The organism is Prochlorococcus marinus str. SB (genome assembly GCF_000760115.1).
Classification (GTDB): domain Bacteria; phylum Cyanobacteriota; class Cyanobacteriia; order PCC-6307; family Cyanobiaceae; genus Prochlorococcus_A; species Prochlorococcus_A marinus_D.
In genome coordinates this window covers 115,344-172,883 of record NZ_JNAS01000002.1, presented here as the reverse complement: position 1 = coordinate 172,883, position 57,540 = coordinate 115,344, and the positions used below count along the sequence as shown (strand labels likewise).

General features: G+C 31.8%; 64 protein-coding genes (2 of these 64 running past the window's edge). 37 read left to right on the top strand and 27 right to left on the bottom strand.

What is annotated here, in order from left to right; all coding sequences use genetic code 11:
- From EV02_RS05325 to EV02_RS05345, 5 genes are all read left to right on the top strand, one after another.
- Positions 1-944 carry the 3' portion of a phosphotransacetylase family protein gene (locus EV02_RS05325; protein WP_032519446.1) on the top strand. It extends 166 nt beyond the left edge of the window, so only the last 944 of its 1,110 coding nucleotides appear in the window; its start codon lies off the left edge, out of view; the stop codon is at positions 942-944.
- 25 nt (positions 945-969) lie between these two features.
- On the top strand, positions 970-1,482 hold the full coding sequence (locus tag EV02_RS05330; protein WP_011817989.1) for a hypothetical protein: 513 nt from the start codon (positions 970-972) through the stop codon (positions 1,480-1,482).
- A gap of 67 nt (positions 1,483-1,549) precedes the next feature.
- Positions 1,550-2,047: a YajQ family cyclic di-GMP-binding protein gene (locus EV02_RS05335; protein WP_032519445.1), complete on the top strand. Its 498-nt coding sequence runs from the start codon at positions 1,550-1,552 to the stop codon at positions 2,045-2,047.
- Between the two features lie 26 nt (positions 2,048-2,073).
- Positions 2,074-2,271: a hypothetical protein gene (locus EV02_RS05340; protein WP_032519444.1), complete on the top strand. Its 198-nt coding sequence runs from the start codon at positions 2,074-2,076 to the stop codon at positions 2,269-2,271.
- Between the two features lie 136 nt (positions 2,272-2,407).
- Positions 2,408-3,211, top strand: a complete 804-nt coding sequence (locus EV02_RS05345; RefSeq protein WP_025952478.1) for a prohibitin family protein — start codon at positions 2,408-2,410, stop codon at positions 3,209-3,211.
- Positions 3,212-3,280: 69 nt separating this feature from the next.
- Here the strand turns inward: EV02_RS05345 and hemL are convergent, their stop codons facing one another.
- Positions 3,281-4,582: a glutamate-1-semialdehyde 2,1-aminomutase gene (gene hemL / locus EV02_RS05350; RefSeq protein ID WP_032519442.1), complete on the bottom strand. Its 1,302-nt coding sequence runs from the start codon at positions 4,580-4,582 to the stop codon at positions 3,281-3,283.
- A 226-nt stretch (positions 4,583-4,808) separates the two neighbouring features.
- Positions 4,809-5,654 carry an exodeoxyribonuclease III gene (xth, locus tag EV02_RS05355; protein ID WP_032519440.1) on the bottom strand — a complete coding sequence of 282 codons (846 nt, stop codon included), beginning with the start codon at positions 5,652-5,654 and terminating at the stop codon, positions 4,809-4,811.
- A 71-nt stretch (positions 5,655-5,725) separates the two neighbouring features.
- On the opposite strand from xth, the gene EV02_RS05360 reads away from it, so the two are divergent.
- From EV02_RS05360 to EV02_RS05375, 4 genes are read left to right on the top strand one after another with little or no spacing between them, the layout of a single operon-like run.
- Positions 5,726-6,010 (top strand): hypothetical protein, encoded by a 285-nt coding sequence (locus EV02_RS05360; protein WP_032519438.1) that lies wholly within the window; start codon positions 5,726-5,728, stop codon positions 6,008-6,010.
- 39 nt (positions 6,011-6,049) lie between these two features.
- Positions 6,050-6,649: a hypothetical protein gene (locus tag EV02_RS05365; RefSeq protein WP_032519436.1), complete on the top strand. Its 600-nt coding sequence runs from the start codon at positions 6,050-6,052 to the stop codon at positions 6,647-6,649.
- A gap of 52 nt (positions 6,650-6,701) precedes the next feature.
- Positions 6,702-7,934 (top strand): nickel pincer cofactor biosynthesis protein LarC, encoded by a 1,233-nt coding sequence (gene larC, locus EV02_RS05370; RefSeq protein ID WP_032519435.1) that lies wholly within the window; start codon positions 6,702-6,704, stop codon positions 7,932-7,934.
- Positions 7,931-8,887 carry a hypothetical protein gene (locus EV02_RS05375; RefSeq protein ID WP_032519434.1) on the top strand — a complete coding sequence of 319 codons (957 nt, stop codon included), beginning with the start codon at positions 7,931-7,933 and terminating at the stop codon, positions 8,885-8,887. The genes larC and EV02_RS05375 overlap by 4 nt, the downstream gene beginning before the upstream one ends.
- Here the strand turns inward: EV02_RS05375 and EV02_RS05380 are convergent.
- Genes EV02_RS05380 through EV02_RS05395 form a run of 4 tightly spaced genes read right to left on the bottom strand, consistent with a single transcriptional unit; the run spans position 8,884 to position 12,371 of the window.
- A complete protein-coding gene (locus EV02_RS05380; protein ID WP_032519433.1) occupies positions 8,884-10,422 on the bottom strand; it encodes an ABC transporter permease in 1,539 nt (512 codons plus the stop codon). The genes EV02_RS05375 and EV02_RS05380 overlap by 4 nt on opposite strands.
- Positions 10,423-10,448: 26 nt before the next feature.
- Positions 10,449-11,558, bottom strand: a complete 1,110-nt coding sequence (locus tag EV02_RS05385) for a CobW family GTP-binding protein (protein ID WP_032519432.1) — start codon at positions 11,556-11,558, stop codon at positions 10,449-10,451.
- Between the two features lie 29 nt (positions 11,559-11,587).
- The gene (locus EV02_RS05390) at positions 11,588-11,878 is read right to left on the bottom strand and encodes a 4a-hydroxytetrahydrobiopterin dehydratase (RefSeq protein WP_032519431.1); all 291 of its coding nucleotides are present in this window, start codon (positions 11,876-11,878) and stop codon (positions 11,588-11,590) included.
- A 37-nt stretch (positions 11,879-11,915) separates the two neighbouring features.
- Complete coding sequence (locus tag EV02_RS05395) at positions 11,916-12,371, bottom strand: secondary thiamine-phosphate synthase enzyme YjbQ (protein ID WP_032519430.1); 456 nt, start codon at positions 12,369-12,371, stop codon at positions 11,916-11,918.
- Positions 12,372-12,479: 108 nt separating this feature from the next.
- Here EV02_RS05395 and EV02_RS05400 point away from each other — a divergent pair, with 108 nt between their 5' ends.
- Together EV02_RS05400 and EV02_RS05405 are read left to right on the top strand one after the other, a co-directional pair.
- On the top strand, positions 12,480-13,985 hold the full coding sequence (locus EV02_RS05400) for a carboxypeptidase M32 (protein WP_032519429.1): 1,506 nt from the start codon (positions 12,480-12,482) through the stop codon (positions 13,983-13,985).
- Between the two features lie 63 nt (positions 13,986-14,048).
- The gene (locus EV02_RS05405) at positions 14,049-14,636 is read left to right on the top strand and encodes an inorganic diphosphatase (protein ID WP_032520441.1); all 588 of its coding nucleotides are present in this window, start codon (positions 14,049-14,051) and stop codon (positions 14,634-14,636) included.
- Here EV02_RS05405 and hemC read toward each other — a convergent pair whose 3' ends face one another.
- Positions 14,637-15,593, bottom strand: a complete 957-nt coding sequence (gene hemC, locus EV02_RS05410; protein WP_032519426.1) for a hydroxymethylbilane synthase — start codon at positions 15,591-15,593, stop codon at positions 14,637-14,639. It abuts the gene before it with no gap.
- A 96-nt stretch (positions 15,594-15,689) separates the two neighbouring features.
- Positions 15,690-16,871, bottom strand: a complete 1,182-nt coding sequence (rpoD, locus tag EV02_RS05415) for an RNA polymerase sigma factor RpoD (protein ID WP_032519424.1) — start codon at positions 16,869-16,871, stop codon at positions 15,690-15,692.
- 324 nt (positions 16,872-17,195) lie between these two features.
- Between rpoD and priA the strand changes: the two genes are divergently transcribed.
- Positions 17,196-19,472, top strand: a complete 2,277-nt coding sequence (gene priA / locus EV02_RS05420; protein WP_032519422.1) for a replication restart helicase PriA — start codon at positions 17,196-17,198, stop codon at positions 19,470-19,472.
- Here the strand turns inward: priA and EV02_RS05425 are convergent, their stop codons facing one another.
- The 3 genes from EV02_RS05425 to EV02_RS05435 form a co-directional block, all read right to left on the bottom strand.
- On the bottom strand, positions 19,473-20,582 hold the full coding sequence (locus tag EV02_RS05425; protein WP_032519420.1) for a DUF3153 domain-containing protein: 1,110 nt from the start codon (positions 20,580-20,582) through the stop codon (positions 19,473-19,475).
- A 3-nt stretch (positions 20,583-20,585) separates the two neighbouring features.
- Positions 20,586-21,437: an acetylglutamate kinase gene (gene argB / locus EV02_RS05430; RefSeq protein WP_032519419.1), complete on the bottom strand. Its 852-nt coding sequence runs from the start codon at positions 21,435-21,437 to the stop codon at positions 20,586-20,588.
- A 66-nt stretch (positions 21,438-21,503) separates the two neighbouring features.
- Positions 21,504-22,034: a DUF2854 domain-containing protein gene (locus EV02_RS05435; RefSeq protein WP_032519418.1), complete on the bottom strand. Its 531-nt coding sequence runs from the start codon at positions 22,032-22,034 to the stop codon at positions 21,504-21,506.
- A gap of 41 nt (positions 22,035-22,075) precedes the next feature.
- On the opposite strand from EV02_RS05435, the gene EV02_RS05440 reads away from it, so the two are divergent.
- Positions 22,076-22,258 (top strand): hypothetical protein, encoded by a 183-nt coding sequence (locus tag EV02_RS05440; RefSeq protein WP_032520440.1) that lies wholly within the window; start codon positions 22,076-22,078, stop codon positions 22,256-22,258.
- A gap of 1 nt (position 22,259) precedes the next feature.
- Here EV02_RS05440 and EV02_RS05445 read toward each other — a convergent pair whose 3' ends face one another.
- Positions 22,260-22,685 carry a single-stranded DNA-binding protein gene (locus tag EV02_RS05445; RefSeq protein ID WP_032519417.1) on the bottom strand — a complete coding sequence of 142 codons (426 nt, stop codon included), beginning with the start codon at positions 22,683-22,685 and terminating at the stop codon, positions 22,260-22,262.
- A gap of 28 nt (positions 22,686-22,713) precedes the next feature.
- Here EV02_RS05445 and EV02_RS05450 point away from each other — a divergent pair, with 28 nt between their 5' ends.
- Both EV02_RS05450 and cutA read left to right on the top strand, forming a co-directional pair.
- The gene (locus EV02_RS05450; protein ID WP_080724847.1) at positions 22,714-23,517 is read left to right on the top strand and encodes a precorrin-6A/cobalt-precorrin-6A reductase; all 804 of its coding nucleotides are present in this window, start codon (positions 22,714-22,716) and stop codon (positions 23,515-23,517) included.
- A gap of 6 nt (positions 23,518-23,523) precedes the next feature.
- Complete coding sequence (cutA, locus tag EV02_RS05455; RefSeq protein WP_032519414.1) at positions 23,524-23,829, top strand: divalent-cation tolerance protein CutA; 306 nt, start codon at positions 23,524-23,526, stop codon at positions 23,827-23,829.
- On the opposite strand, the gene EV02_RS05460 is transcribed toward cutA, so the two are convergent.
- From EV02_RS05460 to EV02_RS05470, 4 genes are all read right to left on the bottom strand, one after another.
- Positions 23,830-24,837, bottom strand: coding sequence for an adenosine kinase (locus EV02_RS05460; RefSeq protein WP_032519413.1), 1,008 nt, complete (start codon positions 24,835-24,837; stop codon positions 23,830-23,832).
- A gap of 15 nt (positions 24,838-24,852) precedes the next feature.
- On the bottom strand, positions 24,853-26,163 hold the full coding sequence (locus EV02_RS05465; protein WP_032519412.1) for an adenylosuccinate synthase: 1,311 nt from the start codon (positions 26,161-26,163) through the stop codon (positions 24,853-24,855).
- An 81-nt stretch (positions 26,164-26,244) separates the two neighbouring features.
- Positions 26,245-26,682, bottom strand: coding sequence for a photosystem II protein Psb27 (gene psb27 / locus EV02_RS0108700; RefSeq protein WP_032519411.1), 438 nt, complete (start codon positions 26,680-26,682; stop codon positions 26,245-26,247).
- A 26-nt stretch (positions 26,683-26,708) separates the two neighbouring features.
- Positions 26,709-28,511 (bottom strand): proline--tRNA ligase, encoded by a 1,803-nt coding sequence (locus EV02_RS05470; RefSeq protein ID WP_032519410.1) that lies wholly within the window; start codon positions 28,509-28,511, stop codon positions 26,709-26,711.
- Positions 28,512-28,686: 175 nt separating this feature from the next.
- On the opposite strand from EV02_RS05470, the gene EV02_RS05475 reads away from it, so the two are divergent.
- From EV02_RS05475 to lepB, 5 genes are all read left to right on the top strand, one after another.
- On the top strand, positions 28,687-29,037 hold the full coding sequence (locus tag EV02_RS05475) for a hypothetical protein (protein WP_011862529.1): 351 nt from the start codon (positions 28,687-28,689) through the stop codon (positions 29,035-29,037).
- 96 nt (positions 29,038-29,133) lie between these two features.
- On the top strand, positions 29,134-29,388 hold the full coding sequence (locus EV02_RS05480; protein WP_032519408.1) for a hypothetical protein: 255 nt from the start codon (positions 29,134-29,136) through the stop codon (positions 29,386-29,388).
- Positions 29,378-29,932 (top strand): inorganic diphosphatase, encoded by a 555-nt coding sequence (locus tag EV02_RS05485; RefSeq protein ID WP_032519407.1) that lies wholly within the window; start codon positions 29,378-29,380, stop codon positions 29,930-29,932. Before EV02_RS05480 ends, EV02_RS05485 begins: the two co-directional genes overlap by 11 nt.
- Complete coding sequence (locus EV02_RS05490; RefSeq protein WP_032519406.1) at positions 29,929-30,285, top strand: Spx/MgsR family RNA polymerase-binding regulatory protein; 357 nt, start codon at positions 29,929-29,931, stop codon at positions 30,283-30,285. Before EV02_RS05485 ends, EV02_RS05490 begins: the two co-directional genes overlap by 4 nt.
- A 29-nt stretch (positions 30,286-30,314) precedes the next feature.
- Entirely contained in the window at positions 30,315-30,974 is a 660-nt protein-coding gene (lepB, locus tag EV02_RS05495; protein WP_032519405.1) for a signal peptidase I, read from the top strand.
- Positions 30,975-31,027: 53 nt separating this feature from the next.
- On the opposite strand, the gene EV02_RS05500 is transcribed toward lepB, so the two are convergent.
- Positions 31,028-32,356 (bottom strand): histidine phosphatase family protein, encoded by a 1,329-nt coding sequence (locus tag EV02_RS05500; protein ID WP_032519404.1) that lies wholly within the window; start codon positions 32,354-32,356, stop codon positions 31,028-31,030.
- A gap of 116 nt (positions 32,357-32,472) precedes the next feature.
- Here EV02_RS05500 and EV02_RS05505 point away from each other — a divergent pair, with 116 nt between their 5' ends.
- The 4 genes from EV02_RS05505 (at position 32,473) to tal (ending at position 37,189) form a co-directional block, all read left to right on the top strand.
- The gene (locus EV02_RS05505; protein WP_032519402.1) at positions 32,473-33,834 is read left to right on the top strand and encodes a CPBP family intramembrane glutamic endopeptidase; all 1,362 of its coding nucleotides are present in this window, start codon (positions 32,473-32,475) and stop codon (positions 33,832-33,834) included.
- 242 nt (positions 33,835-34,076) lie between these two features.
- Complete coding sequence (locus EV02_RS09745; protein ID WP_241433705.1) at positions 34,077-34,346, top strand: hypothetical protein; 270 nt, start codon at positions 34,077-34,079, stop codon at positions 34,344-34,346.
- Positions 34,346-36,097, top strand: a complete 1,752-nt coding sequence (locus EV02_RS05515) for a peptidoglycan D,D-transpeptidase FtsI family protein (RefSeq protein WP_032519398.1) — start codon at positions 34,346-34,348, stop codon at positions 36,095-36,097. Before EV02_RS09745 ends, EV02_RS05515 begins: the two co-directional genes overlap by 1 nt.
- A 90-nt stretch (positions 36,098-36,187) precedes the next feature.
- Positions 36,188-37,189 carry a transaldolase gene (gene tal / locus EV02_RS05520; RefSeq protein WP_032519397.1) on the top strand — a complete coding sequence of 334 codons (1,002 nt, stop codon included), beginning with the start codon at positions 36,188-36,190 and terminating at the stop codon, positions 37,187-37,189.
- 24 nt (positions 37,190-37,213) lie between these two features.
- On the opposite strand, the gene EV02_RS05525 is transcribed toward tal, so the two are convergent.
- From EV02_RS05525 to EV02_RS05545, 5 genes are all read right to left on the bottom strand, one after another.
- Complete coding sequence (locus EV02_RS05525; RefSeq protein WP_032519396.1) at positions 37,214-38,347, bottom strand: NAD(P)/FAD-dependent oxidoreductase; 1,134 nt, start codon at positions 38,345-38,347, stop codon at positions 37,214-37,216.
- Positions 38,344-38,892: a ribosome recycling factor gene (frr, locus tag EV02_RS05530; RefSeq protein ID WP_032519395.1), complete on the bottom strand. Its 549-nt coding sequence runs from the start codon at positions 38,890-38,892 to the stop codon at positions 38,344-38,346. Before frr ends, EV02_RS05525 begins: the two co-directional genes overlap by 4 nt.
- A gap of 22 nt (positions 38,893-38,914) precedes the next feature.
- Entirely contained in the window at positions 38,915-39,619 is a 705-nt protein-coding gene (pyrH, locus tag EV02_RS05535) for a UMP kinase (protein ID WP_032519394.1), read from the bottom strand.
- Between the two features lie 124 nt (positions 39,620-39,743).
- Positions 39,744-40,436, bottom strand: a complete 693-nt coding sequence (cobO, locus tag EV02_RS05540) for a cob(I)yrinic acid a,c-diamide adenosyltransferase (protein WP_032519393.1) — start codon at positions 40,434-40,436, stop codon at positions 39,744-39,746.
- Between the two features lie 34 nt (positions 40,437-40,470).
- Complete coding sequence (locus EV02_RS05545; protein ID WP_032519392.1) at positions 40,471-41,640, bottom strand: site-specific integrase; 1,170 nt, start codon at positions 41,638-41,640, stop codon at positions 40,471-40,473.
- Between the two features lie 65 nt (positions 41,641-41,705).
- Between EV02_RS05545 and hemH the strand changes: the two genes are divergently transcribed.
- From hemH to EV02_RS05560, 3 genes are all read left to right on the top strand, one after another.
- Positions 41,706-42,881 (top strand): ferrochelatase, encoded by a 1,176-nt coding sequence (hemH, locus tag EV02_RS05550; protein ID WP_032519391.1) that lies wholly within the window; start codon positions 41,706-41,708, stop codon positions 42,879-42,881.
- Between the two features lie 136 nt (positions 42,882-43,017).
- Entirely contained in the window at positions 43,018-44,781 is a 1,764-nt protein-coding gene (gene ilvB, locus EV02_RS05555; RefSeq protein ID WP_032519390.1) for a biosynthetic-type acetolactate synthase large subunit, read from the top strand.
- A gap of 65 nt (positions 44,782-44,846) precedes the next feature.
- Positions 44,847-45,197 (top strand): hypothetical protein, encoded by a 351-nt coding sequence (locus EV02_RS05560; protein ID WP_032519388.1) that lies wholly within the window; start codon positions 44,847-44,849, stop codon positions 45,195-45,197.
- Here the strand turns inward: EV02_RS05560 and pgeF are convergent.
- From pgeF to EV02_RS05575, 3 genes are all read right to left on the bottom strand, one after another.
- Entirely contained in the window at positions 45,189-45,941 is a 753-nt protein-coding gene (pgeF, locus tag EV02_RS09175) for a peptidoglycan editing factor PgeF (RefSeq protein ID WP_072014630.1), read from the bottom strand. The genes EV02_RS05560 and pgeF overlap by 9 nt on opposite strands.
- Before the next feature lie 64 nt (positions 45,942-46,005).
- Positions 46,006-46,911 carry a Tab2 family RNA-binding protein gene (locus EV02_RS05570; protein ID WP_032519387.1) on the bottom strand — a complete coding sequence of 302 codons (906 nt, stop codon included), beginning with the start codon at positions 46,909-46,911 and terminating at the stop codon, positions 46,006-46,008.
- Positions 46,908-48,110, bottom strand: a complete 1,203-nt coding sequence (locus tag EV02_RS05575) for a S1 RNA-binding domain-containing protein (protein ID WP_032519385.1) — start codon at positions 48,108-48,110, stop codon at positions 46,908-46,910. The genes EV02_RS05570 and EV02_RS05575 overlap by 4 nt, the downstream gene beginning before the upstream one ends.
- Positions 48,111-48,176: 66 nt before the next feature.
- On the opposite strand from EV02_RS05575, the gene EV02_RS05580 reads away from it, so the two are divergent.
- The 6 genes from EV02_RS05580 to folE all read left to right on the top strand — a co-directional run bounded on the left by EV02_RS05580 (position 48,177) and on the right by folE (position 53,574).
- Entirely contained in the window at positions 48,177-48,971 is a 795-nt protein-coding gene (locus tag EV02_RS05580; protein WP_032519384.1) for a creatininase family protein, read from the top strand.
- A 111-nt stretch (positions 48,972-49,082) separates the two neighbouring features.
- Positions 49,083-49,811 (top strand): aldehyde oxygenase (deformylating), encoded by a 729-nt coding sequence (locus EV02_RS05585; protein ID WP_032520438.1) that lies wholly within the window; start codon positions 49,083-49,085, stop codon positions 49,809-49,811.
- A gap of 108 nt (positions 49,812-49,919) precedes the next feature.
- Positions 49,920-50,960, top strand: a complete 1,041-nt coding sequence (locus EV02_RS05590; protein WP_032519383.1) for a long-chain acyl-[acyl-carrier-protein] reductase — start codon at positions 49,920-49,922, stop codon at positions 50,958-50,960.
- A gap of 3 nt (positions 50,961-50,963) precedes the next feature.
- Positions 50,964-51,971, top strand: coding sequence for an acetyl-CoA carboxylase carboxyltransferase subunit alpha (locus EV02_RS05595; protein WP_032519382.1), 1,008 nt, complete (start codon positions 50,964-50,966; stop codon positions 51,969-51,971).
- Positions 51,946-52,680, top strand: a complete 735-nt coding sequence (locus EV02_RS05600; RefSeq protein WP_032519381.1) for an SDR family oxidoreductase — start codon at positions 51,946-51,948, stop codon at positions 52,678-52,680. The genes EV02_RS05595 and EV02_RS05600 overlap by 26 nt, the downstream gene beginning before the upstream one ends.
- 153 nt (positions 52,681-52,833) lie before the next feature.
- Entirely contained in the window at positions 52,834-53,574 is a 741-nt protein-coding gene (gene folE / locus EV02_RS05605; protein WP_032519380.1) for a GTP cyclohydrolase I, read from the top strand.
- Here folE and EV02_RS05610 read toward each other — a convergent pair.
- Positions 53,561-54,226, bottom strand: a complete 666-nt coding sequence (locus EV02_RS05610; RefSeq protein WP_032519379.1) for a phosphoribosylanthranilate isomerase — start codon at positions 54,224-54,226, stop codon at positions 53,561-53,563. The genes folE and EV02_RS05610 overlap by 14 nt on opposite strands.
- A 55-nt stretch (positions 54,227-54,281) precedes the next feature.
- Between EV02_RS05610 and EV02_RS05615 the strand changes: the two genes are divergently transcribed.
- Positions 54,282-55,505 carry a site-2 protease family protein gene (locus EV02_RS05615; RefSeq protein ID WP_032519378.1) on the top strand — a complete coding sequence of 408 codons (1,224 nt, stop codon included), beginning with the start codon at positions 54,282-54,284 and terminating at the stop codon, positions 55,503-55,505.
- Positions 55,506-55,517: 12 nt separating this feature from the next.
- Here the strand turns inward: EV02_RS05615 and EV02_RS05620 are convergent, their stop codons facing one another.
- A complete protein-coding gene (locus EV02_RS05620; protein WP_052043482.1) occupies positions 55,518-56,219 on the bottom strand; it encodes a lipoyl protein ligase domain-containing protein in 702 nt (233 codons plus the stop codon).
- Between the two features lie 138 nt (positions 56,220-56,357).
- Between EV02_RS05620 and psaM the strand changes: the two genes are divergently transcribed.
- From psaM to EV02_RS05630, 3 genes are all read left to right on the top strand, one after another.
- A complete protein-coding gene (gene psaM / locus EV02_RS0108695; protein ID WP_025945794.1) occupies positions 56,358-56,462 on the top strand; it encodes a photosystem I reaction center subunit XII in 105 nt (34 codons plus the stop codon).
- A gap of 265 nt (positions 56,463-56,727) precedes the next feature.
- Complete coding sequence (locus tag EV02_RS09740) at positions 56,728-56,895, top strand: hypothetical protein (RefSeq protein WP_241433704.1); 168 nt, start codon at positions 56,728-56,730, stop codon at positions 56,893-56,895.
- Positions 56,896-56,949: 54 nt separating this feature from the next.
- On the top strand, positions 56,950-57,540 hold the 5' portion of the coding sequence (locus EV02_RS05630; RefSeq protein WP_032519376.1) for a protochlorophyllide reductase. It continues 414 nt past the right edge of the window; the window shows 591 of its 1,005 coding nt (coding positions 1-591); the start codon lies at positions 56,950-56,952; the stop codon falls past the right edge of the window.

Below are 57,540 nucleotides of genomic sequence, written 5' to 3'. Positions count from 1 at the left end.
GATTAATAGATGATGATGTTAAGTTTATTGGATCTACATTAAATATCGAAGAGGAGAATTTAATTTCCTCAGTAGGATTATTGGATAATATATCAGCTGAAAAAAGAATCTTTAATAAAGACTTACTCCCAGGAAAATCGTTTGATCAGATTGAAGCATTGGTTAATGATGATTTTGAAGGTCTGAATATTTTAGAGGCAGCTGGAAGTCTTCATGAAGGCATGATTTATGGCTTAAGTCTCCCACAATTAGCTAAGGATTTAGATGCGAAAGTTTTAATTGTGAATTTATGGGAAGATTGTAAAAGTGTGGATGCCTTACTTGATGCGAAAAAACAATTAGGAGAGAAATTGGCCGGAGTTGTATTGAACGGGGTTTTGCCACAAGAAGTCGAAAAAGTTAAAAAAGAAATAATACCCTCTCTTAAAGATCTGGGTATTGAAGTGTTTGGGGTAATGCCTAAATCACCACTTCTTAGAAGTGTCACAGTCGGAGAGCTTGTAAGAAGACTAGATGCCCAAATAATTTGTTGCCCTGAAAAAGATCAATTGCTTGTTGAAACATTAAGTATTGGTGCAATGGGGGTGAATTCTGCAATGGAATTTTTCAGGAGAAGACGAAATATGGCTGTTGTTACTGGAGCTGATAGAACTGATATCCAACTCGCTGCTTTGGAGGCTTCGACTCAATGCTTAATTTTAACTGGTATTGGAGACCCCTTGTCACAATTGATCCATAGAGCGGAGGAATTGGAGGTGCCAATTTTAAAAGTGGAATTGGATACTCTTTCCTCCGTAGAAATTATTGAACAAGCTTTTGGCCATGTCAGAATACATGAATCAATAAAAGCTTCTTATGCTATTCAATTAGTTCAAGAGAATGTAAATCTACAAAGAATTCTCGAAAAGATAGATTTTTCCTGCAATTTTTCAGATAAATGCTAATTTCAATTATAGGAACTATATTATTTTGAGTCGCTCTTTAGATCTACCTGCAACTGAAGGCGTTGATGCCTTAGCTCAAGAACTTGCAAAACTCCAAGATAATGGGAAAAGGAGAATTGCTTTTTTGGGTAGTAGACACGTACCAGTTGTCGATATCCACTTAATTGAGTTGATAGCAAGGTCGTTAGCAGAGGAAGGACATAATATCCTTACTTCTGGATCACAAGGTGTTAATGCGGCTGTAATCCGAGCTGTCTTAGATATTAATCCATCATTATTAACTGTTTTATTACCACAAAGTCTTGATAGACAAATACCCGAAATAAAGGATCAACTCGAAAGGGTTATGCATTTGGTTGAAAAAAGTGAAAATGATGAATTACCTCTGCCACTTGCAAGTAGTCTTTGTAATCAAGAAATTATTACTAGGTGCGATCAATTAATATGCTTTGCCTTTCACGATAGTGAAACTCTGCTAAATAGTTGTAGATGTGCTGAGGAAATGGGCAAAGTGGTTAGCTTGTTATTTTTTGATTAAATTAACCCATTCCCCCTTATTAAAAATATGATTTATGCTAATAATATTTAGCGATTAATAATTCACCATGGCAGAAAGTTTTTCATTTGATGTTGTTTCTGATTTTGATAGACAAGAATTAGTCAATACTTTGGATCAAGTTAAAAGGGAAATTTCTCAGCGTTACGATTTGAAGGGCACGGATACTTCAGTTGATTTAGAAAAAGAAAATATTTTTATAATCACCAATAGCGAACTTACTTTGAATGCTGTCAATGACATAATTAGACAAAAGGCAATAAAAAGGAACTTATCCTTAAAAATATTTGACTACGGTAATATTGAAATAGTTAGTGGTAATAGAATTAAGCAGTCAATTTTATTAAAACAAGGCATTAAACAAGAAATTGCAAAAAAAATCAGTAAAAATATTAGAGATCAAATAAAAAAAATCAATGTCAGTATCAATGGAGAAACTCTAAGAGTTGCAAGTAAGAGCAAGAATGATCTTCAATTAGCAATTAAGCTTGTTAGTGAGTTGGAAGAGTCTTTGAACATCCCTCTAAAAGCAAATAACTTTAGATAAAATCTTTTTAAGAATATTTTTAAAGCATGACAGATTATTCAGAATCTCTCATTAAATCATTGGTTAAGAAAGTAAAAAAATATCCTCGCTTTTCAAAAGAAGAAATAGAGAAATTCTGTTGGATGGCGGTACATGAACATAAGCATGGTGTTTTACCCTCTGAATATGACATAAGAGAAATAGATGAGGACCTTTATTTAGAACTTTTGCAAGAATTCAAATAAAATATCTAGTAAATATTATTTACATTTAAAATTATTTACAATTAAATCTACAATTATTAAAAAAATATTTTAATTAAATGCCTTATTAATGCACTAATTAGTCTATTTAAATATGATTAATTAAAAGAAAAATTTAATGTCAACATCCTTTAAAAATGTAACACCAACAGGTCCAGGTGGAACAGCAACATTATTAATTGTATTATCCTTTACTGGCTTTCTTTTGCTCACCCAATCTCTTTTTGTTGTCCCTTCTGGGCAAGTTGCAGTTGTTACAACATTAGGGAAAGTAAGTGGTCCCTCTAGGAGAGCCGGTTTAAACTTTAAACTTCCATTCGTTCAGTCTGTTTATCCATTTGATATAAAAACTCAGGTTCAACCCGAAAAATTTGAAACTTTAACTAAAGATCTTCAAGTTATTAGGGCTACAGCTACCGTAAAGTACTCAGTAAAACCTAACGAAGCAGGAAGGATCTTCGCAACGATTGCAAGCAGAAATAGCGATGTTTATCAGAAAATTGTTCAGCCATCTTTGCTAAAAGCTTTAAAATCAGTGTTTTCTCAATATGAGCTAGAAACAATTGCTACTGAATTCGCAGTAATTTCCGAAAAAGTAGGAGATACTGTTGCACAAGAACTAAATTCATTCGATTATGTAGATGTTAAAAGTTTAGATCTTACTGGATTAGAGATTGCTGAGGAATATAGAGCTGCGATTGAACAAAAGCAAATAGCAGGTCAGCAACTACTAAGAGCAAAGACAGAAGTTGAAATTGCTGAACAAGAAGCACTTAGGTACGAGACATTAAATAGAAGTCTTGACGATCAGGTACTTTTCAAATTATTTCTCGACAAATGGGATGGTAGCACACAAGTTGTTCCTGGTCTGCCAGGTTCAGAAGGCGGAAGTCCCCCTGTAATAGTTGGTGGTAAGAGGTAATTATTTAAAAGATAAACTTTCTATAAAACTTTAATCATTTACTTTTTTTAATTAATGAAATGTAAATGATTATTTTTTTATTGCATTAAAAGATTCGTCAAAAGCCTCGATAGTTTTATCAATTTCTTCTTCGCTGTGAGCTAGAGATGTGAAACCAGCTTCAAAGGGACTTGGCGCTAGATAAATTCCTCGTTTAAGCATTTCTCTATGCAACTTACCAAAGAGTTCGGTATCATTTGTTTTGGCTTCATCAAAGTTCCTGACTGGCCCATCACACAAGAAAAATCCAAACATAGCGCTTACACTTCCACCGTTAATAGCGATACCGTTGTTTTCTGCTGACTGAATTATCCCTTCAATTAATCTAGAGGTCGTTGAGTCAAGTTTATCATATGTACCATCTTGCTTAAGTAGTTCAAGAGTTTTTATTCCTGCAGTCATAGCAAGTGGATTACCGCTCAAAGTACCTGCTTGGTAAACCGGTCCTGATGGAGCTACCATTGACATTATTTCTTTCTTGCCTCCATAAGCTCCAACAGGTAATCCTCCACCAATTACTTTCCCAAGGGTGGTTAAATCAGGAGTAACCCCAAACTTTTCTTGAGCGCCTCCATAACTTATTCTGAATCCAGTCATTACCTCATCAAAAACTAATAAGGATCCATTCTCAGTGGTTAATTCTCTTAATCCTTCCAAGAATCCAGGCTCTGGAGTAATAAATCCAGCATTACCTACAATAGGCTCAAGTATAACTCCTGAAATGGCATCAGGATTTTCTGAAAATAATTTTTTAACTGCTTCAAGGTCATTGTAGGGCGCAGTCAGTGTGTTTGCAGTTGTTGTCCGAGGAACACCAGGAGAATCCGGTAAACCTAGAGTGGCGACACCTGATCCTGCTTTAACTAAAAACATATCAGCATGACCGTGATAGCAACCGTCAAATTTAATAACTTTATCTCTTCCAGTAAATGCTCGCATAAGTCTCAAAACAGCCATGCATGCTTCTGTTCCACTATTAACAAACCTGACCATTTCTACAGATGGGACTGCATCAATTACCATTTCAGCAAGTTGGTTTTCTAGAACGCATGGAGCGCCAAAGCTCGTTCCTTTCTCGAGTGCTTCCTGTAATGCAGTTGTGACTTCAGGGTGGGCATGTCCACATATGGCGGGCCCCCAACTTCCTATGTAGTCAATATATCTATTTCCATCAATATCCCAGGCAAAAGGACCTTTGACTCTATCAAAAACAATTGGCTGGCCTCCTACAGACTTAAAAGCTCTTACTGGAGAACTTACTCCTCCTGGCATTAGTTGTTGGGCGGCAGAGAAAATTTCTTCTGATTTGGTGTAATTTAATATGTCAGTCACAATTTAGGTAAATGATGTTTTGAGAAAAATCTTGTCATGTTCTAAGTTAGAAATAAGTAAAAATTTTGTCAATCAGATTGAAATTCTACATTATGATATTTTTATTGCGATAGTTTGGATTGTAAATTGTTAATTTTAAAGAAATAATGATAAAAAATAATCTAACTTTAAATAACTCTTTATTAATAAGCGTTTTCAAGCATTAAAGAAATTCAATTTATTTTTTTTATATTTCGAAAAAATTATCCTCATCCTCAAAAAAATCTACATTTATTTCGTTTAAGTTAAGATCTATCATTACTGGGGCATGATCACTTGGACGCAAATTACCTCTAGGGGAGCTGTCTATGACACAACTTTTAAGTTTTGAAGACAGTTTTTTGCTGATATATATATGGTCTATTCTCCAACCTTTATTTAATTCAAAGGCGTTGTTACGGTAATCCCACCAACTCCAATGGCCAGTATTTTGTTCAAAAATTCTGAACGAATCTATTAATCTTTTTTTCAGAACATTATTTAGTGCATTTCTCTCTATCTCAGATGCCATTATTCCTCCTTCATATTTCTTTGGATCATGAATATCCAAGTTAGATCGAGCAATATTAAAATCACCTAAAAGACAAATTAATTCTCCTTTTTTTTCTTGCTCATCCAAAAATGAAGCTAAACAATTTAACCAATTAATTTTATATTCGAACTTACTAGATTCTAGAGAAGATCCGTTTGGCACATAGACATTAATGATTTTAATCCCATTAATATCAGCAGAAATCAATCTTTTTTGATCTAGAAAAATTTCGATATTTTGATTAGAGTCGTTACAACCGTAAAATCCTTTTTTAACATTTTCTGGCTTTATTTTAGAAATAATAGCGACACCATTGTATGACTTTTGTCCGTAGACTTCTACTGAGTATCCTAATTTTTCAAAAGGTTCAACAGGGAAACTATCGTCTATCACTTTCGTTTCCTGCAAACATAGAATCTCTGGATTGGTTTGATTAATCCAAGCTATTATTTGTGAAAGTCTGGTTCTTATAGAGTTAACGTTCCAAGTTGCTATTAACAAATTTCTACCAAATTATGTAAAATTAAAATAGCAAAAAATTTTGGCGTTAAAGAATTTTGAAATTAAATAAAATGAAAAATTATTTTTGCAAAAGCCTTTATAAATCGATATCTTTCCCAATTTTTTTTACTTTATTAATTTCCTTAAAAACTGACTACCTAAATGCTGAATATTTATTTGAAGATTTAGAAATCGATACTTCAACTAAAACAGAAGATGACAGTTCAGCTTTTCCAACTAATCCTTTTGAGCTTGTGGAAATGATCAGAAGGCAAAATAGTATGAATGATGCGACTGATCCTTCTGATGCAATTGATGATGCGTTAAAGTCTTTTAATAGTTTGGAGGAAAATTAACAAATTTAATACGATAAATTTTTATTTTCAAATTTTCATATGTTAAAAAACCCTATCCCAAAAGTTACTAACCAATTACAGCATAGAGCAATCGGTATTATTAATGGTAAATTTACTCCTATTAGTAGCGAACAATTAAATAGAGGCTATTTAATTGACAATAAAGAAGAAAAAATTGAAACAGTAGTTCTAGGTAAAGCATTATCACTTATAAAAAAGCATATTGATTTAAAGAAAAATTATTATTGGGTTGTTTATCCAAAGAATAAAAACAGTCAAAATTTGCATTTACAGATTGCAGGCATATGGGATCCCTATCAACTAAATGATTTTCCTAATGATTCTTCAAAAACTAACTTCTCTAAATTATTAGAAGAATTAGATCTAAAAGATAATTATTTTTCTGTTAGAGGAGAATTGGTTTTTGTTAACACGAAAAAGAAAGAATTTGTCATTAAAATCTGCCCAATTATAAAGTCAAAAACTTTAAAAAATAAAAATTTTAAATTAGTCATAAAAGGGGAGCTTTCTCTTGAACTTCTGCATAGCTTTGTAAGTTTAGATATCAACAGAGATGGAAATTCTTTGAAATTAATAAAGTGCGAAGTGATTGAAAAAAATCTTTCTAAAAATAACTAAAATGGAAGCTTGAGTTCCACCTCAATTTCACCAGTCAAGAAATCTTTGATTTATGCAAGATGTTTTAATTGAATGTTCTCCTGGTATCTCTGGAGATATGTTGTTAGGAGCTTTTTATGATTTAGGGGTGCCTAAAAAAGTCATTGAACAACCACTTATTGATCTTGGATTAAAGGATTTATATCAAATAAACTTTAAGGAATCAAAAAGTTGTTCAATCCGAGGAATAAAGACAAAGGTCGAGAATATTGATTGTAGTCCTATTAAAAGAACTTGGAAGAGTATTAAAGAACTAATTTTAAAAGGCCACTTAGAGGATAAATTAAAAAAAATAATTTATGGAGTATTTGAGTCTTTAGCAATTGCCGAAGGAAAAGTTCATGGCATTAAATCTGATGATGTTCATTTTCATGAAATTGGAGCTATAGATTCATTGGTGGATATCATTGGAGTATGTGCTGCATTAAATTACTTAAATCCCAATAGGGTTTATTGTAATGAACCAACTTTGGGGAAAGGTTTTGTTCATACTGAACATGGTAAATTATCTGTACCAGCTCCTGCTGTAATAGAGCTAGTAAGACAAAAAAATATCAAGGTCTTATCAGACTGGAGCTCAATAGAGGGCGAACTCTCAACACCAACTGGTATTGCTTTACTTGCTAATCTGGTCGACTATCTAGAACCTCCTTCAAAATATTCTATTAATTCTTATGGGGTAGGTATTGGGAACCTTAATTTCCCATTCCCTAATTTGGTAAGAGTTTATAAAATTACTTCATTTTATAATTCTTCTATTAATAATAATGAACAAATTAGTCCAAAGCGTGAAGAGATAATTATTCAAGAAGCATGGATTGATGACCAAACACCCGAAGATATATCTAATTTTGTGGAGAAACTTAGAATCGAGGGAGCTTATGACGTTTCTTATCAAGCTATCAATATGAAAAAAAATAGAATTGGATTTTCTATTCAAGCAATCTTGCCCATAAAGAAAAAAGAATTTTTTAGGCGACTATGGTTTGATTATTCCAATACTATTGGAGTTCGTGAGAGGACTCAGTCAAGGTGGATATTACTTAGACGCAGAGGAGAATGTTCAACGATTTTTGGAAATATAAAAGTTAAACAAACTTTGAAACCTGACGGATCAATAATTATGAAACCAGAAAATGATGAGGTTTTAAGATTAAATCTAGAGCATAAAATATCAACTTACGAAATAAGAAAAATAATAAAAGAATCAAGTAAAAAATTTAAAGCATTTGAAAACTGGAAATGAGATTTAATAAGAGTAATCAACGATATTTTAAATTCCTTAAAAAAATTAATTTTGGAAATTTAAAGAGTATTTTCTTTATTTTAAGCTTGTTATATTTTTGCATCTATTTTTTTGATAATATTGATCAAATTTCTTTTGATATCAATTTAGAAAGAAATGGAATTAATCTATTTTTATCATTTTTATTTTGCGTTTTAAGTATTTGCTTGAACGCTTATGCATGGAAATATATCGTAAAATGGTTCGGTAAAGAATTTAAAAGTAATAATTTAGTTTCTTTCTATGTTTTAACCAATATTCTTAAATATGTTCCAGGAGGGGTTTGGCATTTTGTTGAAAGATTTAATTTTATAAAAAAAATAAGTAATCCACAGATTGCTTTATATTCGACGCTTATAGAACCTTATTTTATGTTGAGTGGATCTTTTCTCTTGGCATCAATGGGATTAATTTTTTCACCACTTTATTTTTTTTTAATTTTTCCTTTATTATTTTTAAATAGAAAATTTATTTTTTTGATATTAAAAATATTAGGGTCTCTTAAGGGGAAAGTATTTGAGGTTTTGAAGCTTCAAAATTCAAAGGGCCAATTTAAAGAGAGAATAAATATAGTTTCTTTTTTCCCTTCTAGAGCTTTATTTCTTGAAATTGGTTTTGTTTTATCAAAATTTATTGGGTTTTATCTTTGCTTAAATACTTTTTATACAAGTAATACCCTGAACATCATATTTTTATTAGTAATTTTTTCTTTGTCATGGTCCATAGGCTTGGTAGTCCCAGCAGCTCCAGGAGGAGTTGGCGTTTTTGAGGCTTGCCTCCTCTTATTTGTTGGCAAAAGTATTCCAGAAAATATAATTCTTAAAAGTTTAGTTTATTTTAGGGTTATATCTACCTCGGCAGATTTGTTGTTAAGCTTACCTTTCTTAATAAGAAAAGTGTCTAAAAGAATTTAGTGTTTTTTCTCTAAACTTGGTATCAATGTCATTGATGCAATAAGCCCTAAAGTCATAATAAGAATGGCCGGTAATATTGCCTCAACCATTCTTTCATCTCCAGCATATTGATATATTCTCACAGATAATGTATCGAAATCGAATGGTCTTAAAATAAAGGTAATGGGTAATTCTTTTATCGTGTCAACAAAAACTAAAAGTGATCCTACTAATATCGGTCCTTGGAGAAGAGGTAGATGAATTCTTTTGATGATCCCTAGCCAATTTTCTCCTAGTCCAAGTGCTGCTTCATCAAGATTAGGAGAAATTCTCTCAAGACTTGAATCAATAGAACCCTTAGAGATAGTTAGAAATCGGACAAGATAACCCCAAATTAGAAAGCAAATAGCAATAAAATTAAATTTTGAGGAAGAAATGCTTATTAAAGATAAAGCTAATACAGTACCTGGGATTGCGTAACCTATCCCCGCAAGATTTGTTAATAGTCCTAGAAAAAAGCTTTTATTTGCTCGTCTGACTAAAGAAATTATTAAGGAGAATAGCATCGCTATAAATGCAGTTAAAAGTCCTAGACTTATGGTCCTTAATGATAGGCTAAGTAATTCTATAGATAACCCTTTTTGAATTAGATCTATATTGAGTAGAACCCAAAAACATGGAATCCCAAAAGAGAAAATTGGAGGAAATAAAGATATTATTATTGCTAAAAAAGCTCTAGTTTTGTTTAATTCCCATCCTTGAGAATCTTTTGATGCAGGATTTTCACTCCACCTCTTTGATTTTTTTCTTGATAACTTTTCGAAAATAATTAAAGTGAAAATCATTAATAAAGCTACCAAAGATAATCCAATAGCACTTTTTGGATTACCCTCAATTATCCAATTTTCAGCTATACCAGTAGAAATACTTGGTATGTTTAATAATGCAAATGTACCTAACTCATTCATTACTTCCATACACATTAAACTTATTCCTGTTATTAGTGCAGGTAACGCCATTGGGAAAGCTATTTTAAAGAAGCTGCTCCAAGGCCCTACTCCTAATCCTCTACTAGCATTGATTTGATTAACTCCAAATTTATTAAAACTTTCGTTAGCAAGAATGAATACATATGGATAAGTAGTAATTGAAAGTATTAATACCCCCCACCATAAACCAGTCACTTGATATCCAAAAATACTTCCTAAGTCCTGCAAAATGGCTGTTATTAGATATGCAGGGGCAGCTAGTGGAACTAGCTGACATATACGAAGAACTTTTCTGAACTTAAAATCACAATTTGAAAGTAACCATCCATTCAAAGTTCCTAAACCGCCGCCAAAAAAACTTGTCAATATTAGAACTTTTAAAGTGCCTAATACCTCTTCTCCTCCTGCAATACCTAATGAAAAATTTCCACTAATAATGTAATCAATTCCCTCTATAAGAAAATTGGAAATTGGAATGATTACTAAGAGTGAAACAATAATCGAAGTGAAATAAAGAAAATTTAATTCTGTTAATGTTTTTTTAAACCCTTTAATGCGTATTTTCAAAAATTAATTAAATCCTAATATGAACTTTAATCTGAATTAAATCTACATGATGACAGTTGATTTTTAATAGTTTGGTGATCTAAGTTTTTCCCAATTAATACTATCTTGTTAGATTTTTCTTTTGTCCATTCCTCATCATCTAGAGAAAACCGTTTTCCAGATAGGTGAAAAATGTGTTTTCTTTCACTTTCCATAAACCATAATATTCCTTTTGCTCTAAATACATTTTGTGAGATTTGATTATCTAAGAAATATTGAAACTTTCTTAAAGAAAATGGTTCAAATGTCTCATATGAAACTGAGGTAAAACCCTCGATATTATTGATCAAATCGTGGGAATGAGAAGAGTGATCGTGGGAGTGAGAAGAGTGATCGTGGGAATGAGAAGAGTGATCGTGGGAATGAGAAGAATGATCGTGGGAATGAGAAGAGTGATCGTGGGAATGAGAAGAATGATCGTGGGAATGAGAAGAGTGATGGTTTGAATTTTGTTCTATATTTTTTTTATTTTTCTGGGATTCACAAGTATCCGTCTGAAATAGACCTACGCTCATTATTGTATGTAATGCAACTTCACAATTAGTTGATCTTAAAATCCTTGGTTCTTTTTTTATTTTATTTATAAACTCCTCTATTTTCTTTAATTGTTTTTCATTTACTAAATCAGATTTATTAAGAAGAAGGATATCTCCGTATAAAATTTGAGAATAGGCGACACTTGTATTATTAATTTCAAAATCAAAATTTTCTCCATCAATGACAGTGATTATCGAATCTAATCTTACTTTTTCTCTAAGGTCACCAGCCGCAAAAGTCATGGCTACTGGTAATGGATCTGCTAATCCAGTTGTTTCAACAATCAAATAGTCTAATTTTTCAGCTCTTTCTAAAACTTTGGATACAGTATTTAATAATTCGCCATTGATAGAGCAACATATACATCCATTATTTAATTCGATCATATCTTCTGAGCCTTCTATTATTAAGTCATTATCTATTCCGATCTCTCCAAATTCATTGACTAAAACAGCTGTTTTAATACCAACTTGATTTTTTAAAATATGATTAAGAAGCGTAGTTTTGCCAGAACCTAAAAATCCACTAATAATAGTAACTGGCAATAAATTTTTAGACATTTTGAAAATTTGAAAACAAGTTTATATTTTTATTGATCGAAAATTTTGTTGATTTCCGAAGCTAATGTTTGATCCAGATTCGTAATACCTCCTAGATCATGTGTATTTAATTTTATTATTACTTTTGCATAAACATTTTCCCAGTAAGGATGATGATTATATTTTTCACAGATTAAAGCAACCTTAGTCATAAAAGCAAAGGCTTCAACAAAATTAGCGAAGTTAAATTCTCTTTGGATTTGTTTAGATTTAATTTCCCAGCCAGGTATTTTGATAACTAATTCATTCAATTCTTCATCTTGCAAAATGTAGGGTTCCATTAAAGTAAGAAATCTGACTTACTACATTATAAATATCTTACTTTTTCTCACCAATTATATGTACATTTATGATTCTTTCCTTTTGATCAAATCGATGTTCCCATAAATAAACTGCTTGCCATGTGCCAAGCATAATTTTCCCGTCTTGAAAACTCAAAGATAAACAAGTGTTTGTTAGGGATGTTTTAATATGTGCTGGCATATCGTCAGCCCCTTCTTGATAATGTTTATAGGATATTTCTTCTCTATTTTTTGATAAGGTTAAGTAGGAATCATAAGGAACTATCGATTGCATATACTTTTTTAGGTCCCTCAGTACATTTGGATCTGCGTTCTCATTAATAGTTAAACTGCAACTTGTATGAAGTGAAGTTAAATTTAAAATTCCGGAATGAAAATTATTTTTTTCAACACATAAATTTAAATCATATGTGATATCAATAAAACCCTCGCCGTGGGTTACGAATTTTAATTTTGAAAATATTTGTTCCATATAAGTTAAAACTTAATTAATCAATATCCTATTATGGATAAAGATGAATTTTTTACTGCAGACATTAAAATTTTTATCTTAAGATAGATTTAATTTCCATTTAAATCTTTGGCTGAAACTCATTGGAATAATCTGGGTACTTACCTTAAAGAAACACAAATATTAGGTTCAATCCAAAATACACTTTATTGGGATCAGAATACTGGAATGCCAAAGAAAGGTGCTTCTTGGAGGTCTGAACAACTTACTTATATTGCAAAAGTGTTGCATAAAAGAAATTCTTCCGAGGAATTTTGTAATTTAATACAATCTGCTAAAAATGAACTAGAAGATATTGAACGAAATTCCGATAATCAACTTTTCATAAAAGATAAAGAAAGAAATATTAGTCTTTTATTGAAGGAATTTAATAGAGAAAGAAATTTAGATCCCAAATTAGTTGAGTCTCTAGCAAAGGCAAAATCTAAAGGGTATGAAAGCTGGCAAGAAGCTAAGGAAAAATCAGATTTTAAAATTTTTCTTCCTTTCTTTGAAGAATTAGTTAAATTGCGGATTGAAGAGGCAAAACAAATATCTATTCAGTGTTCACCTTGGGAGACATTAGCCCAACCCTTTGAGCCTGAATTAAATTTGAAATGGTTGAATAAAATTTTTCAACCTTTGAAAGAAACCATCCCAGGCTTGATTAGAGAAATTAAAAAGTCCCAAAAAAATCATTGGGATTTAAGTCCAGAATCTCAAAAAAATTTATGTTCTAAATTACTTGACGAGTTTGGAAGAGATAGAGATCTCGTGGTTGTTGGACAATCTCCCCATCCTTTCTCTATAACATTAGGGCCAAATGATTTTAGGATCACTACAAGAATTGTTGAAGGTGAACCATTATCAAGTTTTTTAGCAACTGCACATGAGTGGGGGCATTCTATTTATGAGCAGGGTTTGCCATCTCAAAGTCATCAATGGTTTGCTTGGCCTTTAGGTCAAGCAACCTCTATGGGTATTCATGAAAGTCAATCTTTATTTTGGGAAAATAGAATAGTTAAATCCAAATCTTTTTCAAAAAGATTTTTTAAAAAATTTGTTTCGGCTGGATGTTCTTTTAATAATTATTTACAACTATGGAAATCTATTAATCATTTGGAAGCAGGCTTAAATAGGGTTGAAGCGGATGAATTGACTTATGGCTTACACATATTAATAAGAACCGAACTTGAAATAGATTTAATTGAAAGAGGTTTACCTGCTGAAGATATTCCAACAGAATGGAATAAAAGATATGATGAACTCCTAGGAATTAAACCATCTAATGATTCAGAAGGTTGTCTTCAAGATGTTCATTGGAGTGAAGGGGCGTTTGGATATTTCCCCTCATACTTGTTAGGACATGTTATAAGTGCGCAAATATCTTCTCAAATGGAAAGAGACATAGGTTTGATTGACAACTTAATTGAGAATGCTGAATATCAAAAGATCATTTTTTGGTTAAAAAATAATATACATAAATATGGTAGATCAGTTAATTGTATGGAGTTGGTAAGAGCTGTAACTAATGAAGAACTATCGCCAAACTATTTTATTAATCATTTAAGGTCTAAAATAAATGATTTTTGCTGAAACATTACTTTTAAAGAATTTGGTTAGGTGTGGGGATGTAAGATAAACAAAAATAATTTCTTGATGGCAAATCTAAATCAGCCCCCAAGCAGGGTCACTCCAAATTTATTGCATATACTAAATGCTTTCACTGATAGCTCAAATACAATAATAAACACTATTGTTGAATTGAACTCTAATACCATAAATAAATATGAATTAATTACAGAAACGGGCCATCTTAAACTTGATAGGGTGGGTTATTCATCACTTGCGTATCCCTTCGCTTATGGATGTATTCCAAGGACATGGGATGAAGATGGAGATCCACTTGATGTGGAAATTGTTAGTGTAACTGAGCCATTGATACCTGGTTCTATTGTGGAGGCAAGGATTATTGGGGTGATGAAATTTGATGATGGTGGAGAGGTCGATGATAAGGTAATAGCTGTTCTCGCAGATGATAAAAGAATGGATCATATCTCAAGTTATGAAGACCTTGGAGAGCATTGGTTAAAAGAAACAAAGTATTATTGGGAGCACTACAAAGATCTAAAAAAACCTAGAACATGTACTGTAAATGGTTTTTTTGGGATAGAAGAAGCTGTTAAAGTGATTAAAGATTGTGAAGAGAGATACAAAAAAGAAATTGATCCTAAATTAGTAAATTAACTAATTTTTGTTTTCCCTAAATTCCTCAAATATTTCGCTGAGTATTTTGTCGGCACCTTGGAGCTTTAGTCTCTTTGCTAGTTCTATGCCTACCAGTTCAGGGTCATTAATATTGCCAATAACTTGATCTTTTATAAGCCTTTCCCCATCAAGAGAGGCTACCATTCCAGTAAGGTAAAGTTGACCATTGTGAATATTACTATTAACACCTATTGGGACTTGGCATCCACCTTCAAGTTCTCTTAAAAAAGCCCTCTCTGCCAGACATCTTTGACTAGTTGGTTTATCTTCTAAGACATTTATAATTTCTAAAACTTTTTTATCATCAGATTTACATTCAATGCCTAGAGCTCCTTGGCCAACGGCATGTAGAGAAATTTCACTTGGTATAATCTGGTGAATTCTTGATTCAAAGCCTAATCTCTTTAGACCGGCGGCCGCTAGAATTATACAATCAAATTCTCCTGCATCTAATTTTTCAATTCTTGTAATAACATTTCCCCTGATATCTTTGAAAACAAGATGTGGGTACTTATTTCTTAATTGTGCAAGTCTTCTTAGAGAGCTTGTTCCCACAATCGAACCTTCAGGTAAGGTTTCTAATTTATAACAGTCATTTTTTTTGCTTACTACTAAAGCATCTGCAGGATCCTCCCTTTTTGTGATGCATCCTAATTTAAGGCCATTAGGCAAATTGGTTGGTAAATCTTTCAGAGAATGTACTGCTATATCTGCATGGCCTACGAGCATTTGTGCTTCAAGTTCTTTTGTAAATAAGCCTTTGTCGCCTATTTTTGCTAAGGCTACATCAAGGATTTTGTCACCTTGAGTTGCCATAGCTTCTATAGATACCTCTAAATTGGGAATATTCCTTTCTAGTTGATCTTTAACCCATAAAGTTTGAACCATTGCTAGTTTGCTTCTTCTACTAGCTATTTTCAGCTTAAAATTAGTCATTAAATATTATTTTGAGTTTGAATTAAAATAAAGTCGAATTTATTTTAAGCTATTCTTTTGCAAGTTTCTAAAGCTGAAAATGATACTTAACTTTTTTTATTTTATATATTCTTTTAAAACCCCGTTTCGATTTGGATGTCTAAGTTTTCTTAGGGCTTTTGCCTCTATTTGTCTAATTCTTTCTCTCGTAACATCAAAAATCTGGCCAATTTCTTCAAGAGTTTTCATTCTTCCATCATCAATCCCATATCTCAATCTGAGAACATCTCTTTCTCTTGGACTTAGAGTGGCTAATACGCCTTCCAAATCTTCTCTTAATAATGTTTTAGAAACATCTTGCTCAGGATTTTCTATATCAGCCTCTATAAAGTCTCCGAGTCTGGAGTCTTCTTCTTTCCCTATTGGAGTTTCTAAAGAAATTGGAAGTTGAGCACTTTTAGCTATAAATCTCAATTTTTCAATTGTCATTTCCATGCTTTCAGCGATTTCTTCTTCACTAGGTTTCCTGCCAAATTCTTGGCTAAGAACTTTTGTGGTTTTTTTAATTCTGGATATTGTCTCGTATAAGTGAACTGGCAATCTAATAGTCCTACTTTGATCTGCAATTGCTCTTGTAATGGCTTGGCGAATCCACCAAGTCGCGTATGTAGAGAACTTATAACCTTTTTCATGGTCAAATTTTTCCGCGGCCCTAATTAGACCTAAACTTCCTTCTTGGATTAAATCTTGAAATGATAAACCTCTATTCATATATTTTTTTGCAATGGAAACAACTAATCTTAAATTTGATTGAACCATTTTTTCTTTAGCTCTCCTACCTAAAAGAAGTCTTCTCCTAAATTTGGGAAGAGGCATATCTATTAACTCGGCCCATTCTCTTACTGATGGGAAATGTCCTTTTTCTGACTCATATTGAGTTGCTAATTCTTCTAATTGGAGTAAGTCAGCAATTTTTCTTGCAAGTTCAATTTCTTCATCAGGTCTTAAAAGTCTAATTCTTCCAATTTCTTGGAGATAAACTCTTATTGAATCTTCAGTGTAGATACCTTTTGGGCCAAGCTTTATATTCCCAAGCCCTTTATCTTCTTCTTCAGAATCACTAAATTCATTATTATTTTCAATACTGCTTTCGTTTAACTCGGAAGATATCTGTGAATTTTGACTACTTTTAATACTATCTTCTTCAACTATTGTTTCTAAATTTGGATTAATTTTTTTATTGATCTTTTTTTTTGAACTAGACTTGGAATTTTTTGATTCTGCTGCGACTGGACACATAATTGACTCCTTTCTACGGTGAATTTAACTAGATAAAATTTTATTTAGGGCTAATTTGAACATTTAGTAGTAAAAGTCACCCTTAATGTTTAAAAAACATTTTCACAAAATGAAAAATAGAAAAGTTTTCTAAATTGTTGAAAAATTTAAATAGTGCTATAGATTACCTAAAGTAAAAAGTCTTGGGATTTCTCAGACAGGCAGATCATTTTTTGAATTTTCAATCAATAATCAAAGCTTCATGTCTCCCTTAAGAGCAGGATACTTACAATGTGCAAAAAACACTTTGTGGAATGTTCAACAATCTAATATTAAGAAAAAGTTTTGAAGCCGGCAAGTAATCAGTTATTAAATATCTCCTACAAATTGGAAATTTTGCTTGATATTGGTAGTAGTAACGAAAGCTTTTACTATTTAGATGGAAATAATCTTGGGGCAGAAGTTGGAGATATTGTAAGTGTGAGACTAAGAGGGAGATTATTAAATGGGTTGGTGATCTCCCAAAAAAACTTTTCGACAATCAATAATGATGAAACAAATATTACTGGATTAAAAAGCATAAGATATTCTTTTGTTGAAAGTATTTTGCAAAAAAATATAATTGATGACTCTTGGAGAGAATGGATAGAGTCCCTAGCCTCTTTTTATATGGTTAGTAATTTAAGAATGTTTAAAACTGCATTTCCTCCTGGTTGGATTGGTAAATATAAGAATTTTCCCAAAGGTTCAAAAGATCAAATATGGATTGAAACTAAAAAAGAATTTGATATTAAGAAAAATGTATTAAATAAAAAGGAATTTTTTTTAATTAATACTTTGCCTGAAAAAGGTAATTGGCAAAGTGAATTAATAAAGTCTGGTTTTAACTACACTCTAATTAACTCAATGGTCAGTAAAAAATACCTTGTTAAATCTAAAAGAAAAAAAAATATAAATACTAAATTAAATTCTTTTTTAAATGATCAAATTGCAACGAAAAAACTAAATCTTACAAATGAGCAAAAAATTGCATTTCAAGAATTTCAAACAATGAAACCGGGAGATGTTTTACTTCTATGGGGCGAAACCGGTTCAGGTAAAACAGAAGTTTATATGCGAATTGCTGAAGATCTATTTCTTAAGAAAAAAAGTTGTTTGATACTAGCCCCAGAAATTGGACTAATTCCTCAACTTATTGATAGGTTTAGTCGGCGATTTAATAATGTCGTTTACGAATATCATAGTAACTGTTCTCCCAATCATAGAACTATAGTTTGGAAGAAAATTATTAATGCTAATGAGCCTTTAATAGTAATAGGAACAAGGTCCGCAGTTTTCCTTCCAATGAAAAATCTTGGATTAATAATCATGGATGAAGAACATGACGTTTCTTATAAACAAGATAGTCCAATGCCTTGTTACGACGCAAGAGACATTGCTATTGAAATAGTAAAAAGGAATTCTGCAAAGTTAATTTTAGGAAGTGCAACCCCATCAATGAAGACTTGGAAAAAGTGTATTCTTGAAAAGGATTTTAAATTGGTAAGAATGATTCAAAGGATATCTAGTAATGAGATTCCTGAAATAAGAATTATTGATATGCGAGATGAGTTCAAGAAGGGAAATATGAAAATTTTTTCCAATGAATTATTACAATTGATCCCTCAACTACGCTTAAAAAAAGAGCAGGCAATAATTTTGATCCCAAGGAGGGGCCATAGTGGGTTTTTAAGTTGTAGAAATTGCGGATATTTAATAAATTGCCCTAACTGTGACGTTCCTTTATCAGTACATCTCAGTTCACAGGGAAAAAAATGGTTAAATTGTCATTGGTGTGATCATAAATCGAGATTTATTAATAGTTGCCCAGATTGTCATTCAACTGCTTTTAAACCTTTTGGAATAGGTACACAAAGGGTAATAGAGTTTTTAAATGAAGAATTTCCTGACTTAAGAGTACTTCGCTTTGATAGAGATACAACCTCAGGAAAGGATGGTCATAGAGATATTCTTTCAAAGTTTTCTAAAGGTGATGCTGAAATTCTTGTAGGAACTCAAATGTTGGCAAAAGGGATTGATATCCCAAATGTTACTCTTTCAGTAGTTATTGCAGCAGATGGGTTGCTTCATCGCCCAGATATTTCGGCAGAAGAAAAATCATTACAATTGTTTTTGCAACTAGCTGGCAGGGCAGGCAGGTCTCAAAAAAAAGGAAAGGTAATTTTTCAAACATATAAACCTAACCACCCGGTAATTTCGTATCTTCAGAAAAGAGATTATGAAAGATTCTTAATTGAAAACTCGAGATTGAGAAAAGATGCTAACTTATTTCCATTTTGCACGATTTGCCTTCTTAAATTATCAGGAGAAAATTGTGAATTAACTGAGTCAGTTGCAATAAAATTAGCAACATATCTACTCAATTTTTGTGAGAAAAAGAACTGGAAATTAATAGGTCCGGCTCCTAGTTTAATTGCTAAAGTCGGTAAAAAATTTCGATGGCAGATACTAATGCATGGTCCTGAAGGAACAAATATACCTTTACCTGATAGATCAATATTATATGAACTTATTCCAAAAAACGTTTTTTTAACAATTGATGTTAATCCAGCAGAGTTGTAATCACTTTGATGGAAGTTGAGGTAAATCTGTACCTAATTTAAATCTATAGAATCTTAATAAATAAGCCAATACGATAATTATTAAAATAGTGGATATCCCAATCAAAAGTTTGTTGAGGCTCCAAAAAGAAAATTCAAGACTATTTATCTGCCCTTGATTTAAATTCCAAATTATTTGATTTTTTGTGATTTCTAAATTTGAATTATTTTGATAAGTAAGGGTAGCTTTATTAGGGTGAATAATCTTGAAAATAAGTTCTAAATTATCAATACCCTGAATAGAATTTAAATCCAATTCAAACCTGTAAAAGTATTTTTTAAAAAAAATGAAGTTTTTTTGAGTAGTATTAATTTCTATATTTGTAGATCCTCCCGCCAACTCTCCAGCTGTATTTTGGGTGATTTTAAGAACTTGCTTAGTATCTTCTAAATTGAGATTTTTATGTTTTAAAGAAAAGGTTGATTCGTCTTGTTCAATTTCTTCGTCAGGGAAAAAATCTTTCATCTTCTCTTCAAATTTTAATTGCCAAGGTAATTTATTTATATATTTACTCTCTATAACTAAATTATTGGTTATTGAATCAAGTTCACTAAGATCAAGGGTGTCTTCAATTTTAACGCAGCCACTTAATAGTGGGATTAATAATAATAATATAAAAAAAATGATCAGTGAAAAGCCTTTCTGAAAGGGTTTTGTTTCACCAGTTGGTGTCTCAGTTACATTAATAAATTTTTTTTTCTTTAATACTTCTCTTTTTTTGTGCAGTGAGTTAAGAGATTTTTTATTGAGTGATAGGTCGCTTTCAAACTGTACGTTCCAATTTTCTGGCTTTTTAATGTCAGGAGAGTCTATAACTTCCATCAAATATTTTGCATTTTCTCTCGTCTTATTATCGTAAGATTTAAGGAGTTCTTTACAAAAACTTTTAGCCTCCTCCTTTTTATTGATACCACAAAGAGCAGTAATTAAGATTGTTCTTAAATTTACTCCCTCTTTGCTTGATAAAGGAAATGATTCGATTATGGGCAAAAGAAACTCAATGCAATAATGATACTCACCTTTAGCTAAAGCAAGTTCTACTCTTTCTAAAACTTGCTCATAGGTATTCATGGCTTAGGCGACTATCATTGTACCTATCCCGGAATTTGTAAAAATCTCTAGAAGTAATGAATGTTTTATTCTTCCATCAATTATGTGAGCTGCTTTGACTCCTTGGGCTAAAGCTCTTATACAGCATTCTGTCTTTGGAATCATACCTTCTGTAACAATTTTTCTATCAATAAAATCTCTTGCTTCTTTGAGATTAGTTTTTTCAACAAGACTATTTTTGTTATCTTTTTCTTTTAAAATCCCTTGAGTATCAGTAAGAAGAATAAGTTTTTCTGCATTTATTGCAGCAGCAATTTCTCCTGCAACAAAATCAGCATTGATATTATGGGAAATACCATCCAAAGTTGATCCAATGCTAGAAATAATTGGGATATATCCTTTAGAAATAAGAGGATCTAATATTTCAGCATTGATTTTTGTAACCTCTCCGACTAACCCATGGCTACCATCTCCTAGTTCTCTAGATTGAATTAAGTTCCCATCAAGACCTGATATTCCCACCGCTAAGGATCCAGTTTTATTAATGCCTTTTACAATTTGTTTGTTAACTCTACCCATTAGAACCATCTCCACAATTTCCATTGTTTTTTGATCAGTAATTCTTAATCCATTTTCGAATTTCGGAGATATTTCTAATTTCTTTAACCAATTATTAATCTCTATTCCACCTCCATGAATTACTATCGGACAAACCCCAACTGTTGATAAAAGTGCTATGTCTCTAAAAAAAGCATTTTTTAAATTATCATTCTCCATAACTGAGCCACCATACTTGATGACAATTTTTCTACCTGAGAAACTTTGTATATATGGAAGTGCTTCGCTTAATATTGATACTCTTTGAGAATCCTTCATTATTAAAAAAATTATTAAAACTTGATTGAATTAAGAAGTTAGGTTTTTACAAATATATCCCTATATTCAATAAAAGAGAATAAAATCAAATTCTTTTTTATTATCGTCGATAATAAATTCCGATTCAAGACCTTTGACAAAAAACCTGTTTAATCTTTCTTGTTTTTCAATCCATTTTTCTAGAGGGACAGCGTTTAATTCGAAACGCATTCTGAGACCATTTTTTTCTTCTTTTGTAATTTCTTCTATTTCTTTTAGTTGAGGAGGATTATCCTCATCCCACAAATTTAAAGATTCTAATGACGATTCAAGATGAGCTTTTATCCCATACCTCCATCTAGTAACATCTTTAACTAGTGCTGTTAATTCTTTTGGTCTATTAAATTTATTTGTCGCAAAATTTGTCTTATCAAATAACTTTACAGGTGGTATTTCGGAAGTCTTTAAACCTAATCCAATTAAAAAAATAGGTACTCCATAAAAAAAAGTAGGTACACTTAAATTTACTGAGTCTGTAAAATAAGCAGTCATTCCAACAAAAGCTAGCATACCCCCTACGGTTACGATTAAGTTTCCTGGCGATAAGTATTTCTTCATTTTGATTTAGTAGAATGAGTTTAAGTGGGCTAACAAGCATTATGCAGGATCCTAATACTGCAAATCAAGGAGATTTAATTTTGAAACTTGATCATGATAGAGCATGGCTCTTAGAAAATCTTGACAAAGGTAAATGGCTAGAAATCAGAAGCGAACTTGCCGCGCTTGAAAGAAAAATAAGCAAATTAATTATAAGCGTTCAAGAAAATAATGTTGATATTTGATTTAAAAAGGTATTTCGTCAACTTCTGGAACAAGAGGAGAAGTATCCCAATTAGAACTTTTATCGCTTTCTTTTTTTTCAAATGACTCGTTATTTTCTTTTTTATCAGACTTAATAACCTCAATTGGCGATATTTGATGGATCTTTGAAGCTGTTAGTTCTGGTTGCTTTTCTTTCGTTCCGTCTTTTCTAGTAACAGAATTCATCTTTAGACGTCCCTCAATAACAATATTTTGCCCCTCCTTCAGTTCATTTACCATTTCTTGGGCAATATTTCCCCAACCTATGATCTTGAGATCTCTGGTTGGATCTTCACTACGTAATCCTTTAAAATTAACAATCATTTCTGCAATTGGAGTTTGGTTTTCTTTGGTATACCTCATTTGGGGAGCGCTATTAATGACCGCCTGAATTAAACAATGATTCATTACTTACTATTTAATTAAAGATATACTGATGCAGAATCAAGGAAATTGCTATAAAAATGTTTGGATCCTATCAGGAACCTCGGATGGACCTGTAATAGCTAATAGCCTTCTTGAACTTAATTATTCAGTCTTTGCAAGTGTTTTAACTTATAAAGCAGGGCAAGCTTATATTGAAAATCCAAAGTTACATATCATTACGGGTAAATTAAATAATAAAGATGAAGTAATTAATTTCATAAATAAAAATAAAATCAAATGCGTTGTCGATGCCACTCATCCTTTTGCCGAAATAATTTCTAAAAATCTTAATAATGCATGTAAAGAGATTAATATACCTCTCTTACTATTTGAGAGGAAATCTCTAATAAAAAACACTAATAATTTTTTTTATATTGATGATTTAAAGGATATAAATAAAATTGATATGGAAAATAAGAATATTCTTCTGGCAATAGGATCAAGATTCCTTAACGATACAGCTAATTATTATATTAATTGTAAAGCAAATGTATTTACAAGGGTACTTCCAACTTATGAAAGTATAACTAAAGCTTTTGGATCATGTATTAAAAATTCAAACATAGCGATACTTGAACCGAGTAAAAATAATAAAAGCATTTTAGAAAAAAAACTTTGTGATTTTTGGGACATAGATTATGTTCTATGTAGAGAATCTGGAAGTTATTCTCAGAAAAACTGGGAGAGTATAGTTTCTGGAAGTAAAATGAAGTTATTTTTGGTTAAAAGGCCGAAATTTAAAAATGATTATTCTTACTCTTTTGATCAATATCACAATTTGATAAATCACATAATTAAAAATATTGATGTTTAATTCATTGTGGAAATATTAGTAATGATCACAACTGAATCAAGTAACGCGAATGCTGTGCGATTAGCTAAATTACTCATAGAAGAAAAAATTGCAGCTTGTGTTTCCATAAAGCAAATTTTTTCAGTTTATAAGTGGGATGATGATATTCAAGAAACTAAAGAGTTTGAAATTACAATAAAAAGTAAACTTGAATTTAAAGATTGTTTAATTGATTTCGTAAATAAAAATAGCACATATGATGTCCCTCAAATTATTTACAAAAAATACCATGCTGAGATGAAATATTATGATTGGTTAAATAAGACTATTTGATTAAATATATTTTATTAACTCTTTAAGATCAATATCCGATCTAGATCCTAATTGCGTAATTATTTGCCCCGCACAAATTGAAGCTATCTCTCCGCATTTTTTGAGGGAACAATTGTTTATTAATCCATGGATAAATCCTCCAGCATAGATATCTCCTGCTCCTGTAGTATCAATAATCTTGCCTTTCGTTATTGATTCAATTATTTCAACATTATTTTTGTTAACTATGAGAGAACCATTGCTTCCAAGAGTTACTATGACTAATTCACATAGGGAAGATAGGTCTTCTTGGCAGCTTGATAATTTATCATTTTTAAATAGACTTAACACCTCGGATTCATTACAAAAAACAATATCTACATATTCATAAATTAATTCCAAGAAACTCTCACGATGTCTATCTACACAAAATGAATCAGACAAAGAAAGAATTATTTTTGTATTAGATTGTTTTGCAATTTGGGCGGCTTTAATAAAAGCTTTTTTAGCTAATTCGCTGTCCCATAAATATCCTTCTAAATATAAGTATTTACTTTCCTTAATTACAGTAAAGTCAATGTCTTTTGGTTCAAACTCTACAGATGCTCCTAGGTAAGTGCACATAGTTCTTTGTGCATCAGGTGTAACCAAAATGATTGAATGAGCTGTTGGAGCACCTTCAATAGTTGGTAGAGTATTAAATATTGTTTTACTTTTTTTTATATCGTCAGAAAAGAAATTCCCAAATTGATCATTTTTCACTCTTCCTATAAACTGCACATGATTGCCTAATTCTGCCAAAGAAACAACGGTATTTGCTGAGGACCCACCTGAAATTTGTTTGATCACTTTGCAATTTTCTAACAATCTCTGAGATTCATCAGAATTAATTAGATTCATTGATCCTTTATCCAGATTATTTATCTCAAGAAATTCATCTGCAATATTTACAATAATATCTACTATTGCGTTTCCCAGACCAATTAGATCAACTTTTTTATGTTCAAAATGTCTAAAGGATTCCTTCATTAATTTGGAACTAAATTACCTTAGCAGTGCTCTTTTAGGACCATGTATTGGGTCTTCAATAACTATAGTTTGATCTCTATTCGCCCCCAACGAGACAATTGCAATTGGAACCTCCATTAATTCAGCTAAAAATCTTAGATAATTCATAGCATTCTCTGGGAGATCAGATAGTTTTCTACAATCTGCAGTTGAACATTGCCAACCTTTTAATTTTTTGAAGATTGGCTTACATTTTTTTAAGTCATCTGAATTTGTAGGAAAGTAGTCTATTTCCTCTCCATCGAGATCATATGCAATGCAAACTTGAATCTCATCTAATTCATCTAACACATCAAGTTTCGTAACGGCTAAACAATCAAGACCATTTACAGATACAGCATATTTACCAATAACTCCATCAAACCACCCACATCTTCTCCTTCTCCCAGTAGTGGTTCCAAATTCACTGCCTCTATCACAGAGTTGATCATTAATACTTCCTTGTAATTCAGTTGGGAATGGCCCTTCACCTACTCTTGTGGTATAAGCTTTTGCGACACCTATGACTCTATCAATTAAAGTTGGACCTACTCCAGCCCCAATACATGCCCCTCCTGATATGGGGTTTGATGAGGTGACATAAGGATAAGTTCCATGATCTAAGTCAAGTAGAGTCCCTTGAGCCCCTTCGAAAAGAATATTCTTCTTATTTTTTGAGGCTGCATGGATAGTCCTCGTACAGTCAACAACATGCTTTGACAATCTTTCCCCATAGTTAAGATATTCTTCAATAATATCTTCTAATTTAAGTGGTTTAATGCCATAGATTTTTTCTAGTAGACCGTTTTTTTCTCTTAATGGAATTTCGATAACATCACTAAGCCTTTCCTTATTGAGCAAGTCTCTTATCCTAATGCCATTTCTTTGTGATTTATCCGCATAAGTTGGGCCAATCCCACGACCTGTTGTCCCTATTTTGTTTGAACCTCTATCAGCCTCCATCGCTTCATCTAATATTCGGTGGTAGGGCATTGTTACATGTGATGTTGATGAAATTTTTAAACCTGAGATATCAATTCCATTATCAATTAACATGTCAATTTCTTTAAGCAAGATTTTTGGATCTACAACAGTTCCCGAACCAATTAGACAAGAAGTATTTTTATAAAGTATCCCTGAGGGAATTAAATGTAATTTTAAGACTTTATCATCTACAACTATAGTATGACCCGCATTTACTCCCCCTTGATAGCGAACGACAACATCTGCCGAACGACTAAGTAAATCCGTTATTTTACCTTTTCCTTCGTCACCCCATTGGGCGCCGATTACAACAACATTGGCCAATTTTAGAAGAGCATTATTTTTGTGCGAATATTTAATATATTCAAAAATCTTGATTTACTTTTAAAAAGTAAATGAATTGTATCAACTTTCTCTTAGAACCATTTTTTCAGCAAGAGAAAATTCTTTGGTTAAACGCTCTTTAAGTTTATCTGGTAAAGGTCTACTTGCAAAGTTTTTGTAATGACCTGCCATAGCATTTAATGCTGTTTGCATTGTGGTAAATGATTGTGTTTTATTCACCATCCCTCTATTTCTATATCTTGAAATATAGTCAGTTATGAGTGTAAGAGCCTCACTTCTTACTTCATCTTTATTTGGAGAATCTTTTGGAGTATCAACAGCTGTTTGTAATGTTTTAACAACTGAAATTGTATCCTTTGTATAGTCACCTGTCATAGCGGTTTTTGCAGCTATGGAAGGGGAACTAAATAGTGTAAAAGCAACAATTAAGGATATTGCAAAAGATATAGCTTTGGCAATATTCTTAAAAAAAATTTTTGATGTCCATTTCAGTAACATAACTTAGCTCCCAAAAAAAATAAGCCTCAAGACTTTTTATTGTACATTATTTTAGATTCGGAAATAAATGTTTCTAACAATTTATCAGTACTAATTTTAAGATTAGTATTATTTGTTCTGCATAAAAGTTCTACTTCTTTATTAATAGAATCTCTGCCAATAATTATCTGAAAAGGAATACCAATTAATTCCGCATCTTTAAATTTCACTCCAGCTCTGTCGTTTCTATCATCAAGAAGGACATCAATTTTATTAATTAAAAAGTTGTTATAGATTTGCTCAGTAAGATCACTTTGAATAGGATCTTTTAGGTTTGTTGGGATAATAATAACTTCAAAAGGAGAAATCTGGATAGGCCAACAAATTCCTTTTTGATCATGATTCTGTTCGATAGCCGCTTGAGCTATTCTTGTCACTCCTATCCCGTAACAACCCATCCATAAATTTTTTAACTGACCATCCTTATCAGAGAACTTTGCATTTAATTTTTCACTATATTTCTGACCTAGTTGGAAAATATGTCCAATCTCGATACCTTTTTTTTCTTTAAGTTCTTCATCATCATAAATACTTACTTTATCTCCTTTTTTGGCATTCCTGATATCCCCAATTAGATAGTCTTTCGAATCAAAAGAAAATTCTTGAAAAACTTTATGGAAATTAACTTTATTCCCACCACTTACAAACTTTGAGAGGTCACTTGCAGAATGGTCAATTATTCTTGTCCATTTTTTTTCCCAATTAGAACTAGCTTTAATAGTTTTATTATCTAAATCTGGCCCGATAAAACCAAAGGGTAAATCAAATAGATTTTTTTCGAAAGTATTTTTGTCTTCAATCTTTTTAAGATTAACAAGATTGAAGTGATGAAGTTTATTGATTAAGTTAAAAAGCTTTACTTCATTAATGTGTTGATCGCCTCTTATGCATGCAAGAATTGGGACCTCAAATTTACCTTCGAACTGTGCAAGGAATACTACTACTTTAATAATCTGACTTGGGTCTAAATTGTTATTATTGCAAACTTCTAGTATTGTTTTTTGATGAGGCGTTTCCAACCACTCTGCAATATTATCTTTTAGTGGAATAGGTTGAGAGGGTAGAGAAATAGCTTTTTCGATATTGGCAGCATAAGAACCGCTTTGAGTGAACAAAATGGAATCTTCCCCAGCATCAGCAGTTACCATATATTCTTTAGATGAAGCACCGCCAATTGCTCCACTATCAGCTTCAACCCCTACTGTCTGCAGTCCACAAGATTTAAAAATATTTTCATAAGCATTACCCATTTTTTCATAGAAAGAAGCCAGATCGTTTTCTGAAGAATGAAAAGAATAACCATCTTTCATTATGAATTCTCTACTTCTCATCAATCCAAACCTTGGCCTTATTTCATCTCTAAATTTTGTCTGAATTTGGTAAAAACATTGAGGTAATTGCTTATAAGAGTTGATGGTATCTGATGCAATACTAGTGATCACCTCTTCGTGAGTTGGTGCTAAACCAAATTCTTTACCTTGTCTATCTTTGAGATTAAACATTATTCCTTCACCTGCAGTATATCCTTCCCACCTTTCACTTTTTTTCCATAAATCTGCAGGATGAAGTTGTGGTAATAGTAATTTTGTACAACCAATACTATTAAGTTCTTTCTCTATTACTGCGGATATTTTTTCAATAACTCTAAGCATTAGTGGCATGTATGCATAAATACCGCTGTTAACTCTGCGAATATACCCAGCTTTTAAAAGTAATTGATGTGAAATAATCTCAGCTTCAGAAGGTGTGTCACGAAGTGTCCCCAGAGGAAATGAGGTGGTCACGCGCATACAGAAAAATCCTTAGATAATATTTAATTTTATCAATTAAGATGAAAAAATAATTCAAAGTGTCTTGAGTCCCTCAACGCGGATAGTCTAAGAATGTTCTTTCTGCTAACTTCTTCAGTAATGAAGTTCAAATTCTTTAAAAAGTTCATTACTACTTAATCATTTTCTTAAGTTTATGGAAAATATAGATTCCAATATTTCTAGTGAAGAGGAATTAGTAGGTATTGATGAAGTTCAAAAATTCCTAAATAGATCAAGAGCTTCTGTCTATAGGTATACAAATACAGATTTAAGAAATCTAAACCCTAGTTTTAATCCAAGAAAATTAAATCCCGAATTTCGAACTGATCAAAAAGATCCTTTAAAATTCCATCCTAATGAAGTAGCAAGATTTGCAAAAGATATTTTAAGAATAAAGGAAGTTACTGTAGAGGTCTTTAATACGCCTTCGTCCGCTGCTCAAAATATACTGGCGCAAATATTAGACGAACTAAAATCTATTAGGTCTTTGCTAGAAAAAGAATAATTAAAAGGTCACCAAGCAATGTTTTGATTTATTGACATTTTGAATGTAGGATAATGATGTTTAATTATCTCCTTAATCTTTACCAATTAAGAGTTCTTGAGTTACACGAAATCAAAGCAGTTTATTCAAAGTAAATCAAGCGAAGAATCTTCTGATGGTTCTGCTCGAAATGATTTTGAAAGAGATGATGATGACCCCTTAAGTATAAGGAGTTTATCAATAACATCTTTAGGTATTATTTTTGCCTTTTTGACAATTTTTTTACCTTCAATAAGTATTTTAATTGGCAGACCTTTATCTCAAGGAAACGAGATAATTCATAATCACGATTTTAAAAAAGATGGACCTTAGTTCAATACCTCCATCTCCAATGAAGGGAATAGTGAATATTGTTGTTGAAATACCTGCAGGTAGTAGGAATAAATATGAATATTGCTCTGACGCAGGAATAATGGCCCTAGATAGAGTATTACATTCTTCAGTGAGGTACCCTTTTGATTATGGTTTTATCCCAAATACCCTTGCTGAAGATGGAGCCCCCCTTGATGCAATGGTGATAATGGACGAACCTACTTTTGCGGGTTGTCTAATAAAAGCTAGACCTATTGGAGTTTTGGATATGCATGATTGTGGTGCATATGATGGAAAACTTTTATGTGTGCCTATGGCTAATCCTAGGCAGGCTAACATAGTTAGCATTAATCAAATTGCTTCTAATCAGCTTGAGGATGTTGCAGAATTTTTTAGAACAAGTAAAGGACTTGATGGAAGAAAAGTTCAAATTGATGGTTGGAGGGATTTTGATGTAGTTGAAAATTTATTGAAAAGTTGTATGCCTCTAAAAAAGAAAAACTTTAAAGTACTTAAGAAATCAAATATTAGTAAATTAAATTGAAAAAAATAATTTTTTATAGTTATTTAAAATGCTCTACATGCCGAAAAGCCGCAAAGTGGCTTGAAAGCAAAGATTTTGAATTTCAGTTAATTGATATTGTAAAAGAACCACCACTTGTTAATTATTTAAATCTAGCCTTAGAACAATACTCTGATGATAATAAAAGGATTTTTAATACAAGAGGTAAAGCCTTTAAAACACTTGATCTTGATATTGATCGTTTGTCAAAGGAAGAAATTATTCAACTTCTTTTAAGTGATGGCAAATTAATAAAAAGACCATTTTTGATTTACGAAGGGAAAAAAGTAATATTAGGTTTTAACGAAATTGAATATGCAAAACAATTTATATAAGTTTAGAAAATCAAGACTTGATTAATCCTATGCCTAGTTCCATAAAAAGTTTTTTAAAAGAATGGGGAATACTAATTCTATTAACTTTTTTTGTTTCTTCTTGTAGATCATTTTTTGCAGAACCACGTTATATCCCCTCTGGTTCAATGCTTCCAGAATTACAAATAAATGATAGGTTAATTATTGAAAAATTTTCGCTAAGAAACTCTTTACCAAAAAGAGGAGATATTGTTGTTTTTAACTCACCTTACTCGTTTGACAAAAAATTAATTTCATCAAGGTCTAAGCCTTTACCAAAAAAAAGATATTGTTTTTTTATGAGTTTTCCTCCAATGTCGTTTATTCCTGGTTTGAGGGATCAAGCTTGCGATGCTTATATTAAAAGAGTGGTGGCCCTTCCAGGAGAAATTGTAAGTGTAAACTCTAGTGGTGAATTAATTATAAATAATAAGTTAATTCCTGAACCCTATGTCTCTTATAAGTGCTCATTATCCCTATTTAATAATTGTGGTAAATTTGAAAACATAAAAGTGCCAGAAGATCATTTTTTAGTTTTAGGTGATAATAGGGCAAATAGTTGGGATGGAAGATATTGGCCTGGAAGTAAATTTCTCCATAAAAAAGAGATAATTGGTAAAGCATATTTCAGATTTTGGCCTCTTAGTCAAGTTGGCTTTTTAATTAAATGAAGCTTTTTTCTTGACTCTGACTTTATCAAAATAAATTTTTAACAAGGCTTAATTTAAAGTGCTCCTGAAGCAGTTGAATCAAGAATCCCCCCTAGGTGTGTTGTAATGTTAAGAGCGCTAATCACAGGGGGCTTATTAGGATCATTAAAAAGATCAATTATGGTTATACCGCCATTACCCTGTTTTATCATCCAAATATTTGAATAATTAATCCCAAGGATATTACAAATTAGAGTTTTATTGACTGCATCATGAGCAACCATGAGGGTTTGATCATTATCCTTTTGCGATAAACAAATTTTGTCAAAAGCTTCTACTGACCTTTCTGATACATCTTTTATACATTCACCTTCGGGCATTATTACTTCTTCAGGTTTATCATGCCAATTTTTTAGTAAAGCAGGCCACTCTTCTCTAATTTCTGCTTCCAATTTACCCTCCCATAATCCGTGACTGATTTCTACGAGTGAATCTATTTTCTTAATTTTTAAATCTTTGTTATTTTGAAGGATTATTTGGGCTGTCTCATAAGGCCTATGCATTGAACTTGAAAATGCCTTATTGAAAGAAATATTTCTCAAATATTCGAAAGTCTTTCTAGCTTGATCTTTTCCGTTTTCATTTAAAGGGACATCAATTTGGCCTTGAAATCTACCTTCTTTGTTCCAGTTAGTTTCACCATGCCTTATTAGAAATATTCTGGAATCTCCAATTTTATTTGGAATATTTTTATTAAGATGGGAAGTTTGATTTAAGCATTCAATTTGAGTCTTAAAAGAGTTATCTTTCTTTGAAATATTGAGTATCGAGAAAGAAGCATTTTCTAATCTTATTTTTCTAAAACATTGCTTAGGCTTTCCTAATAACAAGAGTATTAAACATCTGAGAATTGCATTATGTCCAACAACTAAAATATTTATATCATCTTTGTCTAGATAAATTTTTAAAATATCTTCTACAAAATTTGTTGCTTGAAAAAATAACTCTTGAATTGGTTTATAAGTTTTATTGTCATTTCTTTTTAGGATAAGATTTTCTGGATCATTTTTCCATATAGGGTAAATTTCTGGAAATTTCCTTTTTATTTCATCAATTTTTAGACCGGCCCATTCAGTAAGATCTACCTCTAGTAAATTATCGTCGAATACAATATTTTGTTCTTTATTGAAGGTCTTTTTAATTGTTTTTGCAGTCTCTGCCGCTCTCACAAGTGGGGAGGAATAGATTTTATCGAAGTTGATTTTTGATAATGCTTTTCCTGCTTTTCGGGCTTGTTCGTATCCTTCATCGGTTAATAATGAATCGTCTGTTCTTCCTTGAATTAATCCTTTTGCATTGAAACTGCTTAGTCCGTGCCTAACTAAAACTAATCTTATAGCCATTATATAAATTTGAAAATTAAGATAATTTAATCATCTCATGGCGTGATTAAAATAGATACATAAATATAAGTAAATTCAATGATAACTAACTATAGTTTTCAATAATATAATAAGTTATGATCTTTAAAAATAGTTCTAAGTCAAAACTCACTTTAGCTTTTATTTCTATCGTCATAACTTTTTTTGTATGGCTACAAGGCTTTAGAGACAGTTTAAATAGACCATCTGTTTCATTTGATATTAGTCAAAAAGAGCAGGAAATTGCTGAACTATCTGTCCAGTCAATACCAGTAAATCTTAAAAAATTTTTTATCATTAATGATCCTGTTGATCAAATAAATAAATCACTCTCTGATGTCTCATTTGAAGAGTTAACAGAGAGAAATAAATTAATTCGAATAATCACTTCAGAATCAAATGATTCTTTAACTTATAAAAATATATCCAAAGATTTTAAAGATAAAAACTTTAAATCTCTGATTTATGAGATAGAAAAAAAATCTAATAATAATTCATATAAAGCAAATTCTGATAAATTTGATTTATTTAAAGGTGATAGATTTTTATATCACCTTTTAAGCAGAAAATTTGATTTTGACGATAGTGCATTAATAACAAAATCATTTTCAAGAAAAATGTTTTTTAAAATATTAGCCATAAGACTAATTCCACTTTTAACAATATTTATTGGCTCTATACTGGCTTTAAAAATATTATGGAAAACCATATATTTTAAAAAGTTTGGTTGGAAAGAAATTAAATCCTTAGATTTAGAATTAATTGATATGGTTTTATTAATTGCAGGTGGATTTGTTGTTTTAGGAGAAGTGGTATCACCTTTATTTTCTATCAGTTTGGTTGAACTTTTTTCTAAAAATATCTCTAATGAATTGTCTCAATCTTTAAAAATTTTCTTTGGATATCTTTTTATGGCCATCCCTCCATTATGGATAGTTTTTTATCAAATTAAATCATTGAATGGTGAATTTACTTTTAAAAAGGATTATTTACAGTTTAATTTCTTGCCAATAAAATATGCAATTATTCAGGGAATTAAAGGTTGGTTAACAATTGTTCCTTTTGTTTTATTGATCTCTCTAATTATGAATATTCTGATCGATAATCAGAATGGTAGTAACCCCTTGCTAGAAATTGTTCTCAATAATAATAATTACTTATCATTTTTTCTATTATTTATAACAACAACCCTATTAGCTCCTCTATTTGAAGAGATTATATTTCGCGGTATTTTACTGCCAACTCTTTCAAGAGATTTTGGAGTAATTTCGGGCATTATATTTTCAGCTTTTATCTTTGCATTAGCCCATTTAAGTTTGGGAGAAATGCCGCCATTATTTGTTCTAGGGATTGGATTAGCAATTACAAGAATTGCTTCAGGGAGTTTGTTTTCCTCAGTTATTATGCATTCTTTATGGAATGGATTGACTTTCTTAAATTTGTTCCTATTGAGGACATAAAGAATTTAATTTTTACTTGCGAATCAAACAAAAAGATGTTTATTTGATTAATAACACTTCTTTTATTAAAAAATAAATCAGAGATGAAACCTTATGGGAATCAACTTAATTTAAAAAAAAAAGTTTTATATAAAATTAAAAAAAACTCAGAAAAAATATCTCTAATTAATGTCAAATTAATACATCAAATTTTCGACACTATTAATATCTCTCTTTTGGTATTAATTTTCACTTTATTTTTCTTGTCTTTTAATAGTCAAAGAAAATGGTCAAATACATATAAAAACTTATATAAAACAAGAGCTATCAATAATAATCTTATTGATTATATTGCCAAAATTGAGGAATTTTATATTAGTGAACTTGAGTCTATTAATACTTATACAAAAACTAAACCTAAAGATTTAATCTATCTAGATAAACTTTCAGAAAAAAAAGAAAGTTTATTTAAGAAAAATTTAAGTAGTTTCATTGAAGGTTTTATAGATAGCAAATATCAAAGGGGATATTGATGAAAAAATACAAAAAAATTGTTCGTTTAACACCACTAGATCAAAGAAGATTTAAATTTCTCTATATTTTTAGTTTACTACTAATATTTTGTTTATTTGGTAGGTTAGTTAAATTGCAAGTCTTTAACGCATCTGATTTGCAAAGGAAAGCTAGATTAATACAGTCTTCTAAAATTAACGCCTTAAAAAAAAGGAGATCAATTGTTGATAGAAATAATAGACTAATTGCTTACGATAAACCTCTTTACAAATTATGGGCCCATCCACAATATTTTAATTTTCCTGGTGATTCAATTAATAGAGTTCGCAGTATTGAAGAAGTTACAAAAAAATTGTCATCTATCTTGGATATTAATAATGAAATACTCGTTGAGAAATTTAATAATAAAATGATTGGTATCAAGCTTTTGGATAAGATTTCTGAAGAAAAGGCAGAAAAGATTAGGAACCTTCAAATAAGCGGACTTGATTTGTTTAAATATTCTCATAGATATTATCCTCAAGGAGAGATTTACTCCAATCTTGTAGGTTTTGTAAATGATGAAAATAAAGGTTCAGCAGGTTTAGAGCTTCATTTAGATAATCAAATTAAAGTTTTTAATAAAAGTAATTTAATAAAAAGAGGAGGAGATGGAACTCCTCTACCGGATAATTCGGCCCCAGGGGATTTTATTTATGATTACAAAAGTTTAGGGCTAACTATAGACTCAAAATTACAGAAAGCGTCATTCAATGCATTATCAAAGCAAGTAAGGGAATGGAAAGCAAAGAAGGGATTTGCCATAGTTATGGATGTTAATAATGGTCGGATCCTCTCCTTGGTTACAGTCCCGTCATATGATCCAAATAAATTTTGGCAGTATGATTCTGAACTCTTTAGGGGTTGGTATTCTCAAGATTTATTTGAGCCTGGTTCAACTTTTAAACCTATTAATCTTGCCTTAGCGTTAGAAGAAAAAGTAATCCAGAAAGATGGATTAGTTGAAGATATTGGAAGGATTAAGGTTGGAGGATGGACACTTTCGAATTGGAATAAAAAAGGTAATGGATACATTGACTATCCAAAAGTATTGCAGGTTTCAAGTAATGTTGGGATGGTAAAAATAATGCAAAATTTAGACCCCACAATTTATTGGGATTGGCTACAAAATTTAGGTATAAATAAAAATTTAGAGACTGACTTATTTGAATCAACTGCAGGCCAACTAAAGAGAAAAGATTTATTTGTAAATCAATCAATTGAACCTGCCGTAACTTCTTTTGGTAAAGGGTTCTCAATCTCGCCACTTAAATTGGTTCAACTTCATGCGGCTTTAGCAAATGGGGGGTTTGAAGTGACTCCACATGTAACCTCAACTTTCAAAGAAAGAGTTAATAAAAATTCAAAGAAACAATTTTTTTCACCGGATGTCTCCAAAATTGTTCTTGAATGGATGGAGAGTGTAGTAGATAAAGGTAGTGGATCTGGAGCGAAAATCGAGGGTTATAGGATAGCTGGGAAAACGGGTACATCTCAAAAAGCCATAAATGGTTCGTATACAAGTAAAAAAGTTTGTAGTTTTGTGGCAACCTTACCAGTTAATGATCCAAAATTTGCCGTCCTCGTGGTTATTGATGAGCCATCTAAATCATATGCATATGGTTCAACTGTTGCTGTACCTGTAGCTAAAGAAATTATCGAGAGTTTGATAGTTATTGAAAAAATACCTCCTAATATTAAAGATCACGGAATGATTGTTAAAAAACCCTAAAATTTTCCATTTTTATAAATATTTAGTTCATTATCTGATGATTTCATCAGGAATAAAAGCTAGTTTATGTATATATATCATTGTCTAGATATGAAATCAATTTTAGAACAATTGTCCTCAATGACCGTTGTTGTTGCTGATACTGGAGATTTAGATTCGATAAAAAAATTTCAACCAAGGGACGCCACCACCAATCCATCGCTAATACTTGCTGCTGCTAAGAACCCTGATTATGTGAAGTTAATTGATAGAGCTTTAGACAGTTCACAAAAGGCATTGTCCCAAGGATTCTCTGAAATTGAATTAATTAAAGAAACTGTTGACCAAGTTTCAGTATTTTTTGGAAAAGAAATATTGAAAATTATTTCAGGGCGTGTATCTACAGAAGTTGATGCAAGACTGAGCTTTGACACTGAAGCTACGGTAGAAAAAGCAAGAAAATTGATCAATCTTTATAAAAATTTTGGAATTAAAAAGGAAAGAATTTTAATTAAGATTGCCGCAACTTGGGAGGGAATTAAGGCAGCTGAAATTTTGGAAAAAGAGGGTATTAAGTGCAACTTAACTTTACTTTTTAACTTCTGCCAAGCTGTAACTTGTGCTAATGCAAAGATAACTCTAATTTCTCCCTTCGTTGGCCGTATATTAGATTGGCATAAAGCAAAAACTGGTAAAACTAGTTTTGTCGGTTCTGAAGATCCTGGTGTTATTTCGGTTACACAAATATACAATTACTTTAAAGAAAAGGGATTCAAGACAGAAGTAATGGGAGCGAGCTTTAGAAATCTCGATGAAATAAAAGAATTAGCAGGTTGCGATCTTTTAACAATCGCACCAAAATTTCTTGAGGAACTAAAAAAAGAAAAAGGAGAGTTAGTTAGAAAATTAGATGAAAGTACCCAAATAAATAATTCTATTGATTATGAATTTGAAGAAAAAGATTTCAGATTAAGTATGTTAGAAGATCAAATGGCAAGTGAAAAGCTTAGTGAAGGTATCACTGGATTCAGTAAGGCTATAGAAGAATTAGAAGAGCTGCTAATAAAGAGATATTCAGAGATTAAAAATCATAAATTGATTTCTGCTAATTAAATTTAAGTTCGAATTGAAAAAGAATTAAGCCCCGCTTTTTGTTAAAAGTCGTCTGATAACTCTTTTTGCAATATCTTCATAACTCATTTCTCCTGATAATATTTGAGCAATACGTTTGGGTGCTGTTTTTCTTTTGACACCTAATTGATATCCAGTTCTGGGAAATCTATAAAATACTTGGGCTATTCTCCTCCCCCAAGCCATTGATTTCCCCCAAATGTTGTTAATTTTCTTCGTGTAAAGATTAAAATCATCTACTTTCCCTGATAGGAACTGATCTATGTATTCTGCAGCATAAAAACTGCTAATTAAAGATGGTCTAATTCCTTCAGCTAAAAATGGATCACATAGAGATGCTGCATCTCCAACCGCTAAAACTTTGTCACCATTAATTGAGTGGAAGCCATTCCATATTCTGAGTTTCTTAATAATTGTTTTATAAGAAAAATCATCAAAACCGAAGCTTCTGATAACTTGTTTATTTATAGCCTGATTTTCTAAGAGACCATTATTTATAAAAGTACCTAAACCAATATTTAAGCTTTCTCTTAGGGGGAATGCCCATGCAAAACCATATTTTATAAATCCAAACTCAAATCTTACTGCATCTCTAGGTATTTCACCTAACCCTTTCAATCTTAATGAGATTGTATTGGCAAATTTCGGTTTTCTTGGCCCTAAATTGAAATAACTAGCCCATTTCGATTGGGAGCCATCTGCAATTACAAGAAATTCTGCAATATATTTTATTTTATTATTGCAAGTAATTTCCCATTTATCATTTTTTTTTATGATTTTTTCTATCAATAATGGTCTCATTATCTGAGCTCCATTACTCAAGCATTCATCAAGTAATAATTGATCTAGTTTCTCTCTTTTAACAATCCAAAATGGGGATTCACCAGTCAGATCTGCAGTTACATTATCTGCAGCCTTCCATCTGAATTCAACATTTTTAATTTTTGATTCTATGCAATCTTCTATATTTAAAGGAAGAAATCTTTGCATTGAAGATGCCATCCCACCTGCACATGGCTTGTAATCTTGGGATTTTACTTTTTCAATAATTAAAACGGAATATCCTTTCTTTGATAGGTTAAGAGCAGTGGAAGATCCTGATAGACCTCCACCAATTATTACAACGTCAAATTCTGTCAAACTTTTAGAATTTCCTTCTCTTTCTCAGACAATTTAGTTTCTATTAAAGCGATATATTTATCAGTAATTTTCTGAATTTCAGATTGATTATCTCTCGATTCGTCAATAGAAATAAGGCCATCTTTTACGTCTTTTTTTTCTTTATCAACAGCATCTCTTCTGATATTTCTCAGAGCTACTTTTCCTTCCTCTGCATATTTAGAGGCTAATTTACAAAATTCTTTTCTTCTTTCTTCTGTTAAAGGAGGAACATTTATTCTTATTACTTTCCCATCATTATTTGGAATAATACCTAAATCACTCATAGAAATAGATTTCTCTATCGCTTGCAAACATGAAATATCGAAAGGTTGTATTGAAATTGTTTGCGAATCAACAGTGTTTATAGTGGCAAGCGATTTGATTGGTGTTTCTGCTCCGTAGTACTCAACACTTACTCTGTCTAACAAGGAAGCATTAGCTCTGCCTGTCCTAATTGTATTAAAGTTTCTTTGTATCGCTTCAATACTTTTATTCATATTTTCTTGAATTTCTTTTTCTTTCATAATTAAAAAAATTGAATGATCTCTAACTAATTAAAGAGCCTATTGGATCACCTGCAACGGCTTTAGAAATGTTCCCTTTTTTGAATATATCAAAAACCATAATTGGGATATTATTATCTTTGCAAAGTGCAATCGCAGTACTGTCCATTACGGCGATTTCATCACTTAGAACTTGTTGATAACTGAGAGAGGAATATTTTTTTGCATCTTTAAATTGATTAGGATCACGATCGTATACTCCATCAACTTTAGTAGCCTTCATAACAACTTCAGCGTTTATCTCTGCTGCTCTCAAAGCTGCTGTAGTATCAGTTGTAAAAAATGGATTTCCGCATCCACCTCCGAAGACTACAACTCTACCTTTTTCTAGGTGCCTCATGGCTCTTCTTCTGATGTAGGGTTCGGCAATTTCCTGCATCTCTATTGCAGTTTGAACTCTGGTTGCAACTCCTACTCTTTCTAAACCATCTTGAAGTGAAATAGCGTTCATTACTGTTGCGAGCATACCAACATAATCAGCTGTCGCTCTATCCATGCCATCTGCAGACCCTTTAAGCCCCCTAAAAATATTCCCGCCCCCAACAACTATTGCAAGTTGTACATTATTTTCGACTACTTTTGAAACATCCTCTGCAATTGACTGAACTATAGCAGGATCAATACCATAAGGTTTTTCACCCATTAGTGCTTCACCACTAAGTTTTAAGAGAACTCTTTTGTAAGTCATTAAATAATTGTACTTTTAAGACCTTAGCAAGTAAAAGCACCAAATTTATTTTTTGTTCAGATATTGCTTGCGTCTTTAAACATTTCTAAACCTGCAAAAAAAAAATTTAAATTGTTTACCTTAACTAAAATTCAACACACTTTTGTGCTTTTATTCCTTGTTCTTTAAATGGATGTTTTATTAGTCTCATTTCTGTAACTAGATCGGCGTAATTGATAATTGAATCAGATGCTCCCCTTCCAGTCAAAACAATATGATTTTTTCTGTTTTTTAAGCTTTTTAAAAAAGTGATTATTTCTCCGGGTGCAAGATAACCAAGTTTTGTAGCAATATTAATTTCATCAAGAATGATAAGTTTATAAGATTCGTTTTGTATGTATTTTTTGGCTAATTGCCAAGCCTCTTGAACCAATTTTTCATCTCTTATTCTGTCTTGCGTTTCCCACGTAAATCCCTCTCCTAATGAATGCCAAGATAGGTTTGAAGGAAAGTTTTTAAGTGCTTTTTCTTCTCCAGTGGTCCAGCCTCCTTTGATAAATTGAATTATTGCTACTTTATAGCCATGCCCTATCGTCCTTAAAGCCATACCTAAAGATGCAGTTGTCTTGCCCTTGCCATTTCCTGTGAAAACAATCAATAATCCTTTTTTTGTTTTTCTAATTTGTAGTCTTTCGGCTTGAATATCTTTTCTTTGCTGCATTCTTTTTTTATATGAGCTCTCATCGTTATCCGGTGATAATTTACCTCCCATCCCAAGTTTATTGGCTTGATTATCGAGGTTAAATATTTTCTCGGAAGATGAAGGTTTTTCTTGCATATGACACTTATTTTTATTTATTTATTATAAATCTTTAAATATTTTTAACTCTTTTAACTTTTAAAAGTGCATTATTTACAGCCTGTTGTTGATCTCTTTTAGTAATCCAGTGGTGATAAGTTTGAGTATGCAAACTAACCGAATGGCCCATCATTCTGGCAGCCACAGTATCAGGTAAATCATAAAAAATTGTTCTTACTGCCCAAGCATGCCTTAGATCATAAGGTTTTATTTGTAAAGAGTAACGTTTAAACTGGTCTGTAATTTTTTTCCCAATATTTTGTAAGGTTGTAATTTTAAGGTCTCTATTGATATTTGGTAAAAGTTCTGGATTTTCACCAAGTTTTGATAATTCAAACTTTTCCACCCATTCAGGATGAAATGGCCAAACTTGATGTTCCCCAGTTTTAGTAGTAGGTAAAACTCTAATAATTTTGTCCCCATAATTAGTAAGAGAACTTAAATCACAAAAAAATACTTCATGATTCCTTAATCCATACGTAGCCATCAGACCAAAAACAAATTTCCAAGACTTGTTTGGGATCTTTTCCCACAGTTTCTCTATTAATTCGTCTTTAGGTAGATCCCTAAATCCTGCTTTGTTTAGACCATATCCTCTAGAATTTAATTTCCAATCTTCTGGTAGTTTAATATCCATAAACTTAGCCAAAACACTTAAAGAAGTTGCGCATTGTTTCCTACTTCTTGTACCTTCCTTATAACTTTCAAGTGTTTTTTGAAATATTTTTTCTAAAGCTTCATTCTCATAGTCATTATAAATATTTAGGATCCTTTTCATATATGGTTTGTAAGAACTTTTCCAAGTAGTTTTTCTAGTACTGGTTCGAAAATCACTTTTATTTTCTTTAAAAAAAAATTCCTCAAATTGATTTAATCTATTTGGGAATTCAAAACCATCTTTTATTTCTTTTTTATAAGGTTTGCCTATCCAATTAATCCAATCAAATTGATTCAATTCCAATTGCAAATTGATTAATTGTAATTTTTTTTTGGCCTCCTCTAATCCGGAAATATCAGCCTTTAACCCAAGAGATATTCTTTGAATTTTAAAGTTATTTTCATCTTCTTTAGAGGGAAGTGAACCACGGATATTTAATTTCTCTCCTCTTTTCTCAATTTTAAGCTTGCTGCCTTGAGTAGCAAATTTATCATTGACATTATTAATTTCCTGAATTACGTTCATTTACTTATATAATTGTCCATATAATGACGTTTTAAATGTTGATTTTCAATCTCCATAAATTTTAAATGGATAAAATAGGCGTCTTACTAATGAATTTAGGAGGGCCTGAACGCATTACTGATGTAGGCCCATTCTTATACAATCTTTTTTCTGATCCAGAAATAATCAGGACTCCTTTCCCTTTTTTTCAAAAGCCCCTAGCTTGGTTAATTAGTACACTTAGGAGTACTACCTCACAACAGGCTTACCTCTCTATAGGTGGAGGTTCACCTATCAGAAGGATAACTGAACAACAAGCAAGAGAATTACAGTCTAAATTAAGGGACAAAGGTTTTAATGCTACTACCTATATTGCTATGAGGTATTGGCATCCTTTTACCGAATCAGCAATTGCTGATATGAAAGCAGATGGCATAGATCAAGTTGTTGTAATACCCTTATATCCACATTTTTCTATAAGTACTAGTGGTTCGAGCTTTAGGGAATTAAAAAAATTGCGAGATTCTGATGATGAATTTAAGAAGGTTCCAATGAGATGTGTTAGGAGTTGGTTCAGTCAAGCAGGTTACTTAAAGTCTATGGTTGAATTAATTTCTGAACAAATTTCACTTTGTGAATCACCTTCAAAAGCCCATATATTTTTCACTGCTCATGGAGTTCCTAAGAGTTACGTAGAGGAAGCTGGAGACCCTTACAAACAACAAATTGAAGATTGTTCTTTATTAATTATTAATGAGTTGGAGAAATGTTTAGGACATAGTAACCCTCATACACTTTCTTATCAAAGTAGAGTCGGTCCTGTTGAATGGTTGAAGCCTTATACAGAAGAAGTGTTAGCTGATCTTGGAAGGTCTAATGTTAATGATCTGATTGTGGTCCCTATAAGTTTCGTTGGAGAGCATATTGAAACATTGCAAGAAATTGATATTGAATATAAAGAAATTGCTGAAAAGGCTGGTATTAAAAATTTTCGGAGAGTTAAGGCTTTAAATACTCATCCTACTTTTATTGAGGGCCTAAGTGATCTGGTGATTTCCTGTTTGGAAGGACCTCTTGTTAATTTAGAAGAGGCTTCTCAGTTGCCTGAAAAAGTGAAACTTTATCCCCAAGAGAAGTGGCAATGGGGTTGGAATAATAGTTCAGAAGTATGGAATGGAAGGGTAGCAATGATTATTTTTCTTGTGCTTTTTATTGAACTTATTTCAGGCTCTGGACCTCTACATAAATTAGGCATTTTATAAAGAACAGTTGAAACTTATTAGATAATTTTTAATTTATTAAAAGATTATTTTGAATACATTTCTGACATTACATTTCTAAATGAGGCAAAAGTATTTAATTAAGTTTAATATTTAAAGTAAATATTGAATTTCTTTAGTGACTCTTACTTCGAGATCCTTTTCAAAGGGTAGTTCAAAACATGAAAACCCAATTTGGATAACCGGTGCAGATGCACTAATGGATTCCTTAAAAATTCATGGAGTAAAAGTTATATTTGGGTATCCCGGGGGAGCCATATTACCAATATATGATGCTGTTCATAAGGCAGAACAAGAAGGTTGGTTAAAGCATTATATGGTAAGGCATGAACAAGGTGGTTCGCATGCGGCTGATGGATATGCAAGATCTACTGGTGAAGTAGGAGTATGTTTTGGGACCTCAGGCCCAGGTGCAACAAATTTGGTAACTGGAATTGCCACTGCGCAAATGGATTCAGTCCCCCTAGTTGTAGTTACAGGTCAAGTCCCAAGACCTGCTATAGGGACAGACGCTTTTCAAGAAACTGATATTTTTGGCATAACTCTTCCAATAGTTAAACATTCATGGGTAATAAGAGATCCTTCAGATATAGCGAAAATAGTTTCTGAAGCTTTTTTTATAGCCTCATCTGGAAGACCTGGACCTGTTTTAATTGATGTACCCAAAGATGTAGGTCAGGAGTTCTTTAATTACCAAAGAGTTTTGCCTGGCGAGATTATTCCTAAAGGATTTAAAAGGAATGGAGAAATTAATGATTCCGATATAAATAAAGCAATTAAATTAATAGAAGATTCTGAAAGACCTCTTCTATACGTAGGTGGTGGAGCAATATCTTCAGGGGCTCATGACGAAATAAAAACTTTGGCAAAGAATTATCAAATACCAGTTACCACAACCTTAATGGGGAAGGGCGCTTTTGATGAAAAAGACAATTTATCAGTAGGGATGTTAGGAATGCATGGAACTGCTTACGCAAATTTCGCTGTTACAGAATGCGATCTTTTAATTGCTATTGGAGCTAGATTCGATGATAGGGTGACAGGAAAATTAGATACTTTCGCACCTAATGCAAAGGTAATTCATATAGATATCGATCCAGCAGAAGTTAATAAAAATAGACGAGTAGATGTTGCTATTGTTTCTGATGTTTCAAAAGCTGTTCTAAAAATTAATGAACAATCTCTAAAAAATAAACTTACTTGTCAGACAAAAAACTGGTTAGAAAAAATTGATTTTTGGAAAAATAAACACCCTTTATATGATCCGCCTAAAGAAGGAGAAATTTATCCTCAAGAGGTTCTTTTAAAAGTGAGAGAATTTTTACCAGAAGCTTATGTAACTACAGATGTAGGACAACATCAGATGTGGGCTGCTCAATATCTTAGAAATTCCCCAAGAAAATGGATTAGTAGTGCAGGCTTAGGCACTATGGGTTTTGGATTGCCAGCGGCAATTGGAGTAAAAGCAGCCTTACCTGACTCAGATGTAATTTGTATTGCAGGAGATGCAAGTGTGTTAATGAATATTCAAGAATTAGGAACTTTATCTCAATATGGTCTAAAGGTGAAATTGATTATTATCAATAATCGCTGGCAAGGGATGGTAAGACAATGGCAAGAAAGTTTCTACGATGAAAGATATTCCTCATCTGATATGAGTTGTGGTGAACCTGATTTTGTAAAACTTGCTGAGTCTTTTGGAGTTAAAGGATATTTGATTTCTGATAGAAAACAATTACAGAATGAATTAAAAAATGCGCTTAATCATGATGGCCCTGCCTTGATTAATATCCTTGTCAGAAGAGGTGAAAATTGTTATCCAATGGTTCCTCCTGGCAAAAGTAATGCTCAAATGGTTGGATATGTTAATTGTGAAGACTAATTTTTTAAATTTGTCATTTTAAAAAATTAACTTTAGGATGATTTAAAAATTAAAATATTTCTGAATTGAAAAATTTATCAAAAATTTTAATTATAGCCTGCTTGATTGTTCTTAATCCTGTAATAGTTAACTCGGCCGAAATTCTTCAAATTAAAAGTTCAAATACTATTTTGGTGGGGGATCAAAATAGGAATTTAACGATTGGACTATTTTGTGTAGATGTAAATGAATTTGACGAGCTTGAAGCAACTAATTTACTTAAGAGTGAATTTCCAAGGGGAAGCAAAGTTAAAATAAAACCTTTTGGTTTCAAAAATAATGTTTTGTTAGCCAAAGTTTTTAATATTAAAGGTACTAAGGAGATGACCGAATTATTAGTCGCTAAAGACTTAACTAGTGAAATTTGTTCAAGTTAACCTCTTTGAGCAAATAAAATTCCATTGTCTCGAGAATGTTTTGCTCTTTCTCCAAGAATTAAATTCATTTTTTAATTGGTATGTGCATAAATTTGAAATGTCTATATTTGTATTGGGAATGTTTTCACCTAAAAGTTGTTTATAGGCAGATCTTTTGAGATCAAGTTGATTGAAGTTTTGCTCTTTGAAGTGATTTGAATCACTAAAACAAAGGTCTTTTTCAGTTTTAGTCAAATTAACTGTTATTTTTTTGTTTTCGGCTTTTCTATAAAATTCATTGAATGTAAATTGATCAACTAGATAATTTTCCTTAGAAATAGATGGTCCTATGGCAACAAGTAAGTCATCTCTAGATGTCCCAAAATTATCGAAAATTTTAACTAGATTTTTTATTATTTTTTTTTCCAAACCTTTTCTTCCACAATGTAAGGCTGCTACATTTCTTGTCCTTTTATCTGCAAAAAATATTGGCATGCAATCAGCTGTATAAATCCATAAGTTTTGATTGCATTTATTGCCAAAAAGACCATCTGCATCAGTCTTATTTCCTTCTTGCGAAAATGATCCAAGGACTATCACATTACTGTGAATTTGATTGGAAACACAATTTATATAATTTTCATTAAAGTGATTTCCCAATAATTGAAGAAATTTCTCAGAGCTAGACTTCGTAAAATATGCATGTTTGAAATTATATTGACTAAGGATAGGTGAAGCATAATACTCAAATTTTTTGTTCTGAATGAAAAATTCAGCTTTTGAGAAATATATTTCTTTGTATGGAATAGTTCCTGCTCCTAAGATGAATTTATGAAATTAATTCAATATCTCTCAAGATCCAGAATCCTGCAAATTTTTCGATGTATGGCGTTGATTGTATAGAAATAAATTGATAACCAAAAGAGTTTTTTTTATTCTCTAAAAATTTTTTACTCAAAATGTTTGCATCTTTTTCTGGTAAATCAGTTACCAGCCACTTGTCCTCTTCTGAAGCTTCAAGTATGAGTTGGTTCTTATTGATGACTAGTTTAATAGGTTCTAAACAACTGAACCATGCAGAAAGTGCTAAAGATCTATCTTTGCTAAAAAGTCTTAATCCAGGAACTAAGTAATCATCATCTAAATCTTGCTGAATTGGGAAAATATCTCCAAATTCTATAGGCCAATTTTCTGCTGATTTTAATTCGCCAATCGATATTTCAGAGATAGTTAAAGCATCACCCCTTACTTCTTCTGGCAGAGGTTGAGGAGAATTTTCAATTTTAGATGTAAAAGTAGGGGCTAATACTCCTCTTACATAACCTTTTTCCTTTGGATAAATCTCTTTTTCAAGAAATTCGATTCTATCTAATAAATCGTAAGTTCTCCTACTTACAATAGCCTCAATACTTAGGGCCTCTAGAGATCTCTTAATGATCGATTTCATTGAGGATCTCCAGAATCGAACTATTGAGGGCTTTTCCCACCCTTGTTTTTTTGCTTCATTTATTGCTTCATTTAGTGCCTTTGTAAGCCATACTGAATTAACTTCATTGGCAGGGCATTTTTTATTCCAAAGAAAATTACCTTCTGTCTTATAACTTCTTGTAGAGCAAATAATTAACTCCCACCTTTTTTTCCCATTTGATTCAATAATTGGTCTTGAGTAAAAGTCTAATTCCCAATCTGAAATTTTTAATTTAAGACTAGACTCCATTTCTTTGTTGATGTTCATTTATCTTGTTCTTTTTTATCAAAGAGTGCTTTAGTTTTTAGTGCTCTCTCCGCGGCTTCTTGCATAACCTTTTGCTTATCAATAATTAATTCTCCCGCAGAGTTTTCTAGGAGTGCTGTATTGAGACCAATGCGCCCTTTTTCGAGGTCAATTTCAGATATTAAAGCTTTTATAATTTCCCCTTCTCTAAAAACTTCTCTTAAAGAACGAATCGATCCATTTGTTAGTGAGGATTGATGAAGAAGTCCGCTAGCTCCACCTAAATCAATAAAAAAGCCATATGGTTTTACAGCTAAAACTTCCCCTTCAATTAGTTGGCCCAATTCTAGACTTGTAAGTTTAGAGACTAATGATGCTTTCTTTTCAGAGAGAACTAATTTTCTAGATTCTGGATTCACTTCAAGAAAGGCTACTTTTAGAGTTTTGCCAACAAATGATTGATAATCTTGACCATCTTCAAGTTGAGATCTTGGGATAAAACCTCTTAATCCATCTACATCACAAGTAAGCCCACCTCTATTAAATCCATTAATTAAAACGTTAATTAATTCTCCATTTTTTGCGGAACTTGATACTTTCTCCCAACTTTGCCTGAGAATTAATGCCCGAGCGCTTACTGTTACCATTCCATCAGCATTTTGTTCTTTGATAACCAAGACTTCCATCTCTAGGCCTATAGAAAACTTTTCTTTAAAGTTAGTTATGACACCTAAACCACATTCTTTTTTGGGCATATAACCAGGTGCTTTCCCACCAATGTCAACATATAATCCATCACTTTCGATTGCTATAACCTTACCTGAAATTGTTTCTCCAGTAGCCCCAATTGGCTCATTTGCATTTAAAGCCTCCAAAAAGGCACTTTCATCAAAATCAAATTCATCAACTGTTCTTTCTAATTGAAAATCTGTGTTTTGCTCAGAAAAATTAAGAGGTCTATTTAAATCTTGTTGAGGAATATCAAAATCCTTGGTATTTTCATTAATGTCCTCAATTTTTTTTAATGAATCATCTTTAATGATTTGAGGTTTAATTGCAATATTTTCTTTTTTAATATCTTCTTGCGAATTGGTTGGCACCTCATGTATTTCTTTAGATTTTTTTTGAGAATCTTTCTTGCTTATGTGAAGTACCTGCAAAGGTTTTTTATTGCCCTTTGGTTGGATATTATCTTGGGCATTTTTATTACTGACTCCCATCGTAGGTAAAATAAGAATAATTAATTATTAACATACTCTAAATGTTAGTACTCAAAATTAAAATTAATGAACTTTAAACCAATACCTAATAAATTTGAATATTTAAATTGGCAAGAAATTGAGAGTATTGCAAAAGAAAAAAGATCAACAGTGATTTGGCCATTCGGTGCAGTTGAGCAACATGGACCGCATTTGCCTCTTGCTACAGATAGTATTTTTGTTGATGAAATCATTAGTGAAGTTTTAAAATTATTCTCTGCCGATATTCCATTAAAAAAACTTCCAACTCAATATATTGGTTTTTCGCCAGAACATAAGGGATTTACCGGGACAATTTCACTTTCCTCAAATTTAATAACTTCAATGATTAAGGAAGTCGGTGGTCAATTATCTGAAATGGGTTTTAAAAGATTGATATTGATTAATGGACATGGAGGTCAAATCTCATTACTAAACACAGCGGCAAGAGAGCTAAGAAGTTTCTCACCAGGGATGGCAGTTTTCCCTTGTTTCTTGTGGAGTGGTGTTAATGGAATAAGTGAATTATTAACAAAAACTGAGATCGAGTATGGGCTTCATGCTTCTTTAGCTGAAACAAGTTTGATGCTCGCTTTAAAACCAGAATTAGTAGGTGATGAACGCCCAAATGAGAGCATTAAAGGAAAAATTCCAGAAGGCTGGAGTCTAGAGGGGAATGCTCCTAGTGCTTGGCTTACTGATGACTTCAGTAAATCAGGAGTTATAGGAGATAGTAGAGGAGCAAATGAGTCTTTAGGGAAAAATTTAAAGGAATTATTGATTAATCATTGGTTCAGATTGATTATGAATCTGATGCAATCAGATTGGCCAAACAATTCTTAAATAAGTTTGAGTAAAAAATGTGACTTAACAATTGAAACTATTTTCATGATATTTAAATAAACTCTCTATAATCATGTAATATTCATGCATAATGAGCTAAAGATTACTGACATGCAAACTCTAGAATCAAATAAAAAAACTATTGACGAATCGATTAATCCGATTTCTTTAGAATTGCCCGACTTCACTACAGATTCTTATAAGGATGCATACAGCAGAATAAATGCAATTGTTATAGAGGGAGAGCAAGAGGCTCATGATAATTACATTTCAATAGCAACTTTAATTCCAAATGAGTTAGAGGAGTTAACTAAATTGGCGAGAATGGAAATGAAGCATAAAAAAGGTTTTACTGCATGTGGTAGAAATCTAGGTGTAGAAGCTGATATGGAGTTTGCTAAAAAATTCTTTTCTAAATTACATGGTAATTTTCAAGTTGCTCTCGAAAAAGGAAATTTAACAACTTGTCTTTTAATACAAGCTATCTTAATTGAAGCTTTTGCAATCTCTGCTTATAACGTCTACATAAGAGTTGCGGATCCCTTTGCAAAAAAAATAACAGAGGGAGTGGTCAAAGATGAATACCTTCATTTAAATTATGGCCAAGAGTGGCTTAAAGAGAATCTATCTTCTTGTAAAGAGGAATTAATGGAAGCTAATAAGGTTAATCTTCCTTTAATCAAAAAGATGTTAGATGAAGTAGCAGATGACGCATCAGTTTTAGCTATGGACAGAGAAGAATTAATGGAAGAATTTATGATTGCTTATCAAGATACATTGATGGAAATAGGTTTAGATAATAGAGAAATCGCAAGAATGGCTATGGCGGCTATCGTCTGATTATATTTCTAACTTAGTAAGGATTTTAATAATTAATCTATCGTATTTAAGTAGTTACCTCTGTGCTATTGTTCTTAACATCGTATAGAAACCATTTATAAATTTTAAATGTTTGGGTTAATAGGCCACTCAACCAGTTTTGAAGATGCAAAAAGAAAAGCTTCGATGCTAGGCTTTGATCATATTGCTGATGGCGACCTGGATGTTTGGTGTACTGCTCCTCCTCAGCTTGTTGAAAATGTAGAAGTTAAAAGTGCTACTGGAATATCTATTGAAGGTTCTTATATAGATTCGTGCTTTGTTCCTGAAATGCTTTCTAGGTTTAAAACGGCTAGAAGAAAAGTACTAAATGCTATGGAACTAGCTCAGAAGAAAGGGATAAACATTACCGCTTTGGGAGGATTTACTTCTATTATTTTTGAGAATTTTAATCTTCTACAGCATAAACAAATTAGAAATACTTCATTAGAGTGGGAAAGGTTTACTACTGGCAATACTCATACCGCCTGGGTTATTTGTAAGCAACTAGAAATAAATGCTCCTCGCATTGGGATAGACCTTAAAAAAGCAACTGTTGCTGTAATTGGTGCTACAGGAGATATTGGTAGTGCTGTTTGTAGATGGCTTATCAATAAAACTGGGATTTCAGAACTTCTTATGGTAGCAAGACAGCAAGAACCACTATCGCTGTTACAAAAAGAATTAGATGGTGGCACCGTAACAAGCTTAAATGAGGCATTGCCTCAGGCGGATATTGTTGTATGGGTTGCAAGTATGCCTAAAACTATTGAAATTGATACAGATAATTTAAAAAAACCATGTTTAATGATTGATGGCGGATACCCCAAAAATCTTGATGAGAAATTTCAGGGTCAAAATATATATGTTTTAAAAGGAGGTATAGTTGAGTTTTTCAATGATATTGGTTGGAATATGATGGAACTTGCGGAAATGCAAAACCCTCAGCGAGAAATGTTTGCTTGCTTTGCAGAAGCTATGATTTTAGAATTTGAAAAGTGTCATACAAATTTTAGTTGGGGAAGAAATAACATTTCCCTTGAAAAAATGGAGTTTATTGGAGCAGCTTCTCTAAAGCATGGTTTTTCTGCGATTGGACTTGATAAGCAGCCTAAAGTATTAACTGTATAAATTATGGCTAAACGTTACCTACTTGATTTTGAAAAGCCTCTTGTTGAACTTGAGAAGCAGATAGAGCAAATTAAAGAATTAGCTCGAGATTCAGAAGTAGATGTTAGTCAACAGCTTCTGCAGCTTGAAACCTTAGCTGCTAGGAGAAGAGAAGAAATTTTTAAATCGCTCACCCCTGCTCAAAAGATTCAAGTAGCTAGACATCCTCAAAGACCTAGTACTTTGGATTTTGTTCAAATGTTTTGTGATGACTGGATCGAATTACATGGAGACAGAAATGGTGGCGATGATATGGCACTAATTGGGGGGATAGGTTCGATAAATCATAGACCAGTGTTGATGTTAGGGCATCAGAAAGGAAGGGACACAAAAGAAAATGTAGTAAGAAACTTTGGGATGGCAAAACCAGGAGGTTACCGAAAAGCTCTTAGATTAATGCAGCATGCAAATAGATTCTCTTTGCCAATTCTTACATTTATTGATACTCCAGGAGCTTATGCTGGTTTAAAAGCTGAAGAACAAGGTCAAGGTGAAGCGATTGCAAGAAACCTTCGAGAGATGTTTGGATTGAAAGTCCCAATTGTGGCTACTGTCATTGGAGAAGGAGGTTCAGGTGGCGCACTCGGAATAGGTGTTGCCGATAGGTTACTAATGTTTGAACACAGTGTTTACACAGTTGCTAGTCCAGAAGCATGCGCATCAATTTTGTGGAGAGATGCTGCGAAGGCACCAGAAGCTGCATCAGCACTTAAAATTACGGGTAAAGATTTACTTAAATTAGGTATAATAGATGAGGTATTACCAGAACCTTCTGGTGGGAATAATTGGGCTCCTTTAGATGCTGGTAACACTCTAAAAGAGGCTATTGAGAAACACCTTAATGCTTTACTTCAAATGCCTGAAGACGAATTAATTGAGGAAAGATACAAAAAGTTTAGGGTTTTAGGTAAATTTATCGAAGCAAATAATCTTGAAGAGATCTATAGTGAAATCCCCCAAAGAACTGAATAAATTGAAACTAGCTTTTATAACGGGTGCTACGAAAGGTATTGGAAGATCTACAGCAATTACTTTTGCCAATGCTGGTTGGGATTTAATTTTACTCTCCAGGAGTATGGATTTAATGGAGAAACTAAAGAGTGAACTGTTAACCAATAAATCAAAAATTAACCTCGTAAAATGTGATTTATCTAATCCTCTAGAAATAAAGCATTGTGTTAAAGAGGCAATTGAGAAGTATGGGTGCCCTTCTGTATTGATAAATAATGCCGGTTGCGCATTTAACGGCTCTTTAGTTGAAATGGAATTAGGTCAATGGGAACAAACTATTCAAATAAACCTCACAAGTGTTTTTCAAATTTGTAGTTCAATAATTCCTAAAATGAGAAAAAATGGTGGTTTAGTTATTAATGTGAGTAGTCACGCTTCTTATAATGCATTCCCCCAATGGGGAGCTTATTGTGTTTCAAAATCTGCATTAGCTATGTTTACTAAATGCTTGAGGGAAGAGGAGAGATCTAATTCAATAAGAGCGTGCACAATAACTCTTGGTTCAGTAAATACTCCTCTTTGGGACTCCGAATCAATCAATTCTGATTTTGATAGAACTTCTATGCTCTCCTCAAATGAGGTATCAGAAACTATTCTCTACATGGCTCAAAAACCTGAATCACAATTGATCGAAGACTTGACTTTGATGCCATCTGGCGGAGCCTTTTAAACATTTTGTTTATCTGCTTAATCTTAGAACAGTGATTTTTTTTAGTGCTATTTGAACCCGATTAAACAAGAGAATGTGATATAGTATATGAGCAATTAAGCTTTTGGAAGATACAGTAAATTAAGTTGCATACAATTTTCTGTTAAGAATTTTATGACCTCTACATTACCCAACGATAATATTAGAAAGTTTGACGACCAGATTACTAATAAACTAATTTCTGAAATTATAAGAGACAGAATTAAAAATTCTGGCACAAGATTTAGTGCTAACGATAATATTTCTGATTTTATAAATCCTGGTGAATTAGAAATCTTAGAAAAAGAAGTTGCCTCTAGAGTTAAAGACTTACTAAAGTCCCTCGTAATTGATGTTGAAAATGATCATAATACTCAAGAAACTGCTGAAAGAGTTTCGAAAATGTATCTAAATGAAGTTTTTAAAGGTAGATATCATGAACAACCTAAAGTAACAAGTTTCCCTAATGACAAGAATCTTGATGAAATTTATACAGTTGGTCCAATTACGGTTAGATCTGCATGTTCACATCACTTAGTTCCTATTTTAGGAGAGTGTTGGATAGGTATTAAACCTGGAAATAAAGTCATAGGACTTTCAAAATTCGCGAGAGTTGCTGATTGGGTTTTTTCCAGGCCTCATATTCAGGAAGAAGCTGTAATGATCCTTGCAGATGAAATCGAAAAACTTTGTGAACCTAAAGGTTTAGGCATTATTGTAAAGGCCCAACATTATTGTATGAAGTGGAGGGGAGTCAAAGAACCAAATACAAGTATGATTAATTCAGTGGTTAGAGGGGATTTTAGACACGATTTAAGTTTAAAACAAGAATTTTTTGAGCTTGTAAAACAGCAGTCCGCTACTAATAATTACTAAATTTTTTTAGAAATTTTAAAAGATCTTCTGTTTTTTTAATATCTTTTAAACCTGGAGATATTTCAATACTACTTGAAATATCTATTCCATCTGGTTTTAAATCAGTGAGGATTTCATCAATCCATTCAATTGATATTCCACCTGCCAACCACCATGGCTTGCTAAATTGCAAATTCTTTAAATAAATAGAATTTATTTTTTTCCCTGAACCTCCATAAGTTTCTTTATTCCAAGAATCAAGTAGTATCGCATCTACAAAATCCTCAAAAGGTTTTATTTTATCTATGTCCTTTTCCGTTTTTATTCTAAAAGCCTTCCATAGGCCAATATTGGGAATTTTTTCCCTTATTTTTTTGCAATAATCAATATCTTCATCTCCATGTAATTGAATTATAGTTTCACTTGGATTTCCTAAGAAATTTTTAATAATTAATTCTATTGGGCAATTTTGTACAACTGATACCCTCTCGATTTTTGGATAAAACCTTTGTAAGGTTGTAAAAATATTTTTCTTCATTTCAGCTGATATATATCTTGGTGACTCTTCCACTGAAATAATGCCGATAGCATGCGCTCCTAATTTTGCTACTTGAAGAGCTTGTTCTTCTGAAGTTAGGCCGCAAATTTTAATTAAAGTATTACTCTTGGGCATATAATTAGCCTTTATGTAAAATTAATATTATTGCTAAATATAGCGGAGATTATTTTTGAGAAGTTGGCAAATTTTTAAAATATGGGGAATTCCCTTTAATGTTCATCCTTATTGGTTTGCTATTCTCTTTTTATTCTCATGGAGTATAAGTAATCAGGTTAATTTAACTTCAGGTGATATTTATAATATTAGAGAATCTTGGATTATAGGATTTTTAACTTCTTTTTTCTTATTATCTTCAATTATTTTTCATGAGGTTTTTCACACTTTTGTTGCACTCAATCAGGGTGTAAAAATAAAAAAAATTACTTTTTATTTTTTAGGAGCAATTTTACAAATAGATAAGTATTGTCAAACTGCTTTAGGTAATATAAAAATTGCAGTTGTTAGACCTCTTTTATGTTTCTTTACAGCATCTATCCTACTTTTAATTAGTAATAACAGCGCATCTCAAGAACTAATAGCAGTTAATATAATTTCTAGAGTAGGTATATTTAATTTATTCTTTGGCTTCTTAAATTTGATTCCAATTGGTTCTTTAGATGGGGGGAATTTATTAAAGAGTATTATTTGGCATTTTTCAGGGAGTAAAAATAAAGGAAGAAATTTCCTCAACAAAGTAAATTTATTATTATCTTTTTTTGTTTTATTTTTTGGGATAGTTAGTTTATTTAGATTTAACTTTTACTTTGGTTTTATTCTTTCTTTTTTGGGCTTGTTTGGAGTTAATTCTTCAAAATCTGAAAGTCAATTTTTTAAAATTGAAAATATACTTAAATTTAGTAAAGTATCTGAGATCAAACTAAAGCCTTTGAGGAAACTTGAATACGATTCAAATTTCTCAGAATTTAATAAATTAATAAAAAATAAGAAGGATGCATCGGATAAATATTTTTTTGTTACGAATAATGGTAGATGGACCGGTTTTGTTGATGAAAGTATTTTAAAAACTGTTTCCTTAAAAAAATGGGAACGGAATTTTGTTGGAGATTTTAAGAAACCAATCGATAGTTTTGAAAGTGTATCTTATGACGATAAATTATGGATAACTATAGAAAGACTTGAAGCAACAAATGAAGGTTTTTTATTGGTTCTCAATGCTGCAGATATCCCTTTGGGGATAATTGATAGGTCAAAAATTGGAAACTTTGTATTGAATAAATTAGGTTTTAATTTGCCTTCAGATATTATTAACAAATTAAACTTTAAAAATCATTATCCCTTAGGAATTGAATTGCCTAAAATAATAAATTCAATGAAGCAGAAAGGAGATCTTTAATAATTCTTGTTATTAAAATTTTCTATTTTTATTATCTATGGCAATATTTTTGAAATTTATATTTGATTTATTTTTCAAGAACGAATTTCTCAAATGTTGAACTATTTCATCATTTGTTAGTTTTAAATTTACTTTGGGTGGAGCTTCTTCTTTGAATAATTTGAACCACAAATCTCTTGAAGGATTTGTTTGAATTTCTCCATGTTGAAGGAATGCACCTTTTTTACGAAATTGAGCACTACCTATTCTCTTAAACCCATCCTGATCAACTAAATCAGAAATTAATGAAGTCCCAAAACAATTTGTTTTAATGCCTGATTTTCGTAAATTACCATATTGTAAGTTTAGACCTAATTCTTTAAAACTTTTAATTAACCAACTATTAACCATTTCATAACTTAAGACTTTATAGTAAGTTTTTTTAAAAGTTAATGCATATGTTATTCCTCCTGAGTGCAGAACAGCTCCCCCTCCAGAGGGACGTCTGACAATATTAATTTCCCCATTTGACAATAAATTTTTCCAATGAAGAGGAATTTCCTTCTGGTGATAGCCAATTGAAAGCCAATCCCCAGTCCAATAGTAGAACCTTAATGTGAGAATTATTTCAGGATTCGAAATTGTCTGATCTAAAGAATTTAAATCTAAAGCCATTTGATCAAATCCAGATAAATTATTTGTTGAAAAAATTAAAGCCTGATTTTCAATTCCCAAAATTAACTTTGTTAGGTTTATTTATGATAATTTTCAATAAATTTTTTCTTTCAATTTGTTAATTACGTAACATCATTTTGTAATAGTGTTTCAAATCTTCTCTTTTCGGTAGAGAATATAGAAAATGATTTTTTTACCATGGAGCCATCTCAAACAATAAATCTTATTGCATTAAGCCTCATTGTTGTTATGCATGCAGGAGTACTAGCATTAAGACTAGGAATTAGTTTAGGTAGGAACTAAATTTTATTAGAAAATTTAAAATTTGTAAGGTAATAATAAACTAAGACTGAATTGATTTATTCAGTAAAAATATCAAGAACTTAATTTGTCAAAATCTTTTTATAAAAATAGTATTTTCCACAAAAAATATTTAAGGTCTGTATTTATAAAAAGACAACAGAAACACGATAATTTTGTATCATTGATTTTTTTAATTATAAAAATTAGCTTTTCCCTTCTAGCAATAATAAGCCTGATTAAGCTTGGCTATAGTTCTAAAGTAAGGTTGACCAGATTAAGGGAAATTCAAGACTCATTTTTATACGAAAAACATAGATTTAATGTTTTAACAGATAAGCTTGATGATTTATTCTCTTCTGAAGGTCAGCAAAGATTTATGAAGGATCAGGATCAAATAATTTCTAGGGACATTATCAGAGTAATATGGCGTTGATAAGGATGATCTTTAATCATTCTACTTTTCATTTTCCAATTAACTTTTTTGCTAGTGAGTAAGAACATTAAGGGTTTAGTCCTAATAACAGGAACAACTTCAGGAGTTGGATTAAACACTCTAAAACCTCTTTTAAGATTTGGATGGGAGGTAATAGCTGTTAATCGATCAAACAAGAGAGCTATAAAAATAGCTGAGGAATCCTTGACAAAAGAGGATGTTAAAAATGTTCACTTTATAGAAATAGATCTTTCTGACTTGGATGATGTAAGAAAAGGTTGCGATGAAATATTAGAAAGATTTAAGAAGCCAATAAATTCTCTTATTTGTAATGCAGCAGTTTATAAACCGAGACTAAAGAGACCTGAAAGGTCTGCTCAGGGGTTTGAAAACTCTATGGCAGTAAATCATTTTGGGCATTTTCTTCTGATAAACCTACTTATGGAAAATATTTTATCTTCTGAAAGAGAAATTGTTTTAAATGGCAAATCAACTGTATTCAAGCCAAGAATTACAGTATTAGGAACTGTTACGGCTAATTATTCAGAACTTGGAGGAAGGATCCCTATTCCTGCTCCAGCTGATTTGGGAGATTTATCTGGATTCAAAAATGGTTTTTTATCTCCAATAAGTATGGCGAATGGA

Excerpts from the sequence above, each read along its gene's own strand:
- argB (WP_032519419.1), bottom strand. The coding sequence starts at position 21,437 with ATGAAGGATTCTCAAAGAGTATCAATATTAAGCGAAGCACTTCCATAT.
- EV02_RS05460 (WP_032519413.1), bottom strand. The coding sequence starts at position 24,837 with ATGAAGGAATCCTTTAGACATTTTGAACATAAAAAAGTTGATCTAATT.
- EV02_RS05365 (WP_032519436.1), top strand. The coding sequence starts at position 6,050 with ATGTTAAAAAACCCTATCCCAAAAGTTACTAACCAATTACAGCATAGA.
- psaM (WP_025945794.1), top strand. The coding sequence starts at position 56,358 with ATGGAGCCATCTCAAACAATAAATCTTATTGCATTAAGCCTCATTGTT.
- EV02_RS05450 (WP_080724847.1), top strand. The coding sequence starts at position 22,714 with ATGCAGAATCAAGGAAATTGCTATAAAAATGTTTGGATCCTATCAGGA.
- EV02_RS05360 (WP_032519438.1), top strand. The coding sequence starts at position 5,726 with ATGAAAAATTATTTTTGCAAAAGCCTTTATAAATCGATATCTTTCCCA.
- EV02_RS05580 (WP_032519384.1), top strand. The coding sequence starts at position 48,177 with ATGAACTTTAAACCAATACCTAATAAATTTGAATATTTAAATTGGCAA.
- EV02_RS05505 (WP_032519402.1), top strand. The coding sequence starts at position 32,473 with ATGATCTTTAAAAATAGTTCTAAGTCAAAACTCACTTTAGCTTTTATT.
- cobO (WP_032519393.1), bottom strand. The coding sequence starts at position 40,436 with ATGCAAGAAAAACCTTCATCTTCCGAGAAAATATTTAACCTCGATAAT.
- hemH (WP_032519391.1), top strand. The coding sequence starts at position 41,706 with ATGGATAAAATAGGCGTCTTACTAATGAATTTAGGAGGGCCTGAACGC.
- EV02_RS05500 (WP_032519404.1), bottom strand. The coding sequence starts at position 32,356 with ATGGCTATAAGATTAGTTTTAGTTAGGCACGGACTAAGCAGTTTCAAT.
- lepB (WP_032519405.1), top strand. The coding sequence starts at position 30,315 with ATGCCTAGTTCCATAAAAAGTTTTTTAAAAGAATGGGGAATACTAATT.
- EV02_RS05405 (WP_032520441.1), top strand. The coding sequence starts at position 14,049 with ATGGCAAATCTAAATCAGCCCCCAAGCAGGGTCACTCCAAATTTATTG.
- EV02_RS05470 (WP_032519410.1), bottom strand. The coding sequence starts at position 28,511 with ATGCGCGTGACCACCTCATTTCCTCTGGGGACACTTCGTGACACACCT.
- EV02_RS05590 (WP_032519383.1), top strand. The coding sequence starts at position 49,920 with ATGTTTGGGTTAATAGGCCACTCAACCAGTTTTGAAGATGCAAAAAGA.
- folE (WP_032519380.1), top strand. The coding sequence starts at position 52,834 with ATGACCTCTACATTACCCAACGATAATATTAGAAAGTTTGACGACCAG.
- EV02_RS05610 (WP_032519379.1), bottom strand. The coding sequence starts at position 54,226 with ATGCCCAAGAGTAATACTTTAATTAAAATTTGCGGCCTAACTTCAGAA.
- EV02_RS05515 (WP_032519398.1), top strand. The coding sequence starts at position 34,346 with ATGAAAAAATACAAAAAAATTGTTCGTTTAACACCACTAGATCAAAGA.
- EV02_RS05595 (WP_032519382.1), top strand. The coding sequence starts at position 50,964 with ATGGCTAAACGTTACCTACTTGATTTTGAAAAGCCTCTTGTTGAACTT.
- EV02_RS05390 (WP_032519431.1), bottom strand. The coding sequence starts at position 11,878 with ATGGAACCCTACATTTTGCAAGATGAAGAATTGAATGAATTAGTTATC.
- EV02_RS05435 (WP_032519418.1), bottom strand. The coding sequence starts at position 22,034 with ATGAAGAAATACTTATCGCCAGGAAACTTAATCGTAACCGTAGGGGGT.
- EV02_RS05475 (WP_011862529.1), top strand. The coding sequence starts at position 28,687 with ATGGAAAATATAGATTCCAATATTTCTAGTGAAGAGGAATTAGTAGGT.
- frr (WP_032519395.1), bottom strand. The coding sequence starts at position 38,892 with ATGAAAGAAAAAGAAATTCAAGAAAATATGAATAAAAGTATTGAAGCG.
- EV02_RS05385 (WP_032519432.1), bottom strand. The coding sequence starts at position 11,558 with ATGTCTAAAAATTTATTGCCAGTTACTATTATTAGTGGATTTTTAGGT.
- tal (WP_032519397.1), top strand. The coding sequence starts at position 36,188 with ATGAAATCAATTTTAGAACAATTGTCCTCAATGACCGTTGTTGTTGCT.
- rpoD (WP_032519424.1), bottom strand. The coding sequence starts at position 16,871 with ATGTGTCCAGTCGCAGCAGAATCAAAAAATTCCAAGTCTAGTTCAAAA.
- pyrH (WP_032519394.1), bottom strand. The coding sequence starts at position 39,619 with ATGACTTACAAAAGAGTTCTCTTAAAACTTAGTGGTGAAGCACTAATG.
- EV02_RS05585 (WP_032520438.1), top strand. The coding sequence starts at position 49,083 with ATGCAAACTCTAGAATCAAATAAAAAAACTATTGACGAATCGATTAAT.
- psb27 (WP_032519411.1), bottom strand. The coding sequence starts at position 26,682 with ATGTTACTGAAATGGACATCAAAAATTTTTTTTAAGAATATTGCCAAA.
- EV02_RS05440 (WP_032520440.1), top strand. The coding sequence starts at position 22,076 with ATGCAGGATCCTAATACTGCAAATCAAGGAGATTTAATTTTGAAACTT.
- EV02_RS05335 (WP_032519445.1), top strand. The coding sequence starts at position 1,550 with ATGGCAGAAAGTTTTTCATTTGATGTTGTTTCTGATTTTGATAGACAA.
- EV02_RS05570 (WP_032519387.1), bottom strand. The coding sequence starts at position 46,911 with ATGAACATCAACAAAGAAATGGAGTCTAGTCTTAAATTAAAAATTTCA.
- EV02_RS05395 (WP_032519430.1), bottom strand. The coding sequence starts at position 12,371 with ATGGAACAAATATTTTCAAAATTAAAATTCGTAACCCACGGCGAGGGT.
- EV02_RS05425 (WP_032519420.1), bottom strand. The coding sequence starts at position 20,582 with ATGAATACCTATGAGCAAGTTTTAGAAAGAGTAGAACTTGCTTTAGCT.
- EV02_RS05575 (WP_032519385.1), bottom strand. The coding sequence starts at position 48,110 with ATGGGAGTCAGTAATAAAAATGCCCAAGATAATATCCAACCAAAGGGC.
- larC (WP_032519435.1), top strand. The coding sequence starts at position 6,702 with ATGCAAGATGTTTTAATTGAATGTTCTCCTGGTATCTCTGGAGATATG.
- EV02_RS05375 (WP_032519434.1), top strand. The coding sequence starts at position 7,931 with ATGAGATTTAATAAGAGTAATCAACGATATTTTAAATTCCTTAAAAAA.
- EV02_RS05545 (WP_032519392.1), bottom strand. The coding sequence starts at position 41,640 with ATGAACGTAATTCAGGAAATTAATAATGTCAATGATAAATTTGCTACT.
- EV02_RS05340 (WP_032519444.1), top strand. The coding sequence starts at position 2,074 with ATGACAGATTATTCAGAATCTCTCATTAAATCATTGGTTAAGAAAGTA.
- EV02_RS05345 (WP_025952478.1), top strand. The coding sequence starts at position 2,408 with ATGTCAACATCCTTTAAAAATGTAACACCAACAGGTCCAGGTGGAACA.
- EV02_RS05485 (WP_032519407.1), top strand. The coding sequence starts at position 29,378 with ATGGACCTTAGTTCAATACCTCCATCTCCAATGAAGGGAATAGTGAAT.
- EV02_RS05445 (WP_032519417.1), bottom strand. The coding sequence starts at position 22,685 with ATGAATCATTGTTTAATTCAGGCGGTCATTAATAGCGCTCCCCAAATG.
- hemC (WP_032519426.1), bottom strand. The coding sequence starts at position 15,593 with ATGACTAATTTTAAGCTGAAAATAGCTAGTAGAAGAAGCAAACTAGCA.